Here is a 57,671-nt window from a genome sequence, read left to right on the forward strand (position 1 = left end):
TTTAATAAACAGGATACAATATAGACAAAATTCAATGAACTGATGAATTAATCAGCATAATAAGTCTATGACAAAAGCAAATTTTGATGAGCTATGGGCATTTGTTGTTATTGCTGGAGAAAAGAGTTTTCGACGCTCAGCTGCTAAATTAAATGTGACGCCATCTTCATTAAGTCACTCTATGAAGGCCCTAGAGACGAGACTAGGCGTTAGACTTTTAAACCGATCAACCCGAAGTGTTTCTTTAACAGAAGCTGGTAGTCATTTACTCAATAAAATCTCCCCAGCCTATAACGATATCATTTCGGGAATAGAGAGCTTAAATGATTTTCGTACTAGCCCTCAGGGCATTGTGAAAATTAATGCTCCAAGATCAGCCCTGACATTATTTTTTCTTCCACACCTTAAAGCCTTAAGTGAACTATATCCGAATATTACTTTTGAAATTACGGCGAACGAGGAATTTATCGACATCATCCATAATGGCTTTGATGTTGGAATCCGGCTGGGGGAGAGTATTCAGGAAGATATGAAAGCTATTCCTATCTCTAAGAACCTCAAACTGGCAATTGTTGCAAGCCCAGCTTATTTTATAAAGTATCCTAAACCAGTATCTCCTAAAGATTTGCTAGATCATAACTGTATTGGTTGGCGTCAGATAAACAGCCAGACTCTATATAATTGGCCTTTCGAAAAAGGAAATAAAAAGCTTAATTTGGCCGTTAAAAGTACGCTCATTCTAGATGATGCTGATTTAATGATAAGAGCTGCTTTGGATGGGCTTGGTGTTGCATTTTCATTGGAAGAGCAAGTATTGCCATATATTCAATCTGGGCAATTGGAGAGTGTTTTGGATGACTGGTGTGGGAGCTTCGCTGGATTTTATTTATATTATCCAAGTCATCGGAACCATTCAGCTGCTTTAAAAGCTGTAATTGATTATTTTATTAAGCGAATTTGATCAGAATGCTAATATCATTTAAAGCTAATTTTTGATTTCTAAATTAACCAACTTAATGAAGCCATAGCTTGGATACGGTCATCGAATAAGTCCATATTGATATCTATTCTATTGTCTCGGTCAGCTATTAATAAAAAATCTTTGTTGTATCAACTTCCGGCCTGGTAAATAAATAATCAATCACTGAATTACTGGCCAAGTTCTAAATGTTGATGGTGGTGAAAGCTTACTAGAGAACAATTATAAAAGATCTAAGTTGATGGAACCTTAAATTTCATTAGATATCGTCTAATTTTGAGGAAGAATGAAAATTTTCATAGGAACAATATATCGTTTACTATGATAAAAATAACTTTTTTAATTCTAACTCACTCTAAATGGCAGACATAATCAATCACTTCATTTGTCATAATTTTAAATTTACTATTTTCAGGAACATTAAAAGATTCACCGCTAGAATAAATTGTAGCTTCTGGTTCATCGCCAATTTGAACAGTGCATTTCCCAGAAATAATTTCGATGCGCTCTGGCACATGAGTTTTAAATGTTAAAGCCTTATCTGATGGAAGAATAACTCCAAGAGTCTTTTTTGTTCCATCAGCTAGTTCAATTACATGACTAATAGAATGCCCCTCATAGTAGACATTAGCTTTTTTTGTTATAGAAACAGAATCAAATTGATTTGGCATTTCTTGTATCTCTTTATTGTACTAAATATTATTAAGATAATAATAAAAGTTCCTCTGAATCTTCAAGCTATAAAATTACATTTTAGATAAGCAATAAAAGTAACTTTTCTCTCAAGTAGATCACTAACGAGAAATTAGTAAATATCAATTAAATGATTCAAAAATAAAAAGCCCAAGGTGAGAGCTTTCTAATCTATGAAATACCTTTAGGGTCTTGATCAAAAGGTAAGCTAAATAAGGCAATTGCACGCAAGATAAACTGATGACTAAAGTCTGGTTGGTAGATTTAATACTACCTGAGCATCCTCAATAACATCTAAGCGTAGAATTATCTAGCGTAGTTTTTATATATAAATAAGGTCAGAAAAGATGAAATATTTGTCTTTTTCTAATTTTTAGAAAACTTATCTAGAGTATAAAAGTATATAAAAAATAAGATTTTGAAAAATATAAAATTATAGTTATGAGCATAGGTAGAGATAAGTTGAGCTAAAAACATTACTGATATGAAATAAAATGAATAGTAAACTACTGGTTATTCCATAAAAAAACATCATAATTGGATATAACCTTTATTTATAAATCTTGTCCTAAGCTATTATGAAAATTGAAGATATTGAAGCTTTTGTTTGTTTTGTCAATGTTCAATCTACCAGTCTGGCTGCCCAGCAATTAGGTATTTCACAACCTGCTATTACTAGAAGGATCCAAAATCTAGAATCAGATTTGGGATTACAACTTTTTGACCGTAATACACGCCCTCTAAAATTGACTCAGCTAGGATTTCAAATTTTTGAGCAGTGCGCACAGGTTACTGCTGAAATAGATGCATTAGGGCAACTAGTTAACAGCTATAAATTATCGACCCAAAACTTACGGATTGGTATTGCGACAAGTCTATCAGACACGATCTTGTCAGGTATTTTAGAAGACTTAAAGCAAAGTTATCCAACATTAAACTTAGAAATTAGCACAGGTTGGGGTATCGATTTATTAGATAAATTTAAGGAAAAAAAGCTAGATTGCATTTTTTCAACAACAGCTCAAACTTATGGGCAGAATGACCAGAAAAACATGGAAATTTTAGGTCAGTTACAAATTGTGCCGACTGTTTCTAAAAAATTAAAAAAGATGTCCGTTCAGCATCTTGCCGATTGTCAGTCTTTAGGATGGATTCTTAATACTGAAGGGTGCGGTTTTCGCCAATATCTTGTATCGGAGTACCATAAATTGAATCAGTTACCTAATATAAAAATTGAGGTTACAGGAACCAATTTGCAGATGAATTTATTGGCTCAAGGTCTTGGAGTAGGATTATTACCTAAAGAAGTTTTTGAAAAGAGTATTTATGCTGCTCAACTTACCTCAATCGAACTTACTGACTTCAATTTATCAGTGCAACTTTTTTATATGATTCAACCCGATTTGAATGAAGTCTATCAATCAATTTGCCAGGAGATGAGCCGTAAAGTACAGAGCATACTAGGATGGGGATGAAATAAAATATCAAGAAATTTTATTGAGCATAATCAATATAAAAAGCATTAGTTGAAGATAACGCTTTCGTTGACGTCCGCAATGTTTTGAGCCTCACTCATTCTGTTAGTATTCTATATTTTAATATTATTATATATTTAATATTTGTTTTTAACATATTAAGACCTGCCGTATCCTTATAAAAAATACATCGGATTTAAATATGGCAATTCAAATTTTAGGAATGATCTGGCACCGTGAGGCATCTGAAATTATTCCAGCGACAAAAACTTTTGATAAAAATTATATTGTCAAAATTGCTCAGGCACATGAACAGGCAGGGTTTGACCGTATTCTATGTGGCTATTGGTCCGATCAGGCTGATGGTTTTTTAGTGACAGCCTATGCTGCTGCACATACTTCTAAAATAAAATTTTTACTAGCACATCGTCCGGGTTTTGTTTCTCCAACATTGGCAGCCCGTAAATTGGCAACCTTGGATCAGCTGACGGATGGACGTTTAGCACTACATGTTATTTCTGGCGGGAGTGATATTGATCAGAAAAAAGATGGAGATTTTTTAAATAAACAAGAGCGCTATGCACGTAGTGCTGAGTTCATCGAAGTTGTACAAAAAACATGGTATAGCCAAGAACCTTTTAGCTATGAAGGTGATTATTACCATGTAGTAGATGCTTATTCTGAAATTAAACCACTCCAAACACACTTACCAATTTATTTTGGCGGTTCTTCCATAGAAGCTTTACAAGTTGCCGCAAAACAGGTTGATATTTTTGCACTTTGGGGAGAGCCTCTAGCGGGGGCCCAAGAGCAGGTTGAAACACTAAATCAGTTGGCAGCACAACATGAGCGCCAACTTGATTACAACATTTCATTTCGTCCAATTATTGCTGATAGTGAGTCCAGAGCTTGGGAAAAAGCGCAAGAAATTTATCAATTATCTAAAAAGCAATTAGAAAATTTTGGCTTGCAAGCTGCCAGAAAAAAACCACAAAGTACGGGTGGGCAACGTTTACTTGCAGCAGCTGGTCAAGGCGAACGTTTAGATACCAATTTATGGACTGGTATTACTTCTTTAGTTCAAGGCAGTTATAACTCCACGGCATTAGTGGGTACCCCAGAACAAGTTGCAGAGTCTATTTTGCAATATTACAAACTCGGCATTCATAGCGTATTGATACGTGGGTTTGATCCTGTTCAGGACGCAATTGATTATGGTCGAGAGCTATTGCCCCAAATCCGTGAAAAAACAGAAAAATATGATCAACAGCAACAGCTGATTTCGGCCTAATCAGAAAGGAAATAATAATGAATCACTATAGCAAAATTTTATTGGGTGTTTTTACAACAGCAATTTTAGTCGGTTGTACAAAAAAAGAGGCTTCACCTGAACATGCTCAGGCATCTGAAGTCAAAGCAAATAAGGGGCAGGTTGTGCTCAATATTGGTGATCAAAAAGGCAATATGCGTGCACAGCTTGAAGCATCTGGTGCTTTAAAAAATGTCTCATATAAAATCAATTGGTATGAATTTCCAGCTGCTGCACCAGTTGCAGAAGCATTAAAAGTAGATGCGATTGATATTGGTTACTTGGGTGATGCACCGTTTATTTTTGCCAATTCTAATGGGGGAACAGCCAAGGCTATTGCCGTTTATAAAGCAGATCCATATCCAGTTGCTATTTTAGTGCCGCAGAATAGTCCAATTAAGTCTGCCAAAGATTTAAAGGGTAAAAGTTTAGCATTTAATAAAGGCTCAATTAGTCATCTTTTAACTTTAAAGGCCCTAGAACAACAAGGTCTAAAGCCTGAAGATGTGACGTTTAAATTTTTACCGCCTGCCGATGGAAAATTAGCTGTTGCCAATGGTTCAGTGGATGCTTGGGTGGTATGGGATCCATATACGGCATATGCTGAGCTTAAGGATCATTTTCGGGTTGTGGTTAATGGTCGTGGTTTGTATTCAGGTTATACCTTTTTAGCAGCCACGGATAAATCTTTAAAGGATCAGAACAAACGTGTGGCAATTCAAGATTTCATCTATCGTTTAAAAGAGTCGCAAGCTTGGGCAGGACAACACGGGGATGAGTTTGGTAAAGCTTATGCCAAAATAACTGGACTACCAGAGGATGTGGGAATCAAAGCTTTTAAACGTCGTAATGCCTCGTGGGAGCCGATCGATAATGAAGTGATCAAAGTTTCTCAAGGAACAGCCGATTTTTATACCAAATATAAGCTGATTGATAAAAAGTTTGATGTGACATCTTCATTTGATACTGGTTTTAAAGTGGAGCAAAAATAAAGATGAGTCAGTTGCAACAAGTACTCCAGCCGTTGATTGAAAGAATTGAATATGGAATTTCACAGCAATTAGAAGATGTTGATCTCATACAATCTTTTATTCCAGAGTTTCGTAGATTGCTGCATTTAAATGATTGGTTGCCAAGCTCTTATCGGCAACCGAATCCTGAACGCTATCAACAGTTTTTATTATATCGCGATCCGGAAGATCATTTTTCAATTGTCAGTTTTGTATGGGATAAGGGACAAACTACACCAATCCATAATCATGAAGTTTGGGGAGTCGTTGGTGTCCTGCAAGGTGAAGAAATCTCACAGCGTTACCAAAGAAATGCATTAGGGCATTTTGAGATCACAGGTGAACCAGATCATTTAAAAGTTGGCGAAATTGATTTTTTTACTCCAGCCTTGGGTGATGTGCATCAAGTGAGTAATGCGCTGTCCGATCAGGTTTCTATTAGCATTCACATTTATGGTGCAGATATTGGCAAAGTAGAACGCTATACCTTTGCTTTAGATGGCACAGCAAAGCGTTTTATTTCAGGTTATTCAAATCAGGAACATTAATATGACAACCAATATTCAAACTTATCAAGATATCCGCAAAAAGCTATTGGCTGGTCAAGAAATCGCACTAATTGATGTACGTGAAGAAGATCCATATGCTCAAGGTCATCCTTTGTTTGCTGCCAATATTTCTCTTTCCAAATTTGAAGTAGAAATTCTCAATCGAATACCTCGTCTGTCTACTGATATTGTTATTTATGACAATGGTGAGGGTTTGGCAGAACGTGTCTATCAACAGTTACAAGCATTGGGCTATCAGCAGATTTCATTATTGGATGGTGGTTTACAAGGCTGGAAAGATGCAGGCGGTGAAATTTTTATTGATGTCAATTCAGCAAGTAAAGCCTTTGGTGAATTTGTTGAACATTATAAAGGGACGCCGTCACTGTCAGCTCAAGAAGTCAAAAAATTAATTGATGATCAGGAAAACATTGTCATTCTGGACGCTCGTCGTTTTGATGAATATCAAACCATGAGTATTCCGGGCGGTATCAGCGTACCTGGTGCTGAATTGGTACTTCATGCTAAAAATATTGTTAAAGATGAAAATACTAAAATTATTGTGAATTGTGCGGGGCGTACACGTAGTTTAATTGGTACACAGTCATTGATTAATGCCAAGATTGGACATGAAGTCTATGCTTTACGTAATGGTACGATTGGTTGGACATTGGCGCAGCAACAATTAGCTTTAGGACAACACCAACAATATACTAATTTTGCTAATAAAAATAATCCATCAGGCATATTAGAGAATACCAAACAATTAACACAGCAGGCTGGTGTAAAAACGATTAGTTTGGAACAACTACAACTGTTCCAACAACAGAGTGAACGCACCACCTATGTTTTTGATGTACGATCAGAAGAAGAGTATATACAAGCGCATTTACCCAATAGCCGTTGGATTGGTGGTGGGCAACTAGTTCAGGAAACTGACCATTATGCGAGTGTACGCGGTGCCAGAATTGTACTCATTGATGATCAACTCGTCCGTGCTTATATGACTGCATCTTGGTTAGCGCAAATGAATTGGGATGTCTACGTACTCGATGCGGATTTTCAGACAATATTTACCGAGCAAGGAGGGTGGAAACCAGTTGTTCCGTTGTTGCATATAAAACATCGGATTACACCTGAACAATTGCAAGCATGGTTAGATGACCGTGAAGAAGTCACTATTCTGGATTTTACAACTAGTGCAAACTATCAAAAAGGGCATATTCCTACTGCTCAATGGGTCTTAAAAGCAGATATTGAACGACTGTTTAATGAGAAAAAAATTCCAACAAATCATAAAATTGTTGTGACTTGTGGTACTAGTCTGTTAGCACAATATGCAGTATCTGTTCTTCAAGCCAAAATTTCAGAAAATGTTTATGTCTTGGAAGGGGGGAATCAGGCATGGGCAAAAACTTTTGTTTTTGAAACTGATAAACATGTGTACTTATCTCCCCGTATAGATCGGTATAAACGCCCTTATGAAGGAACGGATAATTCTATCCAAGCTATGCAAGACTATTTAGAGTGGGAATATGGATTAGTTGCCCAACTCAATACAGATGGTACACATGGTTTCTTTGTAGTTTAGTTAAATATTTAACTAAGATATTGATAAAAACATAATAGCTCTTTTAAAGCGAAGAAGAGCTATTATGAAAATCAAAAGTATTAATCAAAACTTGTTCTTGAGATTTCTCTAAAAAAGTCTTTTTGAATCCAAGTAATAACTGTTGCCTGAAAAACAGTTATTCAACAATAAACTATCACTTTTATGCACAGATAGAGAAAGATATTTTCATAAGCTATTGAAAGTAATTATAAAAATATTTGGCATGTAAATTGAAATATAACAGTAATATTTTTTTTATCTCATCGTTTAACAATCGACGTTATGAGGGGGGTATTGCAAAAATGTCAGATTATTCGCAAAGTCTTATTTCACTGTTGGCATACCACGCAATAGCACGTCCAGATGCAATTGCATTAAGACATAAAAAGCTAGGTCTGTGGCGGCACTGGTCATGGAAAAATTTACTAGAACTTAGCGAAAGATACGCGTCTGCGCTTTATGAGTATGGTTTTCAAAACAAGCAAACTTTTCTTATTGTCAGTGCTCCGAATATTGATGTAGTTGCTATAAGTCTGGCTATACAGGCTTTAGGTGGCGAAGTTCAATTGATTGACCAAAGTGTTGATACATTAAAAACAGAAGACTTTTTACGACACCTTGCGATTTTAAAGCCAGATTATATTCTCGTAGAAGAGCTAGAGCAGCTTGTTTCAATTGAGACATTACGTTATCACCCAATTTATATTTTTTATATTGAACAAAGCAAATTAAGTACATTTGAATATGACTATGTTGTAGCTGTCGATAAGTTATTAAAAAATTCCAACGAGAAATATCGTATTGATTTTAAAACGAGTCAGCTCGAACCTGCACAAATTGCTTTTAGCTTTGAACGGATTGAATCTAATCAACGACTGAGAGTGCAATATTCTCATCAAGATTTGATTGCAGAAGCCAAACGTTTAGTTCAAAACCACCACCTAGATCATCATGAGGAAGCATTTGTTACGCGTGCTTTTTCAAGTGTTGGGCACATTCGTTATCTATGGTCATCATGGTTACTTGCAGGTTTTAACTTAAATATTCCTGAGACCTTAAATACTCGCGATCAGGATAGACAGATTATTTCGCCAACATTGATTTTAGGGACCAATCAAACCTATGCCCGTGTTGAGCAGTTAATTTATAACCGCTTACCAAGTGATAAATGGCTTGCCAAACATTACTGGCACGCACTTCAAAAACAGAAAAATGAAGAAAAATTATCTTTGATTGATAAGTTGAGCTTTGCCTTATTTAAGCAAGTCATTTTAGAAGAGTTGGGTTTTTCACATCTTAAAGTGGCTTTAACAGTGGGGCAGCCTGTAACGCTTGCAACACGAAATTTTTATCAAAGTTTAGGTGTGAATTTACACGAATGGGGAGAATATGCCGAATGGCAAAGTACCCAATTGGACAATTCGCAGCTTCATTCTTTGCCCATAACAACAATAAATTAAGAGGGGAATATATGTCAGTATCCTCTGTGGTATTGCTAGAACTTAAGGCGATTGATTTATCTTTTGGCTCTTTACAAGTGCTCAAGCAACTTAGCTTAGAGGTGAGAAAAGGAGAGATTTATTCTTTAATTGGTCCCAATGGGGCCGGCAAAAGTTCTGTAATTAATATTATTAATGGCATTTATCAGCCGCAATCTGGTCAGATCATTTTTGCTGGTCAGGTTTTGCATAACTATAAGGCAAAGCATGCACCCTATTTAGGAATTGCGCGCACCTTTCAAAATTTAGCACTCTTCAAGCAAATGTCGGTATTGGACAATGTCTTAACTGGACGAGTATTAAAAAGTCGTCACTCATTATTAGGTGCATTATTGTCTTTACCAAGCACTCAAAAAAATGATGATTTACAGCGTTTTAAAGCTGAAGAAATTTTAAAACTGTTGAATCTACAAGAATACCGAGACCAATTGGTTAGCTCGCTGTCTTATGGTTTGCAAAAACGTGTGGAGTTGGCAAGAGCATTGGCAGCAGAACCTCAGTTTCTGCTTTTAGACGAGCCAATGGCTGGAATGAACCATGCTGAAAAACGAAGTATTGCCAAGTTTATTCAAAAGATAAATCAACAGTTGGATATAACCATTTTCATGATTGAGCATGATTTAGCTGTCGTTATGGATATTTCCAACCATATTGTGGTGCTGGACTATGGCAAAAAGATTGCAGAAGGCACTCCACAACAAATTCAAGAACATCCCGAAGTGTTGAGCGCATATTTAGGGATTCAAGCGCTTGAAGCACATTGAGCATATACAAATAAATTAAAAAATAAGAGGTTAGTTTTTATATGTCATTTTTTCTAGAAGTCTTGCTAGGGGGTACATTGGCAGGTGTCATGTATTCCTTAGTTGCCATTGGGTTTGTTTTAATTTATCGGGCATCGGGTGTTTTTAATTTTGCACAAGGTTCTTTGGTTTTATTTTCAGCCTTAACTTTTGTCAATTTAACTGAACGTGGCATTCCGTTTGTGGTGGCTTTTATTGTCACGCTATTTGTCATTTTTGTGCTGGTGTTATTGATTGATGCATTGATTTTAAAACATTTAATTAATCGCTCTGTCATTACATTGTTCATGGCAACTCTGGGCTTGAGTTATGTCATTGAGGGTTTAGCTCAAACTGTATGGGGAACACAGGTTCATGGATTAGATCTGGGAATTTCTGATGCACCCATCAATTTCTTTGGCATCATGCTGAGCAAGTTTGATCTGTTCGCAACAGGTATTGCTGGAACATTGGTCATTATTTTATCTCTTTTATTTAGTAAAACTCGCTTTGGCATTTCACTACGTGCAGTTGCTGATGATCCTTTAGCCGCACAATCTGTGGGGATCCGTTTAAATCATATCTGGATATTAGTCTGGACAGTGGCAGGGTTTGTTGCATTAGTCGCTGGTTTGTTGTGGGGCGCACGTTTAGGTGTTCAATTCTCGCTTTCATTGGTGGTACTAAAGGCATTACCTGTACTGATTATTGGTGGTTTTACTTCGATTGCAGGTGCGATTTTAGCGGGCTTGATTGTGGGAGCAACCGAGAAACTAGCGGAGATTTATTTAGGTGGCATTATTGGCTCTGGAATTGAAAACTGGTTTCCATATGTGTTGGCGATTCTCTTTTTATTGGTATACCCAACTGGTCTGTTTGGTCAGAAACAAGTGACGAGGGTATAAGCCATGTTTTTATTTAGCCAAACAAGACAATATGTACAGCAATATAAAGATGAGAAACGCATTTTCCGTCTAAAAGAGCATCGTATTTTATTTATTTTTGCACTGTTGATTGCCTTTCTTTTCGTTCCATTTGTTGGGCCAGATTACTTATTTAATGCCATTTTAGTCCCTTTTCTAGTTTTGGCACTTGCCGGATTGGGACTCAATATTCTGACAGGTTATACCGGACAACTTTCATTAGGTGCCGCAGCTTTTATGGCAGTGGGTGCGTTTGCAACATACAACCTAGAGCTGCGAATTCCTCAGTTGCCATTACTGGTCAGTATTTTTTTTGGCGGTGTAATTGCTGCTTTAACTGGGGTTGTGGTTGCTCTGCCAAGTCTTCGAATTAAAGGCTTTTATTTAATTGTTTCCACCTTGGCTGCACAGTTTTTTATACCGTGGTTATTCACACAGTATGGCTGGTTTACTAATAATAATGCTTCGGGAGTGATTACTGCTCCTCGTATGGAAATATTGGGTTATCCCATAAATAGCCCAGTCGGGCACTATTTATTAACCTTAAGTATTGTTGTGGTTCTCACCGTTTTGGCTCGCAACCTGATCAATAGTCAATATGGTCGTAATTTTCGTGCTGTACGAGATATGGAAACTGCGGCAATCACCATCGGCATTCCAGTGAGCCAGACTAAATTACTGGCGTTTGCGATCAGTTCATTTTATCTCGGTATTGCGGGGGCACTTTGGGCTTTTGCTTATCTTGGAACCATTGAAGCAGATGGGTTAGATCTTAATCGATCATTTCAAATTCTATTCATCATCATTATTGGTGGTTTAGGCAGCCTAACCGGCAGCTTTTTGGGCGCCGCATTTATTGTGCTGTTGCCTATTTTATTGAGTGTTTTGGGGCAAGCTGTTTTTGGACAGGCTATCGATCAAGCACTACTACAGAATCTACAAAAAATTATTTTCGGGGCTTTGATCATTTACTTCTTGATCAAGGAACCAGAAGGATTAAGCCGTTTACTACGTAATTTGTATCAGAGATTAAGAAAATGGCCATTACGTTACTAATTGTTTTAACAACACTTTTGTCTGTTTATTTAGAGATTAATTTATGAAGTTATTTAAATCCTTGTGGTTTTGGCTGGTGGTTATTGCCATCGCTTTAGTCGCTATTGTGTTTGTCACGAAAAAAGACAAACAAAATCCACCTGAGCAAAAACAACAAGCCGCAACTGAGCAGCAAACACAATTGTCGGATAAAAATGCCCAGTATTTCCCGTTACAGAGTTATCGGGTTGGCCCTTATGCTGCTGGGGGAACGGGCTTTTTCGGGGGCTTTATTGACTACATGAAAGCCGTCAATGCCAAAGGTGGTGTGAATGGCGTGAAGCTGGTGTGGTCTGAGTGTGAAACTGAGTACGTAGTAGAAAAAGGGGTAGAATGCTATGAGCGTTTGAAAAATGGTTTAAATGGAGCGCCTGCTGCTGCAACCAACCCTTTATCTGTCGGTATCGCTTATGCAACTTTGGAGCGTTCTACAAAAGATAAATTACCGTTGATTACTATTAATCATGGGCGTACAGATTCTACGGATGGCCGTGTTTTTCCATACGTGTTTCCATTGCAGCTCAATCCATATAGTGAAGTATCTGCAATTATTAATTATTTAGGTCAGCAAAGTGGTGGCTTGGAAAAACTAAAAGGTAAAAAAATCGTGGTTCTATATCACGGTTCTCCTTACGGGAAAGAAACTATTCCAGTCATTGAGATTTTATCGAAAAAATATGGCTTTGAAGTAACCAACATTGAAGTACCACATCCCGGTAATGAACAACAATCTCAATGGTTGAATATTAGACGGATTCAACCGGATTGGGTCATTCTTCGTGGTTGGGGTGTAATGAATCCTGTTGCATTAAAAACTGCACAGAAAGTGGGTTACCCAACCAATAAAATTATTGGAAATATCTGGTCAAACTCAGAAGAAGATGCTGCACCAGCAGGTGCTGCGGCAAATGGTTTTATTTCAATTACGACTCATCCATCAGGAACGAATTTCCCTGTATTACAAGAGATTAAACAACTTGTTGTTGATAAAGGCCAGTCAGATCTTGCCGATAAAAATCGTTTCGGTACGGTTTACTATAACCTAGGTGTGGTCAACGGTATTTTGAATGTAGAAGCAGTACGCGTGGCACAAAATAAATTTGGTAAACGTCCGCTTACTGGTGAAGAGGTTCGTTGGGGCTTTGAACATATCAACTTAACTGAAGCACGTCTAAAAGAACTTGGTGCATATGGTTTGGTACAGCCTTTAAAACTATCGTGCCAAGACCATGAAGGCGGTGGTGCGGTACGTTTCCAACAATGGGATGGCAAAGAGTGGAAAGTAATTAGTGATTGGGTACAAGCAGATCGCAGCTTATTACGTCCGATTATTGAACAATCTTCAGAAAAATATGCCAAAGAGCAAGGCATAAAAATTCGAGATTGCGCAACTGAAGAATAAGATCAGGAGATGACCGCATGTCTAAATCATTAAACAGTATCAAACCTGAAAGTAGTGAACCATTGTTAAATGTCGATGATATTGAAGTCGTATATGACCAGAGTATTTTGGCAGTTAAACGGGTGAGTTTAACTGTTCCTTCTGGTTCTATTGTTGCATTGCTTGGTGCTAATGGAGCTGGTAAGAGTACAACTCTGAAAGCAATATCACAGCTGATTTTTGCTGAAAATGGGCAAATTCACCGTGGCAAAATTGAATATCAGGGTGAATCCATACTTGGGAAAAATCCAAGTGATATTGTCAAAAAAGGTTTGGTGCAAGTCCTTGAAGGACGTCATTGTTTTACACATTTGACTGTTGATGAAAATTTACGAACAGGCGGTTTTATTTCACATCATTCGGGTGCCAAGCTTTCGACTGCATTAGAAAAAGTTTATCAATATTTTCCAAGACTTGCTGAAAAGAAGCAGACATTGGCTGGTTATCTTTCCGGTGGTGAGCAGCAAATGCTTGCCATTGGTCGGGCATTGATGACAGAGCCAAAGTTGGTTTTATTAGATGAACCTTCAATGGGGTTAGCTCCTAAGATTAGTTATGAAATTTTTGAATTAATTAAGTCGCTCTCTGAAGAGCAAGGTGTGAGTTTTTTAGTTGCTGAACAAAATATTCGTTTGGCACTTGGCTACACCAATTATGCTTATGTCATCGAAAGTGGAGAAGTCAAAGTTTCTGGACAGACTCAAGTTCTTTATGAAACCGGACAAATTCAAAAAGCATATTTAGGAGAGATTGCTTAGCTTTTAATAACCAGTCATCAATCAAATGATTGATGACTGGCTTGATATTGATAGATAAAAATAATTTATTCGCCGCGTTTATTTACAACCAACTCACCTAAATCAATAAGTCGAGAACGAATGACATTACGACTTAAACCTAGCATTTGTGCAGTTTTAACTTGATTTTGATGGCAATAATGATAGGCGATTCGTAATAATTGCTCTTCAAATTGTGCATAAACTTGTCCATCATTTTGCTGAAATAGCTGATGAAAAACTTCTTTTAATTTAGGATTTATGACGGGTTCACTGGCTTTTTTTTCTTGAAGCTTATTTGGGTTCAATTGAGTGGGTGGTTGAATTAATGTGAGATCATGACTTTCAATAATGCCATTTTGGCAAATTAATAGCGCATGGTGGATCATGTTTTCTAATTCACGAATATTACCGGGCCACCAGTAATTGCTGATTTTTTCTTTTGCAGCGTTGGAAAAATCGGCTTTGTCATAACCAAGTTGGGCATGATATTTATCAATAAAGTGATAGGCGAGAGGTAGAATATCTCCTTTTCGTTCACGTAAAGGTTTAATGTTTAAGGTAACCACATTTAGACGGTAATATAAGTCTTCGCGAAACTGATCGCTAAGAATGGCTTGTTCTAAATTTACATTTGTTGCTGCGAGTACTCGTACATTTACAGGAATACTTTTACGAGAGCCCAAACGAACTACTTCACGTTCTTGTAATAGTCTTAAAAGTTTAACCTGAATCCGTTTAGATAAATCCCCAATTTCATCAAGTAATAATGTCCCACCGTTTGCAGCCTCGAACCATCCGGCATTGCTCGATAATGCCCCTGTAAAGGCACCTTTTTCATGACCGAAGAGTTCGCTTTCAACAAGGGTCTCCGAAAAAGCTCCACAGTTTACAGCAATAAACGGTTTATTACGCCGTTTACTGTGGTTATGAATTTGCCTGGCAATGAGCTCTTTACCTGTACCTGTTTCCCCATGAATTAATACACTCGCTTCGCTAGGTGCAATCTGCTTGATATATTCAAGCAATTTTTTGGATTCTGGGTCGTTAAATACCTGTGCCGTGGCTTTATGTGAGTCAGTGCGCTGGGTAATTTCAGGTAGCGTAACAATATTATGCCGCATCTAATATAGGTCTCTCATTTATATCAAATCGTTTCTGTCGGTGGGAGTTCGATGCATATCGGTTATATTCCTAAGTATTCAGTTGTCGATGATGTTATGAATAGAATGATGCTTTGGGATAAAGATCATTTAGAGTCCAAATTCCTAAATCTTGCAGCTTATATTCCACTGGGTCATGTAAAGTTTGTGTTCGTACATTGCGCCAGAATCGGTCAAATCGTAATGATGCCTGAGTTGCTCTGGCTCCTGTCACCTCAAAAATACGATTGGTAATATCTAGACTTGTTCGTGTTGCTGCTACTTTTGCTGTTGCTACTGCAATAGCAACCTCACCACGTTGTTGTTCTGTCAGGTTTTCGGCAATGTCCCATGCTTCTTGTAATTTGGTAATCGCATTTTTGTTTAACAGGCGTAAGGCTTCTAGCTCTAACCAGAATTCCCCATAGTGTCGCAAGATGTAAGGGTCTTGGCCTGCATGTTCCACACCAGATAAAAACCATGCACGTGATTCAGTTTTTGTATAACGTTTGGCTTCAAGCATTGCACCTTCAGAAACGCCCAAGAACATATTCACAAAAACCAATTGTGCAATTAAAGGTCTTAACGTTGAAAATGGTGTACTTAGTGGCCCTGGGTCAAGCAACATATCTTTTATTTCAACACGAACCCGTTCGAAAATGGAACTACCACTGTCTGTTTGACGTTGTCCAATATTATCCCAGTCATGGTACAACGTAATTCCTGAGCGTGAAGTTGGTACCGCTGCAATTAAAAGATTTCCAGTTTTTTCATCTACTCCTGATGCAATAAGCATTTCTGAGTCAAGCGCACCCGAGCAAAAACTTTTTTTTCCGGAGAATTCGTACCAGTCATCTTGAGTTTTTACGACGGTACGTTTGTCGAGTGGGTTTAATGCATTTCCCCAAAACCACGATTTTTCAGCCGTGAGTTGGTACCAACGCTGCCATTGCTGTGAATTACCAAATAAGCGAACCGTTGCTAATAGCAAATGATGAAAACCAAAAACATGGGCGAGTGAGCTATCAGCCTGAGCAAAGATTTTGACAACATTAAAGATGTCTTGCCACTGACCGGACAAGCCACCAAATTGCTCTGGAATAGATAAAGAAAGAAGACCACTTTGACGAATTAAATCCCGTTCATATTTAGGAGTACCACCAACTTTATCTCGTTCTATAGCAGTTTGCGCAAACTGCTGAGCCAGAGACTGTGCAACAGGAATAACATCAGAAAGACTACGAATACTATGGTTCTGATTAAAAACGTTCATACTTGCCTTATCCTTTATTTATCTATTTTTGACATAATTTAAGACTTACTTTCACGATGTGGCGTGAAGGACGAATAAATAATTGGTTGGTGCTTCAATTGATTTATAAGTTGTTATAGCTAGATAAATCATAAGAGATCAACCAAACTAAAGTCTCATAGCATGCAGCCAGCAAACACTATGCCAATAAAATATTTATTAAATTTCAATAGACTGTATCTTTTTTCTCATGTGGCAGGTTGGCTTTAAATTCAAAGTGTTGATGTGCTGTTGCATAAACAACACTATGCTTTTGGAATGTTGTCTATTTCACATCGAGTACTCTAAATGAGCAAATAATTAAATTTAATATTATTTGCACTTAATATTATTGGTATTAGTTATCTAGAAAACTTAGATTAAGGTACGTTATTTAGCTATTTTTCTGATTTAAGAAAAAGTACTCGTTCAGATTGATCTCATCCACTTTAAATTTTGGAGATTATTATGGATATCGTCAAACATCCCGAATCTCGCCAACTCGTACGTACGGTTAAAGCTAGTGCATATGTATTTGAAGATCAAAATTCAAAGTGTTTAATGTCTTATGTTGAACAAATCGCACCAAGCGAAGCGTCCGTTTTAATTGTTGGTGAAACAGGAACAGGCAAAGAACTGGTTGCTCGAAAGATTCATGCTTTATCTAATCGGAAAAATAAACCCTTTATTGCTGTAAACTGTGGTGCTTTATCTGATACGTTGGCTGAAACAGAGTTGTTCGGTCATGAAAAAGGAGCTTTTACAGGAGCTATAAGCCATCAGATCGGGTGGTTTGAAGCAGCGCATGGCGGAACCATTTTTTTAGATGAAATTGGTGATTTATCACCAAGCATTCAAGTGAAGTTGCTAAGAATTTTACAAGAAAATGAAGTGGTTCGGGTTGGTTCTCGACAGACCAAAAAAATTGATGTCAGAGTAATTGCTGCAACGAATATTCGATTAGAAGAAGCCGTATATGCAGGTAATTTCAGAGAAGATTTATATTTTCGATTAAAAGTTGCATCGCTCCATGTTTTACCGCTTCGACTACGAACTGGTGATATTTTGCCTCTAGCACAGCACTTTATTTATGACTATTCGCAGAGTCTGAATAAGAAACCGTCTATGTTAAGTGAAGAAGCTCAACAATTGCTCGTTGATTATCATTGGCCGGGAAATATTCGTGAGTTGGAAAATGCAATTCATCATGCATTGCTCATTTGTAAAAATGGGGTGATTCAAAGTTATGATTTCCAACTTTCCGGTTTCAAGCATAAATTACTCACTTCCGAATATGATTTTTCGATTTATCGCAACTCAAATCAAACTTTAAAACAATTGCTGTTTAGTTGGTTTGAACAAGGAATCGAAGATTTAAATGAGCAATTAGAGGCAGAAATCACAGAAGCTGCCTATGAATATTGTCATCATAATCAATTGCATACTGCAAAATTACTAGGAATAAGCCGAAATGTTATTCGTGCAAGATTGATTAAACATGGTTTATTGTCTCCAAATATTCGCATATAGACCGTGCTTATTTTTTGTATCAACCCAAAATTACCATGTGATTTTGGGTTTTATTTTCTTACCCAAGAAAGATTTAACATTGTTGTTTGTTTAATTTCAAAATAAGACATATATCATTTACTATTGTGACTTTAGTTTTTAAGCACGTCTTTAATTAGATTTAATAAAATAGATAAGGGGGCAATAGTGCCAGAAATTGATAATAAACAACAACCTAATCCTGAATATTCATTAAAAGTTGATTGTGCATCAGCTTTGAGTTTCGTTTTACAACAAAATTCAGTGCCCCTAATCCGACAAGTTCTAATATCTTCTACTGAAACAATTTCTGACTCTCGAATTATTATTCGCTCTAACCCTGAGTATTTCAAAGAACATACCATCCATATTTCAAGCTTAGAAAGTGATCAAGTCTTAGCTCTAGATAAACCAAAATTAGCTTTTGATATTCAAATGTTGCAAGAGCTACCTGAAAATATGAAAGGGAGTATTGAAGTACTCTGGTTGAATGAAAAAGAAGAAGTGCTGGCAGAACAGCGGTTAGAAATAGATGTATTAACTATTGATACTTGGGGCGGAGAACGTCAGCCAATTGAGTTGTTGGCGAGTTTTTCACAACCTAATTCTTCAGCACTCAGCCCAATTTTAGTTAAAGCGAGTGAGATCTTAAAAACAAAACAACTCGGTTCATTAAGTGGATATTTAGAACGAGATCGGGATTCTGTTCTATCTCAGTTGAATGCACTATGGGATTCTTTGTTACCACACGATATTCATTACATTGTGAGTCCAGCAAGTTTTGTTAAATCGGGACAACGAATACGTTTAGCAAAACAGATTTTTGAAGAAAAACTGGCGTGCTGTTTAGATACTACAATGTTGTTAAGTGCCTTGGCTGAACAAATTGGTCTTGATACGTTAATCATTATTGAAGAAGGACATGCCTATCTTGGTGTTTGGTTAAATGAAACCCCAAATGTTGATTTAATTATTGATGATATTCAGGCATTAAGAAAACGTTATGATTTGGGTGAGATCGTTTTTATAGAAACGACGTTACTTACACAACAAGGAAAATTTACAACTGCGCTAGAAACTGCAAAACAATATATAAAGGATGAATCTCGTCAAAATAAGTTTTATCTTGCGATAGATGTTCGTCAATCCCGTTTACGTGGTATTAAGCCGATTTCTGCAAATCTGGAAAAGAAAAATCATTTGGATGATACAGAGATTGAGTGGGCGACAGCATCTATTCCTGTTTACGATAATGAGCGCCCTTTTGAAAACAAAGCCACACGTGTTGATCGTTGGTTACGCCGGTTATTGGATTTAAGCCTTCGTAACAAACTCTTAAATTTTAAAGATAATCGTTACAGTATTCCTTTACAGTGCTCTGAGTTAACACTAAGCAAACTTGAAGATGCGCTAGCAAATCAGGAAGGTTTCTTATTTAAGAGTATTGATAGTATTTCGCTAAAAGATGTCCAACGTGAAAATGAAAGCCAACATATTTATCAGTACGTTGATGAAAGCCTTTCTAGAAAATTATTATTTAGTCCTTTAGATACACCCTTATTAGAAAAGCGCCTGATCGAAGTCTATCGGGCTTCGCGTACTGCTTTAGAGGAAGGCGGAGCTAATACATTATTTCTTGCGGTTGGTTTTCTTGAGTGGAAAGAGTCAGAACGCTCGAAACGTACTTTTAAAGCCCCATTACTACTTATTCCTGTACAGATTACGCGTGAGACTGCTAAAACAGGCTATCGTCTATTTATGTACGATGATGAGCCACGTTTTAACTCCACTCTATTACAACTATTAAGACAAGACTTTGAACTTGATATTGCTGGCTTGAATCCATTACCAACAGATGAATCCGGTGTAGATGTCAATCAGGTCTTACATATTGTACGGAAGGCGATTGTAAATATAGCAGGATGGGAAGTAAAAGCTGAGGCTGCTATTGGTCAATTCTCATTCTCTAAATATTTAATGTGGCTTGATTTGTCTTCACGGATGGATGAACTGAAAAATCAAGCAGTAGTAAATCATCTAATTGAATCCCCAAGGGAACCTTTTATTAAACAAGATGAATTCCCTCAACCTGCTCAATTAGACCAACAATATAAGCCACAACAATTATTTACTCCTTTATCGTCTGACTCTTCGCAGTTAGCTGCAGTCATGTCCGCAGCATTAGGACGCACCTTTGTGTTGTCAGGTCCTCCTGGTACAGGTAAGTCACAGACCATTACCAATATGATCTCTCAATGTTTGGCGGATGGTAAATCCGTGTTATTCGTATCTGAAAAAATGGCTGCTTTAGAAGTCGTTTATCGCCGTTTGACACAAATTGGCTTAAGTGAACTGTGTTTGCAGTTACACTCATCCAAATCCCAAAAAATGGAAGTATTAGATCAACTGAGAGAAAGAGCGCAGAAAAATAATGATCCTTACTTTTTAAGTACTCAACCTAAAACAACAGAATGGCAGAAACTTTCAGATAGATTAATTCAAACACGAGATGAGCTGAATCAACATGTAAAAAATCTCCATACATCACACCCTATTGGCTGGAGTTTGTATGCCGCAATGAGTGATGAACTTCGTTATCGGAATACACCGCATTTACGTTTTCCTGATATCAATATTGCGACGTTGACAGCAGAAAAACGTGAGCTCCTGAGTGAGAGCGTGACACAAGCTGTAAGTTTACGTCAGCTCGTCAATGAAAATATTAAAGATGTATTGAATGGTTTTGCGGAAGGTTTGTCTGAGCCGATTTGGAGCCTAGCATGGCAAGAACAATATCAAATATTGCAAGATCAACTTGTAGATCAGATACAGCGTTTGCAAAGTTCAGTTTCTATTTGGCAAGAGGTTTATGGATTTGGTGAAAAGCAAAATCTGAATCAGGTTAAACATGATGTTTCTATTTTTACGGCATTATCCGATCTTGTTCAGCAAACTGATTTAAAATTATTAAGTGTTATTAAAGATTTAGATTTAAACACGATTATACAAGCGAAGCAGTTAGTCCAAGATTTAAAACAGCAGCGTTCTTCGTTAGTTGGACAATACCAATCTCAAGTTTATCAAGCAGATTTAAATCAAATTGCCTTTAAATGGCGTGAAGCAGAATCAAAAATTTTCCCATTCTCATGGTTCGCTAAATTCCAACTGAGAAACTTAGTCAAAACTTATCAAGACTCAACTCAACGTCCTACAGCTTTGGCAGTTGCTCATGACTTGCCAATATTGCAACATATCCAAAGTCAACAACGACAATTCAGTGAATGTGAAAATCAGTTGGCAAGTAAATTGGGTTCTTACTGGCAGGGTGAAGATAGTGCATGGCAAAGTTTTGAAAATATTCACAATCAGTGGCAAGAAATTAAGCAAATTGTTGCATCAACAATTACAGATCAAGCAACTTTATTAAAAGCTGTAGAGTTTAGTAAAAATAATAGTTTGGATGAAATAAAACAAAATATAGCTCAGGTGGAAAATACATTCGGTCAATTGTTGAATGATCATGCACTGAAAGGCGATATCCAACTTACTCCATATCTAGATATTAATTTTAGTGAAATTCTTGAAAGACAAAAGCAATTACAGCAACACAGTTCATCTTGGAGACATTGGTTAAATTGGCAAGCTATAAAGAGCCAGTTGATTAAACAAGGATTAAAACCCTTCGCCTTTGAACTTTTAAATACCCGATTGGAACTGGATGCTGCTTTAAAAAGCTTGAATATTAATTTAGCAAGACACTGGATTACTCATCAATTTAGTCAACATCCAGAATTAAATCAATTCAATAGCCAGCAACATGAACAGAAAATCCAGACTTTTGCACAGCAGGATAGAGAACACCAGCTTGCTGCGAGCCATGAGATTATTCATCGTTGGAATGCTATTTTTAGTGAACAAGATAAATATAAGGCACAGTGGACTGTTCTAAATAAAGAATTAGGCAAGAAACGTCGTCATATTCCTGTACGTGAATTAATGCGCCAGATTCCTGACGTACTAGTAGGGCTAAAGCCATGTCTATTAATGAGTCCGTTATCAGTCGCTCAATATCTGGATACTGAAGCAAAATTTGATGTGGTGATTTTCGATGAAGCTTCACAGATTCCAGTATGGGATGCGATTGGTGCATTAGCGAGAGGTAAGCAGTCAATTGTGGTGGGTGATAATAAACAAATGCCACCAACAAGCTTCTTTGGTAAGGGAGATTCTGAAGAAGAGGTTGATGAAGAAGTCACTGAAGATTTAGAAAGTATTTTGGATGAATGCCTTGCTGCTCAGTTACCTGAATTGGCTTTGAACTGGCATTATCGTAGTCGTTATGAAAGTCTTATTCAGTTTAGTAATCAGAAATACTACAAAGGTGGTTTATTTACTTTCCCTGCACCTGTTGCTAAGGATACCGCTGTAAAACTGCATATGGTTGAGGGTGTTTACGATAAAGGGGATACGCGTACCAATACGAATGAAGCTAAAGCAATTGTTGAATTTATTATTCAGCATTTACAGTCACAGTTAGGACAAGAGAACCCTTTGACCTTAGGTGTTGTGACTTTCAATATGACGCAGCAAAAGTTGATTGAAGATTTGTTGGATAATGAGCTAGCAAATCATCCTGAGTTAGAGACACTCAGTAAATCAGGCATTGAACCTTTATTCGTTAAGAATTTAGAAAATGTGCAAGGAGATGAACGCGATATTATCGTTTTCTCAATTACCTATGCAAAAGATCAAGATGGTCGTTTATCAATGAATTTTGGTGCGCTTAACCGCCAAGGTGGTCAGCGCCGTCTAAATGTAGCAATTACTCGCGCCCGTCAAGGTTTACATGTTTTCTCTTCTTTGAGTCCAGAAGAAATTAATTTGGCACGCACCAATAGTGAGGGCGTAAGAGATTTAAAAGACTTCCTAGTTTTTGCTCGCAGTGGTCAGTTGCATTTAAATTATGTTGATCAAAGTAAAAAGCAGACTAAAAAAGAGTTCGTACAGTACCTACAAACTAAGCTACAAGAACAAGGCTGGAGAGTGGATCTTGTAATAGGACAGGGTGATAGCTGTGTAGATTTAGCTATTAAGGATGATTTGAATTCGGGTAGTTATATTGCAGGTGTTATTGTAGATGGTGAAAACTATGCTAAAGCTGCTACTGCACGAGATCGAGATCAACTTAGACCAACAGTTTTAAATGGATTAGGCTGGGAAGTTTTATCGGTTTGGACGGTAGATTGGTGGTTAGATCCAGAGCAAAATTTAGCTAAATTGGTAAATATATTAAAAGAGATAAAAGCGAATCAAAATGTTGCTTAAATTATCTAGGAACAGATAGGGGGTGGCCTTATCTGTTCCTAGTCTTATTGAATAACGGATTACTAAACTTTAACTGGTAGATTTAATACTATCTGAGCATCTTCAAGAATGTCTAAACGTAAGATTATCTAGCGTAGTTTTTATATATAAATAAGGTCAGAAAAGATGAAATATTTGTCTTTTCTATAGCTTTTAAAAATATTATCTAGAGTACTTAAGTTGTATAAAAATATACTTATTTTCAAATAATAAAAAATATTTCAATAAGATATACATAGAATTATGTGGATACACCGAGATGTATTCAGTTAAAGACACAGCTTATAGTTTGATTAGAAGTATCATTAAGATTTGGAGTTATGATAAGTGTGTGACGAGTATGCCTCATCGATTGAAATTAGTTTAGGATGGCTCAGAGGATTACAAAAAAGAATGTAGCTGACTAAAAATTACCCATGGAAGAGCAAAAATAAATTAATTTTACCTACTTGACCTTATTGTGTACTTCAATCTTATATTAATCATGGAATATTAAAAAAAGGAAAAAGTATGACTATTTTTCAGAATAGACAGTTTGACAGAATCTACAGATATTTTTTGGCAATTGTACTGTTGTTTACTTTACCCGTTGCACAAGCTGCTGAACAAAGTAATAGCAAACAAGCTATGGGATCTAAAGGAAAGATTTTAGTTGTTATGACTAATCATGCTAAATATCCATCAAGGGAAGATACGACAGGGCTTTGGGTTACTGAGCTTACGCATTTCTATGATGTCGCACTTAAAGCAGGATATGACATGGATTTTGTCACTCCTAAAGGTGGTTTCGTACCATTGGACGAGCGTAGTCAAAAATGGATTTATATGGATAAAGAAGCACGAGCCCATCTAGCTGATAAATCTTTTATGTCGCGACTTAGTAACACACTGAAGCCAAGTGATGTTAAAGCTTCTGACTATAAAGCAATCTACTTTACTGGTGGCCATGGTGTGATGTGGGATTTTCCTAATAATCCTGAGTTAACTGATTTAAGTGAAAAAATTTACCGTCAAGGCGGTATTGTTTCAGCAGTATGTCATGGTGTTGCAGGACTATTAGCCTTAAAAGATGAACAAGGGCAGCCGTTGATTTCTAATCGTACGGTGACTGGATTTTCCAATATGGAAGAATCTTTATCTGGCATGAAAAAACAAGTACCTTTTTTTCTCGAAGATAGTTTAAAAGCGAAAGGCGCTACTTATAAACGTGGTTTCTTTCCATTTACTTCTTATGTCATTGTTGATGATAGAATTATTACAGGACAAAATCCCCAGTCACCAAGAGAGGTCGGGGAAGAAGTAGTTAAAAGATTGAGTACAATTAAATAGAATAAATTTTATACTTAAAGCTAGAGATAATCTCTAGCTTTTTTATTATAAACAAGAAAATAGGAACTTTTAAATAATTTATTTTAAAACTAAAAGTGATTAAATTAACAGCTTCTACCAGTCCTTGTGTTCCTCTATTGTGCGGTTGGATAGTTGGAAGTTTCCATATACATGGTTGCTTGATTTTGATCTAGCCTGTGAATCAAAAGAAAGATACTTCAATTAATATTTAAAATATTACTAAGTGTTGAAACGGTGTAATAATTGCTTAATAAGTTCTTTGCTTAGACCAAACATACTATGTGCATATCCATAATATTTAGGTAAGCCATCTTCTATAGGTGAGATAGCACGGTGGTAAAATTCATGTAGACTTAGTTCTGGCAGAGATGATGGATCTTTAAAATTAAGAGCAGGGATAAAAGCTAAGTCATGCTTAACATAGGACTTAAGATAACCATAAACTGGTTTTTGGCATTGAAGGCATATTCCTCTATTAAGCGCTGGAGGCAGACGGAATTTCTTAAATTCAATTGATTGAGCTTTTATACTAACATCTTTTTTCCATGCTACAACTACATCTGCATAAGGTGCTTTATAGACATTTTGGCAGATTAAACAATGGCAAATAAACCGCATGATCACTGGACCATTAAGCACCAATTCATTTTGTTTGCATGAACATGAAATTTCGAGACTCATAAATATCCCTTGAAATTTTTAACTTTAAAACTAGTAAAATGTTGGTGTATCAATGAGGGAATAAATACACCAACTACTTATTGAATGCTGTTACAAGGGGAGGCCTCTTAATTCTTTGCGTAGAATTTTACCTGACAGCGATTTCGGAATGGCTTCGATAAAATCTACTATTCGAATACGTTTATGAGGTGCTATTTTCCCTGCAACAAAAGACATGATTTCCTCTTTGCTGATTTTTGAATTTCGCTGAAGAACTATGAAAGCACGAGGAATCTCACCCGCACTTTCATCAGGATGTGCAACGACTGCAACGTCGGCAACTGCTGGATGAGTTAATAATAATGCTTCAAGTTCAGCGGGTGGAACCTGATAACCCTTATATTTAATAAGCTCTTTTAAACGATCTACCACATAGACTTCGCCTTGAGGGCCAACTTCAACAATATCACCCGTATGTAGATAACCATCGGTTGTAATTGTTGCGTCAGTAGCTTCTTGATTATTTAAATAGCCCACCATGACATTTGGGCCCTTAATCAGCATTTCACCTGCCTGTGTTCGCCCATTTGGAACTTTTTCAATTAGATTACCAGTTTGGGGGTCGATGACCTTGAAGCTAATATTAGGAATGGCGAAGCCAATTGAACCTACTGGAATATCAGGATTATCGAGTGGTGTGACATGCGATACAGGACTTAATTCAGTCATTCCAAAACCTTGTAATAAAACAGCAGGAATTTGTGCTGTTAAAGCCGCACCAAGTGCTTCATCCATTGGTGCAGCACCACAAATAATCGTACGGATACTAGATAAATCATATTCTTTCACTAATGGGTGTTTAGTTAAAGCAACTGCAATCGGTGGTGCAATATATATGCTGGAGCATTTTTCATTCTGAATCAGTTCAAGAAAAGGCTTTAAATCAAACTTTGGTAAAATAACCAATTTACCTCGCTGTCGTAATGTCAGATTCATAATGACGTTCATGCCATAGATATGAAAAAAGGGCAGTACAGCGAGTACTGTATCATCTTGACGTATTGGTAATACTGATGAGCATTGGGCAATATTTGCAACTAAATTACGGTGTGTGAGCATGACACCCTTCGCTTTACCAGTCGTTCCGGAGGAATAGGGTAAGGCAGCAAGTTGAAGAGCTGTCTCTACAAAATCTTCAGGTGGTTTATAATTTTGAGAAATAAGCTCTGAAATGGATAAGTAGTTTTCTGTATGTCCAATTACTATGACTTGTTCATGGCTAAGACCAGCATCAATAACTCCAGCAACAGCATTTTCTAAAAACATTGAAGTGGTGATACAGAGCTTTGCCTCTGAATCTTTGATCTGGCTACTAATCTCTGCTGGGCTATATAAAACATTTAGTGTCGTGACTGTTGCCCCAGCACGTAAAATAGCATGAAAAGTAATTACAAAATCCGCACTATTGGGAGCATGTAGAGCAATAACATCACCCTGCTTGATTCCTCTTGCTCTAAAGCCTCCTGCCAAGGCATCGATTCTTTGTCGTAACTGACCATAAGAGATTTTCTGCATACCATCAATTACGGCAATACGATCAAGTTCTTCTTCTTTAAGGGAGTTAAAAATATAGTCATATATTGAACCAGTTGGAATTTTGACTTCTGGATAGGTACTGTAATAAATCATAATGCGGTAATCTTAAATAAGAAGCCAAAATTAAGCTCGAAAAGCATCGACAAAAATTTTAAGCATTTTTGTGACACTTGGTTTTATACTGAATTGGGTAAGTTTCTGAGCTGTGTCCTTGGCTGAGCGAGCAGTCACAAACCATGCGGGTTTTGGAGAAAACGCAATTTCACCATTAATGAATGAGCGAGGGAAAGGACGGAATGGTCCCCAGATCACACTTCTTTCAGTTCTCTCGACTAAATGGGAGTTATGAACAATACCAATCCCACTACCAACATTTTCTAATGTGTTTCCTGCAAAAGCCCCCCACGAAAGTGATGGTATAAGAAAACCAATTGCACTCCAGACATTGATACCGATTGTTCCATAGCGTAAGTCAGCTAAAGAATTTTCAAATGCTGATCCCATTGATTTAAGGTCATGTGGAGAAACAATAATACTTGCGCCTAAACTGCCATCTAGCTCATTGTTGGCAAAATCAACGGCGTTACGAAAAAAACTAATGCCAGTACCATCAAGAGCAATATGTCCCAACACTGGAGCAAAGTATTCTGTAGTAAAAAGTTCTTTGGAGGTTTGCTCATTTATTTCGATTAGCATCGTATCATTGCGTCGCTTAGCATTTGGATAAGCTATTTGAGCGGCTGCCAGTTTTGCTTCTGAGCCGGGATACCATGTGGGCCTTTTAGATGCTTTCTCAAGTTCTTCTAAAACAATTGCCAAAAACTCGTCTTTCTGTTCCCATTCTTTACTTAGGATAATGGCCTGCCCAGCGATACAGTTATGGCCTCCATTATGAGTCCTTTGGGTCACTACATTTTCAGCCTGATAGCGAAGGTCTGCTTTTGACCATTTCCCTGGCAAGATAATAATCGGGGATACTCCACCAAGTTCACTCGTAATTGGTTTATTAAGTATGGGGCGACCAATTTTTGTGGTTGTTGACCCCCAAACAATTTTATCGTGTGTTAAAGCACTCCCAGTAATATGTATATGCTTAATGTCCAGATGGTCTGTTAAATAAGCACCTGTTTCAGCACCACCATTCACAATACGTAATAAATTCGCTTCAATCAGAGGTGAAAAAGCTTGTTTATAAACATCTAACAGTGAAGCAAAAGTTGGATTCAACTTCAGAATGGTTGCACGATTATGAGCCACCAATTCATACAGCATATCTAAAGGTCCAATGGCACTAATATTTCCTGCACCTAGCACCAATCCAACACCACCATTTTGGCCTAAACGCTTAGCACCTAAACCCGCATTAGCTCTTGCTTCTGCCTCAGATATATTTGGTTCTAACCAAAGATCTGCTCGAAATCCATGAAATAAATTAAGCTCATAGAAGTTGGTAGGTAACATTTTAAACTTAATACGATTATTGGGTGCTTTACTGGCTTTAATTCCGTCTAATGGTGATTTACCTTTAGCAAGTTTTTCTAAACTATCAATAACAGCTGCGAAGCCTGAAAGTGTGGCATAAGGTCCAGACATCCATTCTTCTCCCTCAGGTGAACCTTTAGGTGTACCTTTCGCTGAAATCGCGGCCTTTGCCCAGTCTTCACTTGCATTAGCAATACTGATATGTGTTTTTTTGAGTAAGGCGATACGTTCTTGTAAATCGAGTTTTGCCCAATTAGCAATCCCATTTGTGAGATTTTTAATCGCTATATCTAATTGTGCTTCGGTTGCAAATCGAATTTCTTTTACGGCGGTAGTCATTATTTTTTCCTTAATGAAATAAAGGAGAGTAAGTTTCAATCCTGAAAATTTACTTTTTGAACTTTTTTATAGCTTCTGTGTATTAACTGTGACCAGCTGGACATTTAATTGCGGTTGCCTGATATTCAGCTTTAATTCCATCCAGACCTTTCTCTACCACATGATCTAGGAGTCGTAGTCCATGATGCTCGACTATTTTTTTGACGGTTGGAATATGAGTAATTTTATTTAATAGTCTTAATGAACCTGACACCACTTCTAACGCAAGAGCAGCAGAGTGGTCCTTAGGGAGCTCTAAATCATTAGGGAAATTATAGCCGGGTAAAGTTTGCAGCATTTCTTCTGATAATAAACGTCGGACAACCGCGGTATGCATTCGTTTAGAAAGAGGAAAAACTTTCATTGTTGATGCTCCTTCAATGACTCCCTGTGTAATTTCTGCCGCTTCTTTACTTTTGCCATAAAGAAATTGGTGCATTCTGGTTTGGATTTGGAACTGTTGTTCGTGTGTTTTCCCTAACAGTTGATTATTAGCTCCCTCAATACGGGCAATCCAGCGCCACATTAATGAAAAACTATCTTCTTCCTCTTTACTTACTTTCCCACCAAAATAACGAATAATATTTACCCTATAAGGCCCAAAAATCTGAGCCGTTGCAGCTGAAGCAACTTGGCTAATCGGCATAGCTGTTGGAAGTTGCCATTGATCTGCATGTAAAATTCCCATACGAATCATGGTATGGAGAAAACGGATACGAACCCATAATTCCCAGCGGGCACCACCTGGCTTCATCCCTTCAACATCCAATGCGCCAACAAAACCAGTGGCTGTTTCCCAATAACGACGGCGGTAATCTCCACCTTTCGCTAATCGTCCGGTACTACCCATGACTAGTGCCGTTGCTGGATCAATATAAGTAAATGGTAAGCCACCATGCATACCGAATAGCATGCCAATTGGATTGCGAGCTGCCATCTTTGCACCTAACTGCATGGCCTCAAAATCTAGCCATGATGGAATAGTTTCAACATCAGCAAAAAAAGCAATAGCAGCAGAATTTCCTTGGGCCTGTAATTTTCGGGCATTGGTATATTTGTCACCCGCCAGCATCTTATTTGCTTTGAGTTCAGCCATAACTGCTTCACAAAGTGGATCGCCGACATGGTTCCAAGCTTCAAGATCAATATCCTTTACATCAAGATATTGTTCAGAACATGGCTGAGAAGCTAATAGTTTTAGCTTCTCAACACGGGCTTCAAGTTCTGGATTCTGTTCAAGTGTGGAGAAATTTAAATTAGTCATTTTGATAACGGTGTTATTTGTTGATAACGGTGTTATATCACACGTATAATAAACTTGTAAATGAAATATTATAAGGCTGATTTTTAATGGTAACTTCTTTAATAAAACAACATGATCGTCGTCAAATATTGACGCTTGCTGCTGTTGAGTTGCTTGAAGAAGATGGACCTAATGCTATGACTGCCAGAAAAATTACAACGAAAATAGGCGGAACTAGTATTCTGATATATAGAGAATTTGGGTCTATGACTAATCTTGTTTCTTCTGTAGTTGATTATGGTTTTTTACAGTTATTACAAATACTCCAACAGACCCCAAATACAAATAACATTCTATTAAATATATGGAATGTAACATGTAATGTTCGTGAGTTCGCTTTAGTACATAGGCATCTCTATGCTGTAATGTTTGCAGCAGAAAGTATTGGTGGATACCAGCGTTCAGGTGAAGAGTTGGAACAAGGTATAGAAACACTTAAATTTCTTCATAATCTTTGTTCAGAAGCCGTTAAAGAAAAGGTCTTCACGCAGACAACTCATCATGCAACTCAATTTATTTGGGCAACTATGCATGGTCGTTTAATGTTGGAACTTGCAGGTTATCTTTCAAAAGACAAAGAGCCAATGAAATCTTATAAAGATATTATTACTACAAGTTTAATTGGATTAGGTGCGCAAGCTGACTTGGTAAATCAAGCGATTTCACTTAAGGCATAAGCTAAAAGATATAAATTTTCAACTAACATTAAAGCTTTAACGAATCTTAATAACTAATCTTTATTGTTTAATAGAGGATATATCTTTTTTAGAGACAAAAACTCCTTTTAATAAAAATAGAGAAAAGCATTCACTACTAATTTGTATGGTAAAAGAGAGTTAAAATTATTTAATTTAACTCTCTGATTTTTTTTAATTTTTATTTTTTTACTATTAGTGCTAGTTTTCCAACATGTTCACCTTTTTGTAGTAATTCATGAGCTTGGCGTGCTTCTTCTAAATCAAAAGTTTTATACAATAATGGCTTTAATTGCCCTTTTGAAATCAAAGGCCATACTTTTTCCTGAAGAGCCGCCATAACTTCAGCTTTAGCCTCTGCAGATTGCGAGCGAAGAGTCGCACCAGTATGCGTGAGACGTTTTGCTAACATTGGAAAAATATTTACTTTGTCGGCTAGGCCTTTAAGTACACCTATCTGCAATATAACCCCATTCATTGCAGCAACATCATAATTTCGCTGAATATAATCACCAGCAATAATATCTAAGACAAAATCTACCCCTTTGCCATCTGTATGTTTTTTTACTACTTCAACAAAATCATCTTCGTTATAATTTATTGCTACATCAGCACCAATTTTTAAACTTGCTTCTTGATGTTCTTTGCTCGAAACTGTTGTAAAAATTTGAGTAGCTCCAAAAGCTCGAGTTAACATGGTTGCTGTTGTACCAATTCCTGAAGTACCTCCATGAATTAAAATAGAACTATTTGGGCGGAATTTTGCATGTTGGAAAAGATGGGACCAAACTGTCATGAAAGTTTCTAGTAAAATTCCCCCCTCAATTAAAGTCAGGCCTTCAGGAATAAAGAGTACGTTATCTTGATGGGCAACAACATATTCCGCATAGCCTCCACCCTGAACTAACGCACAAACTTCATCACCAGCTTTAAATTTGGTCACTTGCTTGCCAACTTGTTTAACAATTCCAGAAACTTCTAATCCTGGAATATCTGTTACACCAGGGGGCGGGGCATATAAACCTTGACGTTGCATAACATCAGGGCCATTAATTCCTGCAGCTACTACTTCAATTAATATTCCATCCTCTGTCATTTCAGGCATAGCTCTTTCACTAACCGTAATGACTTCAGGACCACCTGCACCGTTAAAAGTAATACATTTCATAAAGTTGTTTCCTTATTAGACGTTGTTTATATAAGAAGGCAGGACTTAGATAGATTTCTCAATCCTGCTTGTGATGAAAAAATTAAGATTTTGATTTTTTCTTGCCTAAAGTAATCGCAAGGGCTAATTCCATAAACTTCCCAAAAGGAGCATGTAAGAAACTTGGGAAATTCCAGCGGCCCTGATCAAAGATACCTTTTGCATGGCTCATAGAACGGAAACCTTCAATTCCATGATAAGCACCCATACCACTTGGACCGATGCCTCCAAACGGCAGATCGTCTTGTGCCACATGAATTATGGTGTTGTTAATACCAACGTTACCTGAAGTCGTACGTCGTAGCAGTTTTTTGCAATCTGCATCTTTTTCACCAAAATAATATAAGGCGAGTGGACGGTCTCGTTCATTGATATAGCTAATCACTTCATCAATATCACGATAGGTACGTACGGGTAGAATTGGGCCAAAGATTTCTTCTTTCATAATTGCATCATCATCTTTTGCTCCTACAACAAGTGTTGGAACAAGAGTACGAGTACGATTCTTTGCCGATTCAGGTTTGATTCCTAGTTCAATGATTCGTGCGCCATTTTGTTTTGCACTATCAAGTAAGCCTTGTAAACGAGCATAATGACGTTCATTGACAATGGAAGTATAGTCATCACAATCTGGTCCGTTTGGATAGAATCGAGAGACGGTCGCATTGTATTCTTCAATAAATGCTTCTAAATCATCTTCATGAACAAGAGCATAATCTGGAGCAACACATGTTTGCCCACCATTGGATAATTTTCCATAGGCAATACTGGTCATGGTTCTCGAGTTTACGTGGCCTTGACCTACAATAGCTGGACTTTTACCACCTAATTCAAGAGTGAGCGGAACGAGGTTATCACTTGCTGCTTTCATGACTTTACGGCCTACAGGTGTGCTTCCTGTAAACAATAGATGATCGAAAGGTAGTGCACTAAATTCAGCACCAACTTCAGGTCCACCTAAAACAACCGCAACTTCTTCTATAGAAAAGTTCGCCGTAAGCATGCGTGAAATCACTTCACTTGTTTGAGGCGTGAGTTCTGATGGTTTAAGCATTGCTCGGTTGCCTGCAGCAATCGCTGTAGCAAGAGGAATAAGCGTAAGAGAAATAGGGTAGTTCCAAGGAGCCATGACCCCAATAACCCCTTTAGGCTGATATTCTATATGAGCACTAGCCGAGCGGTAGAATAGGCTGACATGACGCTTTTCTGGCTTCATGAAACGGCGTAAATTATGCGTTAAATAATCGATGGACTGAACGATACCAACAAGTTCCATCACATCTGTTTCATGATATGAACGATGCCCAAAGTCTTCACTTGCAGCAACTTGTAATTCACTACGATATTCAATGACTGCTGCACGAAGCTTTGCAAGATTAGCTTTACGCTGTTTAAGTGTTGGTGGTTCAGCTTTCAAAAAAGCTTTCCGTTGTCTAGAGAGTATCTCTGATGCATTTAAAGTGCTGCTTACTTCATTGAGAGTATTCATCTTAAACCTCAAACATAGCTTAACTATCCTAAGCTTATTAACTGACTGATTATCAAAGTTTAGTCGGTAGATTTAATACGACCTGAGCATCTTCAATAACATCAAGACGAAGAATAGTAGATGCGCCCAACTGATCTAAAAGCTGGCTCACATGGCCTCCATGGCGTGTCACCTTTACCTTGCGTGGGAAAAGTTTTTCACCAAACGAGAGAATATTGGTTTGAACGAGAGTTTGATGCCATTCACCATCGACTGAGTGCAACATTGTGGCTTTACCCATACGTGATTCAGACTTAACTCTTTTTAATGGCGGAGTTGCGGTTGTTAGGCTGATATCTAATTTGTTGTAAGTTGAAAGTGTTGTTTCAACTTTTTTCTTATCAATTTTTACATCAATTTCAGCCAGCCATTTTGGAAGTTGATAACCATATACGCCACGTACACGTGCTATTTCAGTGTCGACAGGTAAAGCTAATACATGCGCATAAAAATGACGTTTACGAATCGAATTAATCAGCTCTAAAGCATGCGGACCATGTGCTTTAGGTTTACGCACAACAATAGCTACAGATGCTTCATTGTATGGATCATTGTCACAAACTGAATAAGTGAAGAAGGTGAGCGCAACTAGTCCATAACCTGGAAAAGCTTCCAAGGGTACTAGAGGCGAAGGTAATTTTTTCTTTAACAGCTTAATTGGAGCAAGCATCAAAACTTGCACATTGCCGCTACGGTAATAAAAGTTTGGAGCCCAGACAGGTCCAACTCTTGATTCAACTAATTTTTTAGGAATGCTACGGAAAAAATCTATATTCCCAGCTGCAGGATCTTTTGCAACTTCATCTAAATCAGGATTCATTCTAAAGCGGTCATAATAACCACCTTTTGGAACTTTAACTTTCTGTTGACCAAATTCAACTTCAGTGAACGCTTTATTTGTATTCATAATTGGTTAACCTTTAAATTGATCGACTGAGTAGCTGATAATCTTTAAAAGTAGATATCAACTTTCTGTCTATAGGATTACTATAAGTTTAAAGTTCACTTGAATGTCAATATGCTATTTCTCTAAGAATTAAAAACTGGTTGTAACGAATTTAAAATAACTTTTGATAAGAATAGATAGAGCCGATTAACTTTTAGATGGGCTAAAGAAAATCCTTAGTTTTTAGTAGTGTAGAAATTATTTTTTTACATTTTTAAACGTTGTTTTTACTAAACTCTATTGACCTTCAAGTGAACTTTAACCTTACTATGTAATGACTGTCCATGAGGATAGGATTGAAAATTATATATGTACTTATTACGAATTAATTAGAGCATATACAGTAAATCGATAGTGTAACTTTTACACAGGAGAAACAAAAATGGGATATGTCACAACAAAAGACGGCGTAGATATTTTTTATAAAGATTGGGGGCCAAAAGATGCTCCAGTTATTTTCTTCCACCATGGTTGGCCGCTCAGTTCAGATGACTGGGATGCGCAGATGCTTTTTTTCCTTAAAGAAGGTTTTCGTGTCGTTGCTCATGACCGCCGTGGTCATGGTCGTTCAACTCAAGTCTGGGATGGTCATGATATGGACCATTATGCAGATGACGTTGCTGCTGTTGTTGAGCATTTAGGTGTACAAGGCGCGGTACATGTGGGGCATTCAACAGGTGGTGGTGAAGTAGCGTATTATGTTGCTCGTTATCCTAATGACCCTGTCGCTAAAGCTGTTTTAATTAGTGCCGTTCCTCCACTCATGGTAAAAACTGAAAGTAATCCAGATGGTTTACCAAAAGAAGTTTTTGATGACCTTCAAAATCAACTTTTTAAAAATCGTTCACAGTTTTATCACGATGTACCAGCAGGTCCATTTTATGGATTTAATCGCCCAGGAGCGAAAGTATCAGAACCTGTGGTGTTGAATTGGTGGCGTCAGGGCATGATGGGTGGAGCAAAAGCTCATTACGACGGAATTGTTGCCTTCTCTCAAACAGATTTTACTGAAGCCCTCAAAAAGATCGAAGTTCCAGTTCTCATCTTACATGGTGAAGATGATCAGGTGGTTCCTTTTGAAATTTCTGGTAAAAAATCTGCAGAACTCGTTAAAAACGGTAAATTAATTAGTTACCCAGGATTCCCTCACGGAATGCCAACTACAGAAGCAGAAACAATTAATAAAGATCTTTTAGCATTTATTAGAAGTTAAGTTTTAAAAAGAGGGCAGCCAAAATCGACTGCCCTTTTTTATATTGATTCGATTGATTATTTTTCGGGTGCATATTAATGAATGACGATACTAAAAAATGTCCTTTTTCCCAACTTACTACTGATTTTGGGGCTCCAGTTGTAGACAACCAGAATAGTATGACGGCAGGTGCAAGAGGACCTCTACTTGCTCAAGACCTATGGCTAAATGAGAAACTAGCTAACTTTGTTCGTGAAGTAATTCCAGAACGCCGTATGCATGCAAAAGGTTCAGGTGCATTCGGTACTTTCACAGTGACTCATGATATTACTCAATATACCCGCGCTAAAATATTTAGCGAAATTGGTAAAAAAACGGAAATGTTTGCCCGATTTACCACAGTAGCTGGTGAACGTGGAGCAGCAGATGCTGAACGAGATATTCGCGGCTTTGCTTTAAAATTTTATACAGAAGAAGGTAACTGGGACATGGTGGGTAACAATACACCAGTGTTCTTCTTACGTGATCCACGTAAATTTCCAGATTTAAATAAAGCAGTAAAACGCGATCCTAAAACTAACTTGCGTAGCGCAACGAATAACTGGGATTTCTGGACTTTATTACCTGAAGCTTTACATCAGGTCACTATTGTCATGTCTGATCGAGGTATTCCTGCTTCTTACCGCCATATGCACGGTTTTAGTAGTCATACCTACAGTTTCATCAATAGTGCGAATGAACGTTTCTGGGTGAAATTTCATTTTCGTACTCAGCAAGGAATTAAAAATTTAACAGATGCTGAAGCTGGTGACTTAGTGGGTCATGATCGCGAAAGTCATCAACGTGACTTATTTGATGCAATTGAACGCAAAGATTTCCCTAAGTGGACTCTCTATGTACAGGTAATGCCAGAACAAGAGGCTGAAAGGGTTCCATATCATCCATTTGATTTAACTAAAATCTGGCCTCATGGAGATTATCCGTTAATTGAGATTGGTGAGTTTGAGTTGAATCGGAACCCTGAAAACTTCTTCTTAGATGTTGAACAATCTGCTTTTGCGCCAAGTAATCTCGTTCCAGGCATTAGCGCTTCACCAGACCGCATGTTGCAAGCCCGTTTATTTAACTATGCTGATGCCCAGCGTTATCGTTTAGGTGTGAACTACCAGCAAATACCTGTAAATGCAGCACGTTGCCCAGTTCATAGTAATCACCGTGACGGTCAAGGACGCATCGATGCCAATTATGGTGGACTTCCACATTACGAGCCAAATAGTTTTGGACAATGGCAAGAGCAGCCTCAGTACAAAGAACCACCGTTAAAAATCAATGGAGATGCTGATTTCTGGAATTATCGTGAAGATGACAACGATTATTTCAGTCAGCCTCGTGCTTTGTTTGAACTTATGACTCCTGAGCAACAACAGGCTTTATTTGATAATACTGCACGCGCAATGGGTGATGCTCTTGATTTCATTAAATATCGCCACATTCGTAACTGCTATGCATGTCATCCAGCTTATGGCGAAGGTGTTGCTAAGGCGCTTGGTTTGACAGTTGAAAATGCTCAAGCAGCTAGAGAAACTGACCCTGCACGTGGTTTACCAAGTTTTATTTAAATCTTTAAATTAGTACATAAGGCTATCTAAATAATAGCTTTATGTACTTCACTATTTTATAGCATCGAATGAAAAAATTAATATTTACACTCAGCCTCGGTATTCAATCATTATTCTTCACAAGTAATGTACAAGCAGGGCTGACCATTCCTGTGGGTTTTACCAAATCAGATTCAATACATACCTTTCCAGAAACGCTAAGACGAGATTTTTTGGGAGCGATTAGGGATTAAAGCTGAAGCCAAAGGTACTGCTACACCCATTGATGAACCGAATATTGGCGGAAATCCAACTAAATTTAACTATCCTGTGAGCAGTATTGTGATTGGCTCCAAGATGAAAATTTTACTGGGACGAGCAAAAGGTACAGTGATGGTATATTCACGTATTGCAGAAGATGGAAGTTTGAAGAGTTTAACGCTTTCTAATTTTGCAATTGATTATGTTCATCAATATGTTTTAGCAGATGCAACATATGGTAAAGATAAGAGTAACTTACAATTACCAATTTTTACTTTTAATATTGAAAAACCTTTGAAATTTCATTATCAATTTCCAATTGGATTTAAAAGTGATGAAAAACTTAATCATTTATATTTAACACCTCAAGCAAAGACCGCTTATAAAGAGGCTTTAGCTTTACCTGAAACAGCAATACCTTTACTAGATTTGGATTTTGGTACATTAACTCAAAATTCATCTTCAAAGATTCGATTTAAATAATATTATTTAAAAGAGAATGGAACTTTATTGTTTCCAGATAATATATTTAAAGCAACTAGAGTTTTTGTAAATAAATTAAAATATAAAAAATATTATTATATATAACAGAAATAATCGTAGCCCTTTCTTTTCATAATAAGTAGAAAGGGCTCTTTAAAATTATTTTTTAGCTGTCGATTTATCGAGTGATGGATATGGAACAGGCATATTTAATGCCAATTGTGCATCTTTCACTACATCAAAACGTAGAACTTTATTAGCTCCTAGTTCATCAAGCAACTTACTCAGCGGCCCACCACTTTTTACAATTTGAACGTTCTTTGGAAAAAGCTTTTGTCCAAATGCCAAAGTATTAGACTCTACAGAAGTGCTGTGCCATTTCCCATCTACCAATTGATACATGGTTTTTGTTTCAATATGAGATTGTGGTTTCACAATTTTAATTTCTGGCAATGGTGCTGCTACACTTAAATCAGGTTTACCATCAGTATTATAAATATGAGCTTGAACTGATTTATCACCAATTTTCATATCAATAGGTGTTAACCATTTTGGTAATTGGTAACCATACACACCACGAACACGAGCAATTTCTGTATTTACTGGTAATGCGAGTACATGACCATAATATTTATGGTTACGCATTGAACTCAATAATTCTGTGGTATTGAAGTGATGAGCACCAGGTTGGCGTACAACCACAGCAACCGAAACTTCATCATATGGGTCGACATCACCGACTGCATAAGAGAAGAATGTTAATGAAACCAAACCATAGCCTGGGATAGGTTGTAATGGTTCAAGTGGAGCAGGGAGTTTTGCTTTTACTTTAGAAATCGGAGCAAGCATCAAGAGTTGGATATTGCTAGTACGGTAATAAAAATTCGGAGACCATACTTTACCCACTCTAGTATCTACAAGTTTTTTTGGGATGGTACGGAAATAATCAATATTTCCAGCTGCAGGATCTTTTGCAACTTCGTCTAGATTCGGGTTCATACGAAAACGATCGTAATAGCCACCTTTTGGAACATTAACTTTATAAGGCCCAAACTCTACAACAGTTGTTTCCTGTGAAGTGCTTGAGTTTGATGGTTGTTGTACAGAACTTGAGTTAGTCTCAACCGCTTGAGCTGAAAAACTCAATAATAAACTTACGGATAACGCAGTAACTGTTTGAGGTAGATTAAGCTTGTTGAACACTGATATGTTCCTCCTATAGACCATGTATTAATGCTAAGATTAAAGTAAGGTTGAAGGTCAAGCTTTTTTATCTTTATTTTAAATTTTATTAAAAATAAAATTAGAATATTAAGAAATAAAAGATATGATTTTTTATGCATTAAAAAAAGAGAACCAGAATATAAAATTCTGGTTCTCTTTTTAAAAACTATTTTGATAAATTACTTAAGAGTACTTAAGCGTTTAACAACGGCTTCGGCAATTTCTTTACTAGATTGAGGGTTTTGTCCAGTAATGATTCTGTCATCCGATACTACATATGAAGTAAATGGAAGAAAGCCTTGCTTATATTTAGCGCCGTGGTTAATTAAGCTATTTTGTAAGGAAAATGGAACTTGAGATTTTATTCCAGATAAAGTTTCTTCTTTATTAGCGAACCCAGTAACAGTTCTACCTGAAATGAGTGGTTTACCATCTTCACCTACCAACGGTAATAAGCCTCCCACACCATGACAAACCGCTGAAACGATACCACCTTGGCGATAAATGCTTTCACTAATATTTTTTAGTTCTTTATTATCTGGGAAGTCCCACATTGTTCCATGTCCACCCGTATAATAAATTGCTTTATAGCGTGTTGGATCGATACTGCTTGGTGCCAAAGTGTGGTTTAAGCGATACATAAACTGACGATCAGCTAAAAGTTTTCGAGCTGATTTATCAACGTAAATAGGCTTCATACTACGTTCATCAAGTGGTACAACTCCACCTTGAGGACTGACAAAATCCATGTCATAGCCAGCAGCCTTAGCAACATCATAAAAATGAGTTAATTCAGTAAGCCATAAGCCAGTTTTATCTGAACGAGTCGGATAGGCTGAATGATTTGTCATGACGACTAAAATTTTACCTTTGCTTTTAGCCGTTTCTTGATTTTGTACTTGATCAGATGCATTTGCATAGCTTACTGCTAAAAAAGCCATAAAGATGGCAATGAACCAACGCTGAAAACTCCAAACTTTAGGCATGGTAGGCTCCTCATATTTACCTATTGAGCATCCTATGCTTAAAGTAAGGTTTAAGGTCAAGGTTTTTTCAAAAATCGCCGATGAATGGCAAAATGATGAGTTCTAGAATAAGAAATTTCAAATATGAAATAAATTTCATATTTGAAACAATGGTTGATTTTTAAGTTATTGAATTTAAATGTAAAAATAGTGGCATATAATTTGCTCCAGTAGGATTGGCTACAAGGAGTAAATAATGAATGCAAATCATATACTGCAATTGAGTGGAATATTGCAGCAAAATCTAGGGCTAATCCCTCATGAAATTCAGTTAAAAAAAATGAGTGGTGGAGCTATCCAAGAAAATTGGTTAGTTCAATCTGAAGATTTTGCATTAGTACTGCGTAAAAATGCCGAATCTAGTGTAGAGGCTAGTTCAGATCGGGAGCAGGAATTTTTACTTTTAGATCGGTTATATCACTTTGGCATTAAAGTACCAGAGCCACTTTATTTCGAGAAGTCACCTAACTTTTTAAATAGTGATTTCTTCATTATGAAAAAAATTGATGGTGTAACAGAAGGCCATAAATTAGTTCGAATTACAGAAGAAGAAAAACGTAAAAAGATTACTCAAGACATTGGTAAGCAACTTGCTTTAATTCATGCCATTCAATCAGATGAAGTATTAGAGAAACTACTTCCTAAGCCAGATAAAGATCAATATTTAGAAAAAAAGCTTACAGGTTTTCTAGAACAACTGGACAGCTTAAAAAGACAGCGTCCAATCCTTGAGTACGCTATTCAATGGATGTTTAACAATCTTCCAAAAGTTGATGATTTGGTACTAGTTCATGGTGATTACCGCATTGGTAACATCATGATTAATGATGATCAAATTTCAGGAATTTTAGATTGGGAATTTACTCAATGGGGTGATCGAAGAGAAGACCTAGGATGGTTTACCTCTAAATGCTGGCGTTTTGGTCACGATGAAAATATAGCGGGGGGAATAGGTTCATATAAGGACTTTGCGAAAGCTTATGCTGAGATTTCCGATATTTATATCCCTGAATTTGAAATGAAGTTTTGGCATGTACTGTCTCATGTTCGATGGGCAATTATTGCGATGCAGCAGTCTGACCGAAACAACGAGATGGATACTCCATCGCTCGAATTAGCCCTAACGGAATTTTTAGTTCCCCGCCTTGAAAAAAATATCCTGGAAATATTGGGAGAAAAAGAATGAGCGAGCAAAAAATAATTGACCTGATTAAAGCCAGCCAAGCCGTCATTAAGAATGAGCTTTTACCGCAATCGGGCAGTCAGAAATATAACTTGTTAATGCTCATGAGAAGCTTGGAAATTTTGCAGGCTTATATTTTGCAAAAGGATATTTCTACATTGCATCGTTCAGGCATTGTGCAAGATTATTTTTCTTTTCCAATTAAAGATGTTGATGAGGCTATTCAATTGTTTATTAGCGATATCCGTGAAGGTAAACAATCGGATCAAACATTTGAGATATTAAAAGCACTTAATTCGGAAGACTTAAAAATTACTGAACCAAAGGCGGCTCAACATGGATAAATATCGGCTACGAATTTATTTAGTTCGGCATGGCCATGTCTCATACTTTGATGCAGATAAGAACCCGATTAATCCTAAGTTTGCACAGTTGTCCGAACGAGGAATAGAGCAAATACAACAACTTGCTCATCAACTACAAGATGTTAGTTTTGAAAAAATTTACTCATCTACTATGCCACGTTCGATTCAGACAGCCGGAATTTTGAAGCGCTATCAAAACGAACATACAGACATTCAGTCATTCGATGATATTCGGGAAATAAGAGCAGGACGTTTAAGAGAAATTTCGTTGGATCGCGCTGAACTGGAAATCAAAAAGGCCTATCAGTTCCATAAAAATAACCTTGAATTATTTGTACAAGGCGAGAGTTGGTCGCTCTTTATTACTCGTGTACTGACATGGTTTGAAAACATGATTTTAACAGCAGACAAAGACCAAAATATTCTGATTTCTTCACACGATATTGTAAATCGAATATTCATTAATTGGGTATATGGACATGACTTCAAAGATGTTTATTCGCAGGAACAAGATTATGGCTGCTTAAATATTCTTGATCTAACGATTGAAAATCAAAGGGTAATAAGCAAACGAATTAAACTCCAAAATTTCACGCCGTACAATCTGATTAAAAATGAGCTATTTAATAGCGCTATGGATGATGTGTATGAAACTTATATCGCGACTCAAGGCTTTAAATTAAAGGAACTCAGCTCATGATTACACTATCTAATGAATTATTAGAACTACAACAGAAAGTTAGAGAATTTATTCAACAAGAGGTGATTCCATTAGAAAGTGACCCTCGTCAAGATAGCCATGGCCCTAGTGAAGCTTTACGCCAAGAGTTAGTGAGTCGCGCGCGTGGTTGGGGGCTGCTAACTCCCCATGCAAGTCAAGAAATGGGAGGGCTTGGCTGGTCGCATCTGCAAAAGGCTGTGGCTTTCGAAGAAGCAGGATATTCTGCTTTAGGTCCAATCGCTTTAAATATTCATGCACCAGATGAAGGAAATATTCATCTTTTAGATGCTGTCGCAAACGATGCGCAAAAACAAAGATGGTTAAGAAAATTGGTAGCTGGAGAAATTAGATCGTGCTTTGCCATGACGGAACCGGCACCGGGTGCTGGCTCGGATCCATCCATGCTTCAAACAACAGCAATTGAAGATGGCGATGACTATATTATTAATGGGCGTAAATGGTTAATTACAGGAGCCGATGGAGCGAGTGTTGCGATTATTATGGCAAAAATGGAAGATGGCTCCGCTTCAATGTTTCTAACAGACACCAATGTTGAAGGCTTTACATTAGAAAAAAATATGAATGCTATGGACTCATGCTTTTCAGGTGGACACGGCATTTTACGCTTTGAAAACTTACGTATACCTAAAGAAAATGTGTTGGGTGAAATTGGTAAAGGCTTTAAATATGCTCAAGTTCGTCTTGCACCAGCACGTTTAACACATTGTATGAGATGGTTGGGGCAAGCAAGGAGAGCACATGATATTGCTACTCAATATGCACGAGAACGCCAATCTTTTGGTAAGAGATTAGGAGATCATCAAGGCGTAGGTTTTATGCTTGCCGATAATGAAATGGATATTTTAACAACTCGATTAGCTGTTCACTATTGTGCGCAGGTTTTAGATTTGAGTGAGAAAGGAAATTACGAGTCAAGCCTAGTCAAAGTGATCAGCTCTGAAGGTATCTGGCGTGTGGTGGACCGATCAGTTCAGATTTTAGGTGGACAGGCAATGACAGATGAATCAGTAGTCTGCAAGATTTTTAAAGATGCACGTGGTTTCAGAATTTATGATGGCGCAAATGAAGTTCACCGTATGAGCATTGCCAAGAAACTATTAGGGAAGCAGGCATAATAAAACAGGGATAAGAGAATGAATATTTTTGATGTAAAAGATAAATATATTTTAATTACTGGTGCTTCAAGTGGTCTAGGGCATCATATAGCTGAATTATTTGCAAAAGAAGGCGCCAATATCGTTATTTGTGCCAGACGGTTAGCGCGATTGAAGGAATTAGAATCGCATATAAAAAATGAATTTGGAGTGAAAGTTTATACCTTTGCATTAGATGTAAATGACCGTTCCGCTGTGAAAGATATGCTTAGTTCTTTAGAAGCTGAAGGAGTCACAGTAGATGTTCTAATTAATAATGCTGGTGTGAGTGATACCAAGCGTTTCTTAGACTATAACGATGAAGATTGGGATAAGATTGTCGATACTAACCTTAAAGCACCTTGGCAATGTGCACAAGAAGTTGTGCAACATATGGTTAAGGCTTGTCGTAAAGGATCGATCATCAATATCACGTCAATTCTGTCTCAGTCTACAAACCTTGGCGTTAGTCCATACTGTGCATCAAAGGCAGGGTTACGCCATTTAACAGAAGTTATGGCAGTAGAACTGGCTAGATTTGGTATAAATGTAAATGCTATCGCCCCAGGCTATATGGTTACTGAAATTAATGAAGAATATTTAACTGGCGAATTGGGCCAACAGCTTTTAAAGAAAATTCCAACAAGGAAGTTTGTAGAATTTGATGACTTAAATGGACCTTTACTGTTACTTGCTTCGCAAGCAGGTCAAGGCATAACAGGTATCGAAATTAAAGTCGATGGCGGTCATAGCGCTGCGCCTATATAAAACGTTTTTTAATGGAGTAAAAAATGCTTAATCGAAAACCAATTAATATTTTGGTCACCTATATTAAAAAACCTAATATTAATGGTTTTCGTTCTTTGGTTGAGCAGGCGATTAGTGAAGTAGAGTCGAACGAAATTGATTTGGTGGAATGCCATATTTCAGATGTACAAGATGTTGCTCAAAGCTTAGTAGAAAATGGCTGTCAGATTCTTCTATGTACGGGAGCAACCGCAAGTTTTCTACAAAAGAAATTAAACATTGATATTCAGGTCATTCGAACTGGTACTTTTGATGTCATTCAGGCCATATCAAACTTAAAACAATATAAGCGCATTGCTTTGGTTGGGAATACATCTACGGTCGATCTTGAGAACTACTCAGATATTTTTGCTTTAGATATACAACAGTTTAACTATGATTCATATTTAGATGCTAAAAAAACAATTCATTTAATTAAAAATCAAGGTTTTGATGCCATTATTGGCTCGCCTGTTGCAGTAGAGCTAGCACTGAATGAAAATCTAGTCGGACATTTGGCGATTAGTGTGCCGTCTTTAAAAGATCTTCTGCAAAATGCCTTACGTACGCTTGAAAAAATTCGCAGAGAACAATATTCAACCTTACGTTTAACCGAGATATTTAATCACTTAAATGAAGGCATTTGTTTTATTACAAAGCAAAAAAAGATTTCTTTAATTAATAATTCAATGAGTTCGTTACTTGAAAAAGACTCTTCAGACGTTTTAAACAAATCAGCACTCGAAATTTTTGAAGGATTAAACTTCGATATCGATCAAGAAAACAGTCATCAACTCGTTCAATTTAAAAATTTAAAACTTGCTGTATATATTTCCAAACTAAAAAATGACTATATAGATGGCTATATCTTAAGAGTGCAGGAACTAAATGCATTAGAGCAGTCTAATAGTCAGTTTAGAAAGGTTTCATCAAAGAATTTTAATACAAGATATACCTTTGACCAGATTTTGACGAAAAACGCTAATTTTCAACAAATCATCAAGTTATCCAAAGCATATGCAAAAACCGATAGTACCATTCTCATTACGGGTGAAAGTGGTACAGGTAAAGAAGTTTTAGCACAAAGTATTCATAATCATAGCAGCCGTTATAAAGCACCATTTGTTGCAATCAACTGTGCGTCTTTTCCAGAAAGCTTGTTAGAAAGCGAGTTATTTGGTTATGAAGAAGGTGCCTTTACTGGGGCTAAGAAAAATGGGCGTATTGGCCTCATTGAAGCTGCTCATACGGGTACGCTTTTTTTAGATGAAATTGGAGATATGCCATTACATCTACAAACTAGATTTTTACGAGTCTTACAAGAAAGACAAATTAACCGCTTAGGCTCAGTGGTGAGTCATCATTTAGATATACGCGTGATTGCTGCAACTCATGCGAACTTAGAAGAGTTAGTACGAAATGGAGCCTTTCGGGCAGATCTCTACTATCGTTTAAATATTTTAAGAGTGTATACACCGTCTTTAAATGAACGAAAAGAAGATATCTTATATTTAGCAAATTCCTTTCTAGAGAAATATAGAAAAACACTGGAGGATTTGCCGAATATTTTACAGAAGGCTTTTTTACACTATTCTTGGCCGGGCAATATACGCGAACTTGAAAATATTGTTGAAAGAATCAATGTGCTATTACAGCTTGATCATGAAATTTTAACTCCAGAATTTTTAAAGCAACAGTTACCCGAGCTATTTCAATCTCAAAGTCACCACGCTGCGCAACCTTTATTAAAAGAAGTAAAAGTTATTCAAGAGTTGAGTTTGATTGAACGGACACTTGCAGAAGTAGATGGTGATTTAGACCTTGCTGCGCAAAAACTTGGGATTAGTCGAACGACTTTATGGCGTAGAATGAAACTCATAAATAATTAATTTCAAAATTGAAATTTTTTCAAAAAAGAAAAATAATAAAATCATGTAAGTTGTTGAAAATAATAATTAAAATATTTGGAATCATAGTTGCATTGACTCATATAAGCATCTGAATCAGTTGCTAAATTGTGTGAGGAAATAAGAATGACGAATGGATTAATGATGCATTGTAATTTAAACATTACTTCAATAATGCAGCATGCTTTGACAGTTTACGCAGATCAAGAAATTGTGACTTTGAAAGCAGATGGGATAACTAAACATCGATATACATATAAAGATGCTTTTGAACGTGTAGCTCAGTTTGCCAATGCGCTAGACCGATTAAATATAAGTTCTGATGCTAAAGTCGGAACGATGGCATGGAACTCATATCAGCATTTTGAATTGCACTATGCCATTCCATGTACGGGAAGAATTTACCATACAATTAATCCTAAATTGGCGCCTGAACAACTCATTCAAATTATCAATTCTGCTCAAGATGAAGTACTCATTATTGAACCAGATTGTTTGGCATTAGTTGATTCTATTTATGACAATATAAAGCCAGTCATAAAACATTTTATTGTGCTTGGTGATGCGAATAAAAATCTAAAAGCACAATTTGATTTTGTCTTTTATGAGGAAATCATTGCTCCAGAGCAATCTTATTATGATTGGCCAGATATCCCTGAAGAATGTGCAAGTGGTCTTTGCTATACATCAGGTACTACTGGTGATCCTAAAGGTGTTCTTTACTCACATCGTAGTACCGTATTGCATGCATTAATACTCGGTATGCCAAATGCGATTGGCTTAACGCATGATAGCTGCATTATGCCTTTGGTTCCGCTTTATCATATTAGCGCGTGGGGAATGCCATTTAATGCGGTTTTATCGGGGGCAAAAATCGTTTGGCCTCACTCATTTGCAGGTCAAACCGAGAAAATTTTTAATCTGATCCAATCAGAACACGTCGATATTTCTATGGCTGTTCCGACCATCTGGAATGCTTTTAAAAATTATCTTGAAGATCACCATATTTCATCAGTCAGTTTAAAACGGGCGATATCTGGTGGTTCTGCTGCGCCATATTCGCTGATTGAGTCTTTGAGCCATTATGGAGTTTCTGTTGAAAATGCTTGGGGAATGACTGAAACAAGTTCGATGGCAGTCTGTAATCGTTTAGATCAAATCAAAAATAATATCGAAATCCAATCAATTAAATGCGGCAAACCTATCTTCGGCGTTCAAATGAGATTGCGTGATGAGAACCATCAATTGCTTCCTCACAATGGTGTGCATGAAGGCATTCTAGAAGTAAGGGGTCATACAATTGCTAAGCAATATATTAATCAACCCAAAGCATTAGAAGAAGAGGACAAATGGTTCGATACGGGAGATATCGCGTGTATAGATGAATATGGATATATGCATATTACAGACCGTGCCAAAGATATGATCAAGTCCGGAGGAGAGTGGGTTAGTAGTGTTGAAGTTGAAAATGCAGCGATGGGATATGAAAAAGTTGCAGAAGCCGCCGTTATTGCTGCCAATCATCCGAAATGGGGAGAACGCCCACTTTTAATTTTGGTGCCAAAATCTCCACAAGAAAAAATTGAACATTCTGAAATTGTCGTTTTTCTATCATCCAAATTACATAAATGGGCCATTCCGTCAGCAACCATATTGGTTGAAGAAATACCGCATACGCCCACTGGAAAAATCAGTAAAAAAATATTGAGAGAACGTTATCACGACTATTTCATCAATAGTGCTTTTGCTGAATGTAAATAATCATCTACATAAAAAAGGACTTTTTATATGAACTACCCTCAGGAAGCAAATATCGTTTTTGATGTGAAATTTAAAAAGATGGTAAAGCAACGAAATCGATTCGCCGTTTTTTTAAGTTTAATTGTACTCAGCATTTATTTTATTTTTATAGGAACCGCTACCTTTCGTCCTGAATTACTTTCAATGCCACTAGAAGCAAGCAAAATCACAATTGGTTTACCGATTGCTGCAATAGTTATTGTATCGAGCTGGGTCATCACGGGATTATATATATTTATTACAAATCAATATTTTGACAAACAAAAAGAAAAATTAAGAAAGGAATATCATTATGAATAAATATTTTGCTTTTACTATTCTGACTTTACTTAGTCCTGCTGTTTGGGCTGCCCAAAGTGAGCCAAGAAATTGGACCGCAATTATCATGTTTGCGTGTGTAGTTGGCCTTTCATTATTTATTACTTTTAAAGCTGCAAAGAAAACAGTATCGAAAGAAGATTTCTATACAGCAGGAAATGCCATTTCAGCAAAGCAAAATGGTTTGGCAATTGCTGGAGACTACATGTCTGCTTCAACCTTACTTGGTATTTCAAGTATGGTTTTCTTCAAAGGCTATGATGGTTTTATCTATGTGACGGGCTTTTTTGTTTGCTGGCCGATTTTAACTTTCTTAATGGCCGAAAGACTAAGAAACCTTGGTAAATATACTTTTGCAGATATTGTTTCGTATCGACTAGATCCGCAGCGAACTCGAATTTTGGCAACATGCGGCTCGCTTATTGTTGTATGTTGCTACTTAATTTTGCAAATGGTGGGTGCTGGTCAGCTCATTAAATTACTGTTTGGTCTAGATTATAAAATTGCCGTCATGCTGGTCGGTTGTCTAATGTTGGTGTATGTCATTTTTGGAGGAATGCTTGCAACCACATGGATACAAATAGTTAAAGCTATTCTTTTGCTCTTTGGTGGAACAGTTTTAGTGTTTCTGGCATTTAAAGCGTTTGGTTTTAGTTTAAATAATATGGCTGCGGCTGCCGTTAATGCACATAAATTAGGACAAAAGGTGTTAGAACCGGGTCCAATGCTATCCAACCCGATTAATACACTCTCTATGTCTATTGGTTTGATCTTCGGTTTAGCAGGTTTACCTCATATTCTGATGCGCTTTTTTACGGTTCCAAATGCTGCTGAAGCACGCCGTTCAGTCTTTTATGCTTCTGGTTATATTGGTTACTTCTTTATTGTAGTTTGTATTTTAGGTTTAGCTTCAATCGCCATAGTAGGTACTAATCCTAATTACTTTGTAGATGGACACTTAGGCGGAGATTTAATTGGTGGTAGTAACATGGTTGCAATGCATCTAGCAAAAGCCCTAGGAGGAAATTTATTGCTAGGTTTCTTATCTGCCGTAGCATTTGCAACGATTTTAGCTGTAGTGGCTGGCTTGGCACTTGCTGGCGCTTCTGCGATTTCCCATGATTTATTTCAAAAAGTAATTAAAAAAGGCAAGGCAACTGAAAAGCAGGAAATGGTTGTATCTCGACTTTCAGTGGTAGTTCTTGGTGTAATTGCCATAGCATGCGGAATTTTATTTGAAAAAATGAACATCGCTTTTTTAATGGGACTTACATTTGGTATTGCTGCTTCCGCTAACTTTCCTGTACTTATTCTTTCTATGTATTGGAAAGATTTAACCACACGCGGCGCTATATTTGGTGGGTTTGTCGGAATCATTTCGGCAATTACTTTTGTAGTTTTATCACCGACAGTTTGGGTTGGTGTACTAGGCCATGAAAAAGCAATATTCCCATTTGATAATCCAGCTTTGTTTTCTATGCCACTCGCATTTTTGGTGAGTATCGTCGTTTCTTTGACTGATAAAAGTAAAAGAGCCGAGTTAGACAGACAGGGCTTTGAGTTACAGGTGGTACGTTCAGAGCTTGGTGCTCAACAAGGTTCGTTTGAAAAAATGCCTTTGCATTAAGTTTGTTCAAGAACCCAAAAGTAAGAAAGCATGATTAAAAAATCATGCTTTCTTTATTAGACTTACATTATTAGTACTGCCTTAAAGCATTATTTCAAATGCTTTTGAAGTTCAGATCCAGCTTGTGATAATGCAGTTTTGACAGATGGTTCGTTGCTTAACGGATTTAACAGGCCATAGTCATGAATCAAACCGTTATAACGAGTTACAGTCACGGGAACACCAGCTTTATCTAAGTTACGGCCAAAATCTTCACCTTCATCACGTAATACATCTAATTCAGCTGTTTGAATTAATGTAGGTGGGAAGTCTTTTAGCTGTTCGCTTGTAGCACGAAGTGGTGATGCCAAAATATTGTTGCGATCATTGGCATTGGTTGTGTAGTTGTCCCAGAACCATTTCATCATGTTCTTAGTCAGGAAGTATCCTTTTTCATACTGATTGTAAGAAGCATCGTCGAAACCAGCATTGGTAACAGGCCACAACATTACGTTGTAACGCACTTTTGGACCACCAGATTGTTTAATCTGAAGGGCAACAGCAGCAACCATGTTGCCACCAACACTATTACCTACTAAAGCTAAACGGCTACCATCAACACCAATTTCTTTACCATGTTTAGCGACCCATTTGGTTGCTTCATATGACTGATTAATTGCTACAGGGAAGTGAGCTTCTGGAGAAGGCGTATAGTTAACGTATACAGCCGCCGCACCAGACTCACGAACTAAATCACGAATTAAGCGTTCATGAGTAGCAAAGTCGCCCAACACCCAACCGCCACCATGGAAGAACATAAATACAGGAAGAACGCCTTTAGCATTTTCTGGTTTAACAATTTTTAGTTGAATGCTTTGACCATTTATTTGAATTGTTTTCTCTGAAACTTGTGCTGGTGGAAGTTTCGCTCCCTTTTGTGCGCCGATTAAAACTTGACGAGCTTCATTTGGAGTCATCAATTCCATTGGTTTGCCGTTACCCGAATTGAGTACGTTTAGGAAGGCTTGTACACCCGCAGTCGGAGCAGGGGTATTTATAGCTTCAGCTGAAACAGCTGTAGTGAAAAGAGCAGATGTTAATAAAGCTGTTGCGATTTTCATGGTGAAAACTCACTTTAAGTTAGAAATTTTAAATACAACTTTGAGCCAAGGGTTTGTGTCCAATATGAAGTTGGTTCTATCCAAAGCTCAGCCCAACATTTATCTTGCGTGTATAATACTTGCACGCAAGATACTTATGGTCAAGAATTATTTATAATAATTTTTAGATAATTTTAATTTTTGGTTTAAATATGAAAGAAAACAAGATATTAGGCGATCAACTCTGTTTTTCGCTTTATTCAGTGGCGAATGCACTTACGCGCCAGTACCGTCCATTACTTAAAGATTTCGATTTAACTTACCCTCAATTCATCGTTCTTTTAGCTTTGTACGAAGAAGATGATATTTCTCTCAAAGAACTCGGTGAAAAGACGTTATTTGACTCAGGCACTTTAACGCCATTGGTTCAAAAACTTGAAGCAAAAGAGTTTCTGAAGAGGGTATCAATCAAAGAAGATGAGCGGGTAAAAAAAGTAATATTGACGGACAAAGCTTTAGAGATAAAAGAAAAAGTGATTGATCTACCCAATCAATTGCGATGTTCGATGCATATGAATGATGAGGAGCTGACTATGCTAAGAAAGCTTTCTTTGAAATTATTGGAAGATTTATAAAGTTTTCTTTAACTAAAAATAATTTTTATCTGCGAATAATTTGAAGCTTTAAACTTAAATAAGAGGCATTTGAAAGCCTCTTTTTTATATGAAAAATTAATGAATACAATTGATTAAATATAGAAGTAATAAAAGGTATTGATATTAAAGTTCGCTTTAAGCTTAAAGTAAAACCATACTGAATGAGGTCATTCCAATGAAAGTGTTCGAAAAATTAGTATTCCCTAATGGCTCATATGTTCCTAACCGTATTGCTAAAGCAGCAATGGAAGAAAACATGGCTGATTTAAACCATGCACCATCAGAAGAATTAATGCGTTTATATCAAGCTTGGGCAAATGGTGGTGTCGGTCTAATCATTACTGGAAATGTGATGGTAGACCGCCGAGCGATGACTGGACCGGGCGGCGTAGTGCTTGAAGATGAAAAGCATCTGGATACTTTTAAAAAATGGGCACAAATTGGTCGTTCAAAAGGTGCTCAGATTTGGCTTCAAATTAACCATCCGGGGCGTCAAATGCAAGCGAACCTTGGTCAGCAGACCTGGGCACCATCGGCTATTTCACTTGATCTTGGCAAAATGTCAAATCGCTTTAATACGCCGATTGAAATGACTGAATCTATGATTGCAGAGGTGATTCAGCGTTTTGCAAACACGGCGCGGTTAGGTGAAAAAGCAGGGTTTACTGGTGTAGAAATTCATGCAGCGCATGGTTATTTATTAAGCCAGTTTCTTTCTCCACTGAGCAATAAACGCCAAGATCAGTGGGGTGGTTCTTTAGAAAACCGCGCTCGCATTTTAATTGAAATTGTGGAAGCAGTTCGTAAAGTGGTTTCGCCTCAGTTTACTGTTGCAGTAAAACTAAATTCAGCCGATTTTCAACGCGGTGGGTTTAGTGCAGAGGATGCTCAACAAGTGGTTAAAATGCTAAATGAGCATGCAGTCGATTTAGTTGAACTTTCAGGCGGTAGCTATGAAGCACCTGCAATGCAAGGTCAAGCGCGTGATGGCCGAACACTCGCTCGTGAAGCCTACTTTTTAGAATTTGCACAAGAAATTCGTAAAGTTGCCAAAATGCCTGTTATGGTGACAGGTGGCATACGCCGTAAACAAGTAGCAGAGCAAGTAGTTGAAAGTGGTGTAGATATGGTCGGTATTGCCACAGCTTTAGCCATTGAACCTAACTTGCCAAATGCTTGGAAACAAGGCAAAAATGTTTCACCTGAACTCAAGCCAATTACCTGGGAAAATAAAACATTCGCTTCTCTTGCCAATATGGCAGTGGTGAAATTCCAGTTACGTAATTTAAGCGCTGGTAAAAAAACAAAACCAAATGTTTCACCAGCTTGGGCTTTAATTTTGCAACAATCAGCGATGTCATGCCGTACCCGCCAATACAAAAAAGGCATGCGTGACTATACATTTGCTTCTTAATAAGTGAGTTGTGTTATGACAAATCCTAACGATTCAAACTGGATAATTTATGGAGCAAATGGCTACACGGGCGAGTTAATCGCTCGCGAAGCTGTACGCCAAGGTCTAAAACCAACTTTGGCTGGTCGTAACAAAGCTAAGGTTGAAACATTAGCTCAAGAGTTGGGGCTTGACTATAAAGCTTTTGGCCTTGATAACGTAGATGCGGTCAGTGAGCAAGTCCAAGGTTTTAAACTGGTCATGCATTGTGCAGGGCCATTTTCAGCGACATCAAAACCCATGATGGAAGCGTGTATTAAAGCAGGCGCTCACTATTTAGATATTACGGGTGAAATCTCTGTATTTGAATTGGCACAGTCACTTAACAGCCAAGCTGAAAAAGCCGATATTGTGCTTTGTCCAGGTGTTGGTTTCGATGTGATTCCGACAGATTGTGTTGCCGCGGCACTGAAAGAAGCATTGCCAGATGCGACCCATTTAGCACTTGGTTTTGACTCTAGAACAGGGTTTTCACCGGGTACTGCTAAAACAAGTACAGAAGGCATGGCCGAAGGCGGAAAAATTCGTAAAAACGGAAAAATTACCACCGTTCCATTAGCACATTATGTTCGGACCATTGATTTTGGTGACGGTAAAAAAAGTGCCATGAGTGTTCCGTGGGGAGACGTATCTACTGCATTCTATACAACAGGTATTCCAAACATTGAAGTGTTTGTACCTGCATTCCCTAAAATGATTTTTGGTGCGAAAATGATGAACTATTTACGCCCAGTATTAAAAATTAATGCTGTGCAGAAGTTTATTAAGTCGCGTATTGAAAAAACGGTTGTGGGACCAAATGAGGAACTTCGCGCGAAAGTACCTACCTATGTTTGGGGTGAGGCAAGAAATACGCGTGGGGAAATCAAAACTGCCCGCATCCAAACGGAAAATGCGTATAGCCTTACCGTAAATGGTTCACTGACTGTGCTGAATTATTTACTCAAAAATACCGTGAAAGGCGGTACATATACGCCAGCAAAGCTGATGGGCTATAAATTAGTGACCGAGCTGCCGGGTTCTGGTCCGCTGGTCATTAATTAAAAGCTTTTATTAAAATAGCATGTTTATAGATCGTCCCGAACAAGGAGTCATTCTTGTTCGGGTTATTTTTAAATATTTCAAGTAAATACGGCTTAATATGGATAAAAAGAAAAACAGAAAACAAAACACTCAATAAGAAATAATTCAAATTGAATATACTAAAAAGCGATAAATCTTTTTCATAACAAAGGAATGAGAATAATGAGAAAACTCATACTATTTCTACATGCATCCCTAGACAGTTTCGTGGAAGGTCCAAATGGGGCAATGGACATAGGTTGGATTGCTTACGATGCCGATTTAGCAAATCATGCCAAAGAAATTTTGAGCACTGCCGATACGGTAATTTGGGGACGAGCGACCTACCAGATGATGCATAATTACTGGCCAACCATGCTTTCAAATCCAGAAGCTTCAGAGCATGAACGCAATCATGCTGAGTGGATTGAAAAGACTGAAAAAATCGTTTTTTCAACCACATTAGATACGGTTGAATGGAATAATTCCCGTCTTGTAAAAGACCATGTCGAAGAAGAAATTAATAAGCTGAAACAGCAAGCGGGTAAGGATATGGTGATTCTGGGGAGTCCTCGATTCGCGCACTATTTGATGCAACTTGATTTAATTGATGAATATAAAATTACAGTTTCGCCCGTGCTGATTGGTAAGGGCTTGCCACTGTTTCAAGGCATTCAGCAAAAGACCAATCTTAAACTTATTGAAAATAAAACGTTTGCTTCTGGAGCTCTCGGTCTTCACTATCAAAAGATAAGCTAATTTTTTCTATAATATTTATATGAAAAAACCAATTACAGCGTTCGCCTGTAATTGGTTTTTTCAACAAAAGTTCTATTTAAAGTTTAAAACTAAGGTGTATTTACTTTGTCGAAATAGAGGGTCATAAGCCGTTCTGCATTTTGCTCACACGTAATTTCATCGGGTTTATCATTAATGGCGTGAATCATAGTGCGTAAGTTTTGCTTACTAACTTTTAGCTTTTGTTCTAAAAGTTCTATTTCCTGAATTTTGGTTTCAATCGTTTGAATAAGTGCATCATGATCCCAAGCGACAACTTTCGAGGGCAAAAAACCTTTAATTTCAGCTAAAGAAAACCCAACTTGCTGGGCTTGCTGAATGAGAGAAAGTTGCTTCAAATCATTATCGGTATATTCACGATAGCCATTCGATTTTCTTTTTGCTTTAGGTAAGAGTTTGATTTGCTCGTAGTAACGAATTGTAGGGGTGCTTAAACCACTTAGTTTCGATAACTCGCTAATATTCATAGCCACATACTCTCTTGACATTCAAGCTAACTTTAGACTTATAGTAACATAAAAGCAAGGTTCATAACTTTACCAAGCACACACTTTCAGTAACAACTTTCTATGCTTTGATAGACGAAAGAATAGAATTATAAATATGAAAAATGAGGTGAGAAAATGTCTAAACGCATATTACACGTCGTGACCAATGTTTCACGCTATAAGGATGTAGATCAACAAACAGGGCTGTGGTTAGGCGAGCTCACTCATGCCTATGATGAATTTGAAAAGCAAGGTTATGTGCAAGACATTGTCAGTCCAAATGGTGGCAAAACCCCGATTGAACCAAAATCGCTTGCACCGTTAGTTGCTGATAAATCTGTTAAAGACCGAGAAAAAGATCAAGCTTTTATTACGCTGTTAGCAAATACCTTTAAGCCCTCAGATATCAATTGGCAAGACTATGACGTGATTTACTACACAGGTGGTCACGGGGTGATGTGGGATTTTTTAGATAACCCAGAGCTCCAAGAAATTACCAAAAACATTTATGAAAAAGGCGGCATTGTTTCAAGTGTTTGTCATGGCTACTGTGGGTTACTTAATGTACAACTTTCAAATGGTGAGCGACTGATAAAAGATAAGAAGTTAACAGGCTTTGCTTGGAGTGAAGAGGTTTTGGCAGGGGTAGCAAAAAAAGTGCCGTACAATGCCGAAGAGTTAGCGAAAGAATACGGCGCTCATTATGAAAAAGCTTTTATTCCTTTTGCTCCATATGTCGTTCAAGACGGCAAGTTAATTACAGGTCAAAACCCTTTTTCAGCTAGAAAGACGGCTTTAGCAATAGTAGAAGAGCTAGAAAAGTCATAATTGTTAATGATTCAAATATAAACTAGAAAAGCAAAACCAGTGACGGTTTTGCTTTTCGACTGTTTAAATAAAGTGGTGTGATCTAGCAAGGCTAACTTTAAGGAACAATCACAAAATCAGGGTTAGCTATTGCAAAAACTGCTTCGCGGTCTGCAGCTGGTGGATAAATCCAGATGGTATTAATTTCTTGTTTAATTTTTTTAGCTTCATCACGCACAAATTGAACCTGACGATCCCAACCTTCGCTATAGAGTGCGCCCCAAGGACCTAAGTCAACACACGTCACATACTTCGGTTGACTGTATGGATGAAGTGGTAAATCAACTAGTTCTGCCGCAGCGTTGTAACCCGCTACACGGCCTAGACTCATGGCATGTTGGCAAGACATCACGTTAAAATTACCTAAATCATCGGTTGGAACTTTTACCGTATCGCCAGTGACAAAAATATTTTTTGCTTCAGGTGCATGTAAATAAGCATCCCCTAAAATACGTCCTAAATTATCTTTTTCACCAGTAACTTGAGAGGTGAGCGAGTTGGCTCGCATGCCCGCAGTCCAGATCACGGTTTGTGTTTCGATTTTTTCGCCATTAGAAAGCGTTACCCCTGATGCATCTAGTGCTGTAACTCGTAGTCCAGCTTTACCTTCCACACCAAGCTCGCTAAGAGCTTCTCGAATAACGGCAGCAGCTTGGTCACCCATTGCTGCACCAATTTCTGTAGATGAGTCTACTAAAACAACACGTATATCAGTTTCGCCTAAAATGCAACGCAGACGTTCAGGCATTTCGGTAACGGTTTCTAGCCCAGTAAGCCCACCACCTGCAACGACCACGGTGTTACGCGCTGCATTTGCAGGTTTATGGGCTAAGTTTTTAAGATGTTGATCTAGTTTTTCGGCATCTTCTAGTGTGCTTACGCTAAAGCCATATTCGGTAAGGCCCGGTATTGGGGGCATAAACGTAGTACTTCCGGTTGCCAGAATAAAACGGTCATAGCTTAAGGATTGTTTGCTGCCATCGGTGGTGGAA

Annotated in this window: 48 protein-coding genes (1 of these 48 running past the window's edge); 33 read left to right on the top strand and 15 right to left on the bottom strand. The window is 37.5% G+C overall.

The genetic code is table 11. From position 1 onward, the window contains the following. The first annotated feature begins 67 nt into the window (after window positions 1-67). On the top strand, window positions 68-961 hold the full coding sequence (locus tag RMB03_RS10485) for a LysR family transcriptional regulator (RefSeq protein ID WP_311075929.1): 894 nt from the start codon (window positions 68-70) through the stop codon (window positions 959-961). A 368-nt stretch (window positions 962-1,329) separates the two neighbouring features. On the opposite strand, the gene RMB03_RS10490 is transcribed toward RMB03_RS10485, so the two are convergent. Beyond that, window positions 1,330-1,650, bottom strand: a complete 321-nt coding sequence (locus tag RMB03_RS10490; RefSeq protein ID WP_005046848.1) for a pyrimidine/purine nucleoside phosphorylase — start codon at window positions 1,648-1,650, stop codon at window positions 1,330-1,332. Between the two features lie 600 nt (window positions 1,651-2,250). On the opposite strand from RMB03_RS10490, the gene RMB03_RS10495 reads away from it, so the two are divergent. From RMB03_RS10495 to RMB03_RS10545, 11 genes are all read left to right on the top strand, one after another. Beyond that, window positions 2,251-3,147 (top strand): LysR family transcriptional regulator, encoded by an 897-nt coding sequence (locus tag RMB03_RS10495; RefSeq protein ID WP_311075931.1) that lies wholly within the window; start codon window positions 2,251-2,253, stop codon window positions 3,145-3,147. A 202-nt stretch (window positions 3,148-3,349) separates the two neighbouring features. Further along, window positions 3,350-4,438, top strand: a complete 1,089-nt coding sequence (locus RMB03_RS10500) for an LLM class flavin-dependent oxidoreductase (protein WP_013197709.1) — start codon at window positions 3,350-3,352, stop codon at window positions 4,436-4,438. Window positions 4,439-4,455: 17 nt separating this feature from the next. Then, window positions 4,456-5,448: an ABC transporter substrate-binding protein gene (locus RMB03_RS10505; protein WP_311075932.1), complete on the top strand. Its 993-nt coding sequence runs from the start codon at window positions 4,456-4,458 to the stop codon at window positions 5,446-5,448. A 2-nt stretch (window positions 5,449-5,450) separates the two neighbouring features. Next, complete coding sequence (locus tag RMB03_RS10510) at window positions 5,451-6,014, top strand: cysteine dioxygenase (protein ID WP_311075933.1); 564 nt, start codon at window positions 5,451-5,453, stop codon at window positions 6,012-6,014. Window position 6,015: 1 nt separating this feature from the next. Then, on the top strand, window positions 6,016-7,605 hold the full coding sequence (locus RMB03_RS10515) for a rhodanese-like domain-containing protein (protein WP_311075934.1): 1,590 nt from the start codon (window positions 6,016-6,018) through the stop codon (window positions 7,603-7,605). Window positions 7,606-7,928: 323 nt separating this feature from the next. Then, window positions 7,929-9,086: an AMP-binding protein gene (locus RMB03_RS10520; RefSeq protein WP_311075935.1), complete on the top strand. Its 1,158-nt coding sequence runs from the start codon at window positions 7,929-7,931 to the stop codon at window positions 9,084-9,086. An 11-nt stretch (window positions 9,087-9,097) separates the two neighbouring features. Next, window positions 9,098-9,889, top strand: coding sequence for an ABC transporter ATP-binding protein (locus RMB03_RS10525; protein WP_311075936.1), 792 nt, complete (start codon window positions 9,098-9,100; stop codon window positions 9,887-9,889). Between the two features lie 41 nt (window positions 9,890-9,930). Further along, window positions 9,931-10,812 carry a branched-chain amino acid ABC transporter permease gene (locus RMB03_RS10530; RefSeq protein ID WP_198080051.1) on the top strand — a complete coding sequence of 294 codons (882 nt, stop codon included), beginning with the start codon at window positions 9,931-9,933 and terminating at the stop codon, window positions 10,810-10,812. Window positions 10,813-10,815: 3 nt separating this feature from the next. Then, a complete protein-coding gene (locus RMB03_RS10535; protein ID WP_311075938.1) occupies window positions 10,816-11,886 on the top strand; it encodes a branched-chain amino acid ABC transporter permease in 1,071 nt (356 codons plus the stop codon). A 43-nt stretch (window positions 11,887-11,929) separates the two neighbouring features. Further along, on the top strand, window positions 11,930-13,327 hold the full coding sequence (locus RMB03_RS10540) for an ABC transporter substrate-binding protein (protein WP_005305859.1): 1,398 nt from the start codon (window positions 11,930-11,932) through the stop codon (window positions 13,325-13,327). Between the two features lie 17 nt (window positions 13,328-13,344). Further along, window positions 13,345-14,124: an ABC transporter ATP-binding protein gene (locus tag RMB03_RS10545; RefSeq protein WP_013197716.1), complete on the top strand. Its 780-nt coding sequence runs from the start codon at window positions 13,345-13,347 to the stop codon at window positions 14,122-14,124. A 65-nt stretch (window positions 14,125-14,189) separates the two neighbouring features. Here the strand turns inward: RMB03_RS10545 and RMB03_RS10550 are convergent, their stop codons facing one another. Together RMB03_RS10550 and RMB03_RS10555 are read right to left on the bottom strand one after the other, a co-directional pair. Then, window positions 14,190-15,266 (bottom strand): sigma-54 dependent transcriptional regulator, encoded by a 1,077-nt coding sequence (locus tag RMB03_RS10550; protein ID WP_311075942.1) that lies wholly within the window; start codon window positions 15,264-15,266, stop codon window positions 14,190-14,192. Between the two features lie 94 nt (window positions 15,267-15,360). Further along, window positions 15,361-16,557 (bottom strand): acyl-CoA dehydrogenase family protein, encoded by a 1,197-nt coding sequence (locus RMB03_RS10555; RefSeq protein ID WP_311075944.1) that lies wholly within the window; start codon window positions 16,555-16,557, stop codon window positions 15,361-15,363. Between the two features lie 486 nt (window positions 16,558-17,043). On the opposite strand from RMB03_RS10555, the gene RMB03_RS10560 reads away from it, so the two are divergent. From RMB03_RS10560 to RMB03_RS10570, 3 genes are all read left to right on the top strand, one after another. Further along, window positions 17,044-18,105, top strand: a complete 1,062-nt coding sequence (locus tag RMB03_RS10560) for a sigma-54 dependent transcriptional regulator (RefSeq protein ID WP_311075946.1) — start codon at window positions 17,044-17,046, stop codon at window positions 18,103-18,105. A gap of 186 nt (window positions 18,106-18,291) precedes the next feature. Beyond that, window positions 18,292-23,448 carry a DUF4011 domain-containing protein gene (locus RMB03_RS10565; protein WP_311075948.1) on the top strand — a complete coding sequence of 1,719 codons (5,157 nt, stop codon included), beginning with the start codon at window positions 18,292-18,294 and terminating at the stop codon, window positions 23,446-23,448. Window positions 23,449-23,997: 549 nt separating this feature from the next. Beyond that, window positions 23,998-24,816 carry a type 1 glutamine amidotransferase domain-containing protein gene (locus RMB03_RS10570; protein ID WP_311075950.1) on the top strand — a complete coding sequence of 273 codons (819 nt, stop codon included), beginning with the start codon at window positions 23,998-24,000 and terminating at the stop codon, window positions 24,814-24,816. Window positions 24,817-25,056: 240 nt separating this feature from the next. Here RMB03_RS10570 and RMB03_RS10575 read toward each other — a convergent pair whose 3' ends face one another. From RMB03_RS10575 to RMB03_RS10590, 4 genes are all read right to left on the bottom strand, one after another. Next, complete coding sequence (locus tag RMB03_RS10575; protein ID WP_311075952.1) at window positions 25,057-25,518, bottom strand: GFA family protein; 462 nt, start codon at window positions 25,516-25,518, stop codon at window positions 25,057-25,059. A 90-nt stretch (window positions 25,519-25,608) separates the two neighbouring features. Further along, the gene (locus RMB03_RS10580) at window positions 25,609-27,186 is read right to left on the bottom strand and encodes an AMP-binding protein (protein WP_311075953.1); all 1,578 of its coding nucleotides are present in this window, start codon (window positions 27,184-27,186) and stop codon (window positions 25,609-25,611) included. Window positions 27,187-27,216: 30 nt separating this feature from the next. Next, window positions 27,217-28,914 carry an aldehyde dehydrogenase family protein gene (locus tag RMB03_RS10585; RefSeq protein WP_311075955.1) on the bottom strand — a complete coding sequence of 566 codons (1,698 nt, stop codon included), beginning with the start codon at window positions 28,912-28,914 and terminating at the stop codon, window positions 27,217-27,219. An 82-nt stretch (window positions 28,915-28,996) separates the two neighbouring features. Beyond that, window positions 28,997-30,217: an oxygenase MpaB family protein gene (locus RMB03_RS10590; protein ID WP_311075957.1), complete on the bottom strand. Its 1,221-nt coding sequence runs from the start codon at window positions 30,215-30,217 to the stop codon at window positions 28,997-28,999. Window positions 30,218-30,303: 86 nt separating this feature from the next. Between RMB03_RS10590 and RMB03_RS10595 the strand changes: the two genes are divergently transcribed. Continuing rightward, window positions 30,304-30,933, top strand: coding sequence for a TetR/AcrR family transcriptional regulator (locus RMB03_RS10595; protein ID WP_311075959.1), 630 nt, complete (start codon window positions 30,304-30,306; stop codon window positions 30,931-30,933). 199 nt (window positions 30,934-31,132) lie between these two features. Here RMB03_RS10595 and RMB03_RS10600 read toward each other — a convergent pair whose 3' ends face one another. The 3 genes from RMB03_RS10600 to RMB03_RS10610 form a co-directional block, all read right to left on the bottom strand. Continuing rightward, window positions 31,133-32,119 (bottom strand): NAD(P)H-quinone oxidoreductase, encoded by a 987-nt coding sequence (locus tag RMB03_RS10600; RefSeq protein ID WP_311075961.1) that lies wholly within the window; start codon window positions 32,117-32,119, stop codon window positions 31,133-31,135. An 82-nt stretch (window positions 32,120-32,201) separates the two neighbouring features. Further along, window positions 32,202-33,647 (bottom strand): coniferyl aldehyde dehydrogenase, encoded by a 1,446-nt coding sequence (locus tag RMB03_RS10605; protein ID WP_311075963.1) that lies wholly within the window; start codon window positions 33,645-33,647, stop codon window positions 32,202-32,204. Window positions 33,648-33,699: 52 nt separating this feature from the next. Then, window positions 33,700-34,593, bottom strand: coding sequence for an acetoacetate decarboxylase family protein (locus RMB03_RS10610; RefSeq protein WP_311075965.1), 894 nt, complete (start codon window positions 34,591-34,593; stop codon window positions 33,700-33,702). 421 nt (window positions 34,594-35,014) lie between these two features. Between RMB03_RS10610 and RMB03_RS10615 the strand changes: the two genes are divergently transcribed. The 3 genes from RMB03_RS10615 to RMB03_RS10625 all read left to right on the top strand — a co-directional run bounded on the left by RMB03_RS10615 (window position 35,015) and on the right by RMB03_RS10625 (window position 38,166). After that, entirely contained in the window at window positions 35,015-35,845 is an 831-nt protein-coding gene (locus tag RMB03_RS10615) for an alpha/beta hydrolase (protein ID WP_311075967.1), read from the top strand. Between the two features lie 77 nt (window positions 35,846-35,922). Then, window positions 35,923-37,443, top strand: a complete 1,521-nt coding sequence (locus tag RMB03_RS10620) for a catalase (protein WP_311075969.1) — start codon at window positions 35,923-35,925, stop codon at window positions 37,441-37,443. Window positions 37,444-37,779: 336 nt separating this feature from the next. Next, window positions 37,780-38,166, top strand: a complete 387-nt coding sequence (locus RMB03_RS10625) for a hypothetical protein (RefSeq protein WP_311075971.1) — start codon at window positions 37,780-37,782, stop codon at window positions 38,164-38,166. 159 nt (window positions 38,167-38,325) lie between these two features. On the opposite strand, the gene RMB03_RS10630 is transcribed toward RMB03_RS10625, so the two are convergent. Together RMB03_RS10630 and RMB03_RS10635 are read right to left on the bottom strand one after the other, a co-directional pair. Then, window positions 38,326-39,369, bottom strand: a complete 1,044-nt coding sequence (locus tag RMB03_RS10630; RefSeq protein ID WP_311075973.1) for an acetoacetate decarboxylase — start codon at window positions 39,367-39,369, stop codon at window positions 38,326-38,328. Between the two features lie 200 nt (window positions 39,370-39,569). Beyond that, on the bottom strand, window positions 39,570-40,376 hold the full coding sequence (locus RMB03_RS10635; RefSeq protein WP_311075974.1) for a type 1 glutamine amidotransferase domain-containing protein: 807 nt from the start codon (window positions 40,374-40,376) through the stop codon (window positions 39,570-39,572). 235 nt (window positions 40,377-40,611) lie between these two features. Here RMB03_RS10635 and RMB03_RS10640 point away from each other — a divergent pair, with 235 nt between their 5' ends. From RMB03_RS10640 to actP, 9 genes are all read left to right on the top strand, one after another. Continuing rightward, on the top strand, window positions 40,612-41,601 hold the full coding sequence (locus tag RMB03_RS10640) for a phosphotransferase family protein (protein ID WP_311075976.1): 990 nt from the start codon (window positions 40,612-40,614) through the stop codon (window positions 41,599-41,601). After that, on the top strand, window positions 41,598-41,942 hold the full coding sequence (locus tag RMB03_RS10645) for a hypothetical protein (RefSeq protein WP_032869178.1): 345 nt from the start codon (window positions 41,598-41,600) through the stop codon (window positions 41,940-41,942). Before RMB03_RS10640 ends, RMB03_RS10645 begins: the two co-directional genes overlap by 4 nt. After that, entirely contained in the window at window positions 41,935-42,663 is a 729-nt protein-coding gene (locus tag RMB03_RS10650) for a histidine phosphatase family protein (protein ID WP_311075979.1), read from the top strand. Before RMB03_RS10645 ends, RMB03_RS10650 begins: the two co-directional genes overlap by 8 nt. Continuing rightward, the gene (locus RMB03_RS10655) at window positions 42,660-43,820 is read left to right on the top strand and encodes an acyl-CoA dehydrogenase (RefSeq protein WP_311075981.1); all 1,161 of its coding nucleotides are present in this window, start codon (window positions 42,660-42,662) and stop codon (window positions 43,818-43,820) included. Before RMB03_RS10650 ends, RMB03_RS10655 begins: the two co-directional genes overlap by 4 nt. An 18-nt stretch (window positions 43,821-43,838) precedes the next feature. Beyond that, on the top strand, window positions 43,839-44,606 hold the full coding sequence (locus tag RMB03_RS10660; RefSeq protein WP_311075983.1) for an SDR family oxidoreductase: 768 nt from the start codon (window positions 43,839-43,841) through the stop codon (window positions 44,604-44,606). 23 nt (window positions 44,607-44,629) lie between these two features. Next, window positions 44,630-46,513 carry a sigma 54-interacting transcriptional regulator gene (locus tag RMB03_RS10665; protein ID WP_311075985.1) on the top strand — a complete coding sequence of 628 codons (1,884 nt, stop codon included), beginning with the start codon at window positions 44,630-44,632 and terminating at the stop codon, window positions 46,511-46,513. Window positions 46,514-46,657: 144 nt separating this feature from the next. Continuing rightward, complete coding sequence (locus RMB03_RS10670) at window positions 46,658-48,292, top strand: long-chain-fatty-acid--CoA ligase (RefSeq protein ID WP_311075987.1); 1,635 nt, start codon at window positions 46,658-46,660, stop codon at window positions 48,290-48,292. A 27-nt stretch (window positions 48,293-48,319) separates the two neighbouring features. Further along, entirely contained in the window at window positions 48,320-48,631 is a 312-nt protein-coding gene (locus RMB03_RS10675; protein ID WP_311075989.1) for a DUF485 domain-containing protein, read from the top strand. Further along, entirely contained in the window at window positions 48,624-50,276 is a 1,653-nt protein-coding gene (gene actP, locus RMB03_RS10680; RefSeq protein ID WP_311075991.1) for a cation/acetate symporter ActP, read from the top strand. The genes RMB03_RS10675 and actP overlap by 8 nt, the downstream gene beginning before the upstream one ends. Before the next feature lie 89 nt (window positions 50,277-50,365). Here the strand turns inward: actP and RMB03_RS10685 are convergent, their stop codons facing one another. Then, window positions 50,366-51,376, bottom strand: a complete 1,011-nt coding sequence (locus tag RMB03_RS10685; RefSeq protein ID WP_311075993.1) for an alpha/beta hydrolase — start codon at window positions 51,374-51,376, stop codon at window positions 50,366-50,368. A gap of 191 nt (window positions 51,377-51,567) precedes the next feature. Here RMB03_RS10685 and RMB03_RS10690 point away from each other — a divergent pair, with 191 nt between their 5' ends. From RMB03_RS10690 to RMB03_RS10705, 4 genes are all read left to right on the top strand, one after another. Beyond that, window positions 51,568-51,990, top strand: a complete 423-nt coding sequence (locus RMB03_RS10690; protein WP_024437916.1) for a MarR family winged helix-turn-helix transcriptional regulator — start codon at window positions 51,568-51,570, stop codon at window positions 51,988-51,990. Between the two features lie 196 nt (window positions 51,991-52,186). After that, a complete protein-coding gene (locus tag RMB03_RS10695; RefSeq protein ID WP_151768031.1) occupies window positions 52,187-53,425 on the top strand; it encodes an NADH:flavin oxidoreductase/NADH oxidase family protein in 1,239 nt (412 codons plus the stop codon). Window positions 53,426-53,440: 15 nt separating this feature from the next. Then, window positions 53,441-54,508: a saccharopine dehydrogenase NADP-binding domain-containing protein gene (locus RMB03_RS10700; RefSeq protein WP_311075999.1), complete on the top strand. Its 1,068-nt coding sequence runs from the start codon at window positions 53,441-53,443 to the stop codon at window positions 54,506-54,508. Window positions 54,509-54,709: 201 nt separating this feature from the next. Next, window positions 54,710-55,285 carry a dihydrofolate reductase family protein gene (locus tag RMB03_RS10705; RefSeq protein WP_151826816.1) on the top strand — a complete coding sequence of 192 codons (576 nt, stop codon included), beginning with the start codon at window positions 54,710-54,712 and terminating at the stop codon, window positions 55,283-55,285. Window positions 55,286-55,374: 89 nt separating this feature from the next. Here the strand turns inward: RMB03_RS10705 and RMB03_RS10710 are convergent, their stop codons facing one another. Beyond that, window positions 55,375-55,791, bottom strand: coding sequence for a MerR family transcriptional regulator (locus tag RMB03_RS10710; RefSeq protein WP_151768034.1), 417 nt, complete (start codon window positions 55,789-55,791; stop codon window positions 55,375-55,377). A 156-nt stretch (window positions 55,792-55,947) separates the two neighbouring features. Here RMB03_RS10710 and RMB03_RS10715 point away from each other — a divergent pair, with 156 nt between their 5' ends. Beyond that, entirely contained in the window at window positions 55,948-56,640 is a 693-nt protein-coding gene (locus RMB03_RS10715) for a type 1 glutamine amidotransferase domain-containing protein (protein WP_311076001.1), read from the top strand. A 97-nt stretch (window positions 56,641-56,737) separates the two neighbouring features. Here the strand turns inward: RMB03_RS10715 and RMB03_RS10720 are convergent, their stop codons facing one another. After that, a protein-coding gene (locus RMB03_RS10720) for an FAD-dependent oxidoreductase (RefSeq protein ID WP_311076004.1) crosses the window boundary here: on the bottom strand, window positions 56,738-57,671 show its 3' portion. It continues 272 nt past the right edge of the window; only the last 934 of its 1,206 coding nucleotides appear in the window; its start codon lies off the right edge, out of view — the gene reads right to left on this strand; its stop codon occupies window positions 56,738-56,740.

The organism is Acinetobacter sp. V91_7 (genome assembly GCF_031799075.1).
Taxonomy (GTDB): Bacteria; Pseudomonadota; Gammaproteobacteria; order Pseudomonadales; family Moraxellaceae; genus Acinetobacter; species Acinetobacter calcoaceticus.

Bases quoted from the DNA above. Each gene is read 5' to 3' on its own strand.
- RMB03_RS10585 (WP_311075955.1), bottom strand. From the start codon at position 28,914: ATGACTACCGCCGTAAAAGAAATTCGATTTGCAACCGAAGCACAATTA.
- RMB03_RS10510 (WP_311075933.1), top strand. From the start codon at position 5,451: ATGAGTCAGTTGCAACAAGTACTCCAGCCGTTGATTGAAAGAATTGAA.
- RMB03_RS10695 (WP_151768031.1), top strand. From the start codon at position 52,187: ATGAAAGTGTTCGAAAAATTAGTATTCCCTAATGGCTCATATGTTCCT.
- RMB03_RS10590 (WP_311075957.1), bottom strand. From the start codon at position 30,217: ATGACTAATTTAAATTTCTCCACACTTGAACAGAATCCAGAACTTGAA.
- RMB03_RS10545 (WP_013197716.1), top strand. From the start codon at position 13,345: ATGTCTAAATCATTAAACAGTATCAAACCTGAAAGTAGTGAACCATTG.
- RMB03_RS10645 (WP_032869178.1), top strand. From the start codon at position 41,598: ATGAGCGAGCAAAAAATAATTGACCTGATTAAAGCCAGCCAAGCCGTC.
- RMB03_RS10485 (WP_311075929.1), top strand. From the start codon at position 68: ATGACAAAAGCAAATTTTGATGAGCTATGGGCATTTGTTGTTATTGCT.
- RMB03_RS10615 (WP_311075967.1), top strand. From the start codon at position 35,015: ATGGGATATGTCACAACAAAAGACGGCGTAGATATTTTTTATAAAGAT.
- RMB03_RS10555 (WP_311075944.1), bottom strand. From the start codon at position 16,557: ATGAACGTTTTTAATCAGAACCATAGTATTCGTAGTCTTTCTGATGTT.
- RMB03_RS10595 (WP_311075959.1), top strand. From the start codon at position 30,304: ATGGTAACTTCTTTAATAAAACAACATGATCGTCGTCAAATATTGACG.
- RMB03_RS10550 (WP_311075942.1), bottom strand. From the start codon at position 15,266: ATGCGGCATAATATTGTTACGCTACCTGAAATTACCCAGCGCACTGAC.
- RMB03_RS10705 (WP_151826816.1), top strand. From the start codon at position 54,710: ATGAGAAAACTCATACTATTTCTACATGCATCCCTAGACAGTTTCGTG.
- RMB03_RS10495 (WP_311075931.1), top strand. From the start codon at position 2,251: ATGAAAATTGAAGATATTGAAGCTTTTGTTTGTTTTGTCAATGTTCAA.
- RMB03_RS10650 (WP_311075979.1), top strand. From the start codon at position 41,935: ATGGATAAATATCGGCTACGAATTTATTTAGTTCGGCATGGCCATGTC.
- RMB03_RS10655 (WP_311075981.1), top strand. From the start codon at position 42,660: ATGATTACACTATCTAATGAATTATTAGAACTACAACAGAAAGTTAGA.
- RMB03_RS10530 (WP_198080051.1), top strand. From the start codon at position 9,931: ATGTCATTTTTTCTAGAAGTCTTGCTAGGGGGTACATTGGCAGGTGTC.
- RMB03_RS10690 (WP_024437916.1), top strand. From the start codon at position 51,568: ATGAAAGAAAACAAGATATTAGGCGATCAACTCTGTTTTTCGCTTTAT.
- RMB03_RS10540 (WP_005305859.1), top strand. From the start codon at position 11,930: ATGAAGTTATTTAAATCCTTGTGGTTTTGGCTGGTGGTTATTGCCATC.
- actP (WP_311075991.1), top strand. From the start codon at position 48,624: ATGAATAAATATTTTGCTTTTACTATTCTGACTTTACTTAGTCCTGCT.
- RMB03_RS10575 (WP_311075952.1), bottom strand. From the start codon at position 25,518: ATGAGTCTCGAAATTTCATGTTCATGCAAACAAAATGAATTGGTGCTT.
- RMB03_RS10635 (WP_311075974.1), bottom strand. From the start codon at position 40,376: ATGCCTAAAGTTTGGAGTTTTCAGCGTTGGTTCATTGCCATCTTTATG.
- RMB03_RS10670 (WP_311075987.1), top strand. From the start codon at position 46,658: ATGACGAATGGATTAATGATGCATTGTAATTTAAACATTACTTCAATA.
- RMB03_RS10605 (WP_311075963.1), bottom strand. From the start codon at position 33,647: ATGAATACTCTCAATGAAGTAAGCAGCACTTTAAATGCATCAGAGATA.
- RMB03_RS10700 (WP_311075999.1), top strand. From the start codon at position 53,441: ATGACAAATCCTAACGATTCAAACTGGATAATTTATGGAGCAAATGGC.
- RMB03_RS10535 (WP_311075938.1), top strand. From the start codon at position 10,816: ATGTTTTTATTTAGCCAAACAAGACAATATGTACAGCAATATAAAGAT.
- RMB03_RS10685 (WP_311075993.1), bottom strand. From the start codon at position 51,376: ATGAAAATCGCAACAGCTTTATTAACATCTGCTCTTTTCACTACAGCT.
- RMB03_RS10715 (WP_311076001.1), top strand. From the start codon at position 55,948: ATGTCTAAACGCATATTACACGTCGTGACCAATGTTTCACGCTATAAG.
- RMB03_RS10560 (WP_311075946.1), top strand. From the start codon at position 17,044: ATGGATATCGTCAAACATCCCGAATCTCGCCAACTCGTACGTACGGTT.
- RMB03_RS10525 (WP_311075936.1), top strand. From the start codon at position 9,098: ATGTCAGTATCCTCTGTGGTATTGCTAGAACTTAAGGCGATTGATTTA.
- RMB03_RS10500 (WP_013197709.1), top strand. From the start codon at position 3,350: ATGGCAATTCAAATTTTAGGAATGATCTGGCACCGTGAGGCATCTGAA.
- RMB03_RS10625 (WP_311075971.1), top strand. From the start codon at position 37,780: ATGAAAATTTTACTGGGACGAGCAAAAGGTACAGTGATGGTATATTCA.
- RMB03_RS10675 (WP_311075989.1), top strand. From the start codon at position 48,320: ATGAACTACCCTCAGGAAGCAAATATCGTTTTTGATGTGAAATTTAAA.
- RMB03_RS10665 (WP_311075985.1), top strand. From the start codon at position 44,630: ATGCTTAATCGAAAACCAATTAATATTTTGGTCACCTATATTAAAAAA.
- RMB03_RS10620 (WP_311075969.1), top strand. From the start codon at position 35,923: ATGAATGACGATACTAAAAAATGTCCTTTTTCCCAACTTACTACTGAT.
- RMB03_RS10520 (WP_311075935.1), top strand. From the start codon at position 7,929: ATGTCAGATTATTCGCAAAGTCTTATTTCACTGTTGGCATACCACGCA.
- RMB03_RS10580 (WP_311075953.1), bottom strand. From the start codon at position 27,186: ATGATTTATTACAGTACCTATCCAGAAGTCAAAATTCCAACTGGTTCA.
- RMB03_RS10710 (WP_151768034.1), bottom strand. From the start codon at position 55,791: ATGAATATTAGCGAGTTATCGAAACTAAGTGGTTTAAGCACCCCTACA.
- RMB03_RS10660 (WP_311075983.1), top strand. From the start codon at position 43,839: ATGAATATTTTTGATGTAAAAGATAAATATATTTTAATTACTGGTGCT.
- RMB03_RS10515 (WP_311075934.1), top strand. From the start codon at position 6,016: ATGACAACCAATATTCAAACTTATCAAGATATCCGCAAAAAGCTATTG.
- RMB03_RS10505 (WP_311075932.1), top strand. From the start codon at position 4,456: ATGAATCACTATAGCAAAATTTTATTGGGTGTTTTTACAACAGCAATT.
- RMB03_RS10490 (WP_005046848.1), bottom strand. From the start codon at position 1,650: ATGCCAAATCAATTTGATTCTGTTTCTATAACAAAAAAAGCTAATGTC.
- RMB03_RS10610 (WP_311075965.1), bottom strand. From the start codon at position 34,593: ATGAATACAAATAAAGCGTTCACTGAAGTTGAATTTGGTCAACAGAAA.
- RMB03_RS10640 (WP_311075976.1), top strand. From the start codon at position 40,612: ATGAATGCAAATCATATACTGCAATTGAGTGGAATATTGCAGCAAAAT.
- RMB03_RS10600 (WP_311075961.1), bottom strand. From the start codon at position 32,119: ATGAAATGTATTACTTTTAACGGTGCAGGTGGTCCTGAAGTCATTACG.
- RMB03_RS10570 (WP_311075950.1), top strand. From the start codon at position 23,998: ATGACTATTTTTCAGAATAGACAGTTTGACAGAATCTACAGATATTTT.